This window comes from Streptomyces sp. NPDC002176, assembly GCF_044903645.1.
Lineage (GTDB): Bacteria > Actinomycetota > Actinomycetes > Streptomycetales > Streptomycetaceae > Streptomyces.
The window spans coordinates 1748349-1805314 of sequence record NZ_JBJDQW010000001.1; the positions used below are offsets into that span (position 1 = coordinate 1748349).

Annotated in this window: 50 protein-coding genes (2 of these 50 cut by a window edge); 16 read left to right on the forward strand and 34 right to left on the reverse strand. The window is 71.6% G+C overall.

Annotated features, from left to right (window positions below; translation table 11 throughout):
* Positions 1–832: the 5' end (the start) of a type IIA DNA topoisomerase subunit B gene (locus ACI2LY_RS07855; RefSeq protein WP_404706374.1), read on the reverse strand. 1292 nt of this gene lie to the left of the window's left edge; only the first 832 of its 2124 coding nucleotides appear in the window; it begins with the start codon at positions 830–832; its stop codon lies off the left edge, out of view.
* 440 nt (positions 833–1272) lie between these two features.
* On the opposite strand from ACI2LY_RS07855, the gene ACI2LY_RS07860 reads away from it, so the two are divergent.
* Positions 1273–1503 carry a hypothetical protein gene (locus ACI2LY_RS07860; protein ID WP_389006167.1) on the forward strand — a complete coding sequence of 77 codons (231 nt, stop codon included), beginning with the start codon at positions 1273–1275 and terminating at the stop codon, positions 1501–1503.
* Between the two features lie 112 nt (positions 1504–1615).
* Here ACI2LY_RS07860 and ACI2LY_RS07865 read toward each other — a convergent pair whose 3' ends face one another.
* The 10 genes from ACI2LY_RS07865 to ACI2LY_RS07910 all read right to left on the reverse strand — a co-directional run bounded on the left by ACI2LY_RS07865 (position 1616) and on the right by ACI2LY_RS07910 (position 15644).
* Positions 1616–2521 carry a serine protease gene (locus ACI2LY_RS07865; RefSeq protein ID WP_404706375.1) on the reverse strand — a complete coding sequence of 302 codons (906 nt, stop codon included), beginning with the start codon at positions 2519–2521 and terminating at the stop codon, positions 1616–1618.
* 122 nt (positions 2522–2643) lie between these two features.
* Entirely contained in the window at positions 2644–4167 is a 1524-nt protein-coding gene (locus ACI2LY_RS07870) for an RNA polymerase sigma factor (protein WP_404706376.1), read from the reverse strand.
* Positions 4168–4602: 435 nt separating this feature from the next.
* Positions 4603–5490, reverse strand: coding sequence for a FadR/GntR family transcriptional regulator (locus ACI2LY_RS07875; protein ID WP_404706377.1), 888 nt, complete (start codon positions 5488–5490; stop codon positions 4603–4605).
* A 162-nt stretch (positions 5491–5652) separates the two neighbouring features.
* A complete protein-coding gene (locus tag ACI2LY_RS07880; protein ID WP_404706378.1) occupies positions 5653–7455 on the reverse strand; it encodes an ATP-binding cassette domain-containing protein in 1803 nt (600 codons plus the stop codon).
* 160 nt (positions 7456–7615) lie between these two features.
* Positions 7616–8374, reverse strand: coding sequence for an NUDIX domain-containing protein (locus tag ACI2LY_RS07885; RefSeq protein WP_393911921.1), 759 nt, complete (start codon positions 8372–8374; stop codon positions 7616–7618).
* A 106-nt stretch (positions 8375–8480) separates the two neighbouring features.
* Positions 8481–9935, reverse strand: coding sequence for a DUF4192 domain-containing protein (locus ACI2LY_RS07890; RefSeq protein ID WP_404706379.1), 1455 nt, complete (start codon positions 9933–9935; stop codon positions 8481–8483).
* 135 nt (positions 9936–10070) lie between these two features.
* Positions 10071–12233 (reverse strand): RecQ family ATP-dependent DNA helicase, encoded by a 2163-nt coding sequence (locus tag ACI2LY_RS07895; protein WP_404706380.1) that lies wholly within the window; start codon positions 12231–12233, stop codon positions 10071–10073.
* 41 nt (positions 12234–12274) lie between these two features.
* Positions 12275–13549 (reverse strand): MFS transporter, encoded by a 1275-nt coding sequence (locus ACI2LY_RS07900; protein WP_404706381.1) that lies wholly within the window; start codon positions 13547–13549, stop codon positions 12275–12277.
* Between the two features lie 149 nt (positions 13550–13698).
* Entirely contained in the window at positions 13699–14664 is a 966-nt protein-coding gene (locus ACI2LY_RS07905) for an NAD-dependent epimerase/dehydratase family protein (protein ID WP_404706382.1), read from the reverse strand.
* Positions 14661–15644 carry a ScbA/BarX family gamma-butyrolactone biosynthesis protein gene (locus ACI2LY_RS07910; RefSeq protein ID WP_404706383.1) on the reverse strand — a complete coding sequence of 328 codons (984 nt, stop codon included), beginning with the start codon at positions 15642–15644 and terminating at the stop codon, positions 14661–14663. The genes ACI2LY_RS07905 and ACI2LY_RS07910 overlap by 4 nt, the downstream gene beginning before the upstream one ends.
* A gap of 191 nt (positions 15645–15835) precedes the next feature.
* Between ACI2LY_RS07910 and ACI2LY_RS07915 the strand changes: the two genes are divergently transcribed.
* Positions 15836–16540, forward strand: a complete 705-nt coding sequence (locus tag ACI2LY_RS07915) for a ScbR family autoregulator-binding transcription factor (protein ID WP_404706384.1) — start codon at positions 15836–15838, stop codon at positions 16538–16540.
* A 48-nt stretch (positions 16541–16588) separates the two neighbouring features.
* Here ACI2LY_RS07915 and ACI2LY_RS07920 read toward each other — a convergent pair whose 3' ends face one another.
* The gene (locus ACI2LY_RS07920) at positions 16589–16966 is read right to left on the reverse strand and encodes a winged helix-turn-helix transcriptional regulator (protein WP_404706385.1); all 378 of its coding nucleotides are present in this window, start codon (positions 16964–16966) and stop codon (positions 16589–16591) included.
* A 331-nt stretch (positions 16967–17297) separates the two neighbouring features.
* Here ACI2LY_RS07920 and ACI2LY_RS07925 point away from each other — a divergent pair, with 331 nt between their 5' ends.
* Entirely contained in the window at positions 17298–17918 is a 621-nt protein-coding gene (locus ACI2LY_RS07925; protein WP_393592508.1) for a hypothetical protein, read from the forward strand.
* Between the two features lie 153 nt (positions 17919–18071).
* Here the strand turns inward: ACI2LY_RS07925 and ACI2LY_RS07930 are convergent, their stop codons facing one another.
* From ACI2LY_RS07930 to ACI2LY_RS07950, 5 genes are all read right to left on the reverse strand, one after another.
* Positions 18072–18704: a hypothetical protein gene (locus ACI2LY_RS07930; RefSeq protein WP_393592510.1), complete on the reverse strand. Its 633-nt coding sequence runs from the start codon at positions 18702–18704 to the stop codon at positions 18072–18074.
* Positions 18705–18767: 63 nt separating this feature from the next.
* Positions 18768–19469, reverse strand: coding sequence for a ribonuclease HII (locus ACI2LY_RS07935; protein WP_393911931.1), 702 nt, complete (start codon positions 19467–19469; stop codon positions 18768–18770).
* An 84-nt stretch (positions 19470–19553) separates the two neighbouring features.
* Positions 19554–20462 (reverse strand): ADP-ribosylglycohydrolase family protein, encoded by a 909-nt coding sequence (locus ACI2LY_RS07940; RefSeq protein WP_404706386.1) that lies wholly within the window; start codon positions 20460–20462, stop codon positions 19554–19556.
* A gap of 12 nt (positions 20463–20474) precedes the next feature.
* Positions 20475–21134 carry a histidine phosphatase family protein gene (locus ACI2LY_RS07945; RefSeq protein WP_404706387.1) on the reverse strand — a complete coding sequence of 220 codons (660 nt, stop codon included), beginning with the start codon at positions 21132–21134 and terminating at the stop codon, positions 20475–20477.
* Positions 21135–21214: 80 nt separating this feature from the next.
* Positions 21215–21820: a YdbC family protein gene (locus tag ACI2LY_RS07950; RefSeq protein ID WP_389006131.1), complete on the reverse strand. Its 606-nt coding sequence runs from the start codon at positions 21818–21820 to the stop codon at positions 21215–21217.
* 151 nt (positions 21821–21971) lie between these two features.
* On the opposite strand from ACI2LY_RS07950, the gene ACI2LY_RS07955 reads away from it, so the two are divergent.
* Positions 21972–22505 carry a TerD family protein gene (locus tag ACI2LY_RS07955; RefSeq protein ID WP_404706388.1) on the forward strand — a complete coding sequence of 178 codons (534 nt, stop codon included), beginning with the start codon at positions 21972–21974 and terminating at the stop codon, positions 22503–22505.
* Positions 22506–22577: 72 nt separating this feature from the next.
* On the opposite strand, the gene ACI2LY_RS07960 is transcribed toward ACI2LY_RS07955, so the two are convergent.
* Positions 22578–25478 carry a vitamin B12-dependent ribonucleotide reductase gene (locus ACI2LY_RS07960; RefSeq protein ID WP_404706389.1) on the reverse strand — a complete coding sequence of 967 codons (2901 nt, stop codon included), beginning with the start codon at positions 25476–25478 and terminating at the stop codon, positions 22578–22580.
* A 125-nt stretch (positions 25479–25603) separates the two neighbouring features.
* Positions 25604–26164 (reverse strand): transcriptional regulator NrdR, encoded by a 561-nt coding sequence (gene nrdR / locus ACI2LY_RS07965; protein WP_404706390.1) that lies wholly within the window; start codon positions 26162–26164, stop codon positions 25604–25606.
* A gap of 582 nt (positions 26165–26746) precedes the next feature.
* On the opposite strand from nrdR, the gene lexA reads away from it, so the two are divergent.
* Complete coding sequence (lexA, locus tag ACI2LY_RS07970; RefSeq protein ID WP_361657212.1) at positions 26747–27523, forward strand: transcriptional repressor LexA; 777 nt, start codon at positions 26747–26749, stop codon at positions 27521–27523.
* 133 nt (positions 27524–27656) lie between these two features.
* Here the strand turns inward: lexA and ACI2LY_RS07975 are convergent, their stop codons facing one another.
* From ACI2LY_RS07975 to ACI2LY_RS07990, 4 genes are all read right to left on the reverse strand, one after another.
* Positions 27657–29633: an ATP-dependent DNA helicase gene (locus ACI2LY_RS07975; RefSeq protein ID WP_404706391.1), complete on the reverse strand. Its 1977-nt coding sequence runs from the start codon at positions 29631–29633 to the stop codon at positions 27657–27659.
* Positions 29634–29703: 70 nt separating this feature from the next.
* Complete coding sequence (locus ACI2LY_RS07980) at positions 29704–30462, reverse strand: GNAT family N-acetyltransferase (RefSeq protein ID WP_404706392.1); 759 nt, start codon at positions 30460–30462, stop codon at positions 29704–29706.
* A gap of 35 nt (positions 30463–30497) precedes the next feature.
* Positions 30498–32429, reverse strand: a complete 1932-nt coding sequence (locus tag ACI2LY_RS07985; protein ID WP_404706393.1) for an IucA/IucC family protein — start codon at positions 32427–32429, stop codon at positions 30498–30500.
* Positions 32430–32625: 196 nt separating this feature from the next.
* Positions 32626–34035: a diaminobutyrate--2-oxoglutarate transaminase family protein gene (locus ACI2LY_RS07990; RefSeq protein ID WP_404706394.1), complete on the reverse strand. Its 1410-nt coding sequence runs from the start codon at positions 34033–34035 to the stop codon at positions 32626–32628.
* 286 nt (positions 34036–34321) lie between these two features.
* Between ACI2LY_RS07990 and ACI2LY_RS07995 the strand changes: the two genes are divergently transcribed.
* Positions 34322–35545 (forward strand): trypsin-like serine peptidase, encoded by a 1224-nt coding sequence (locus ACI2LY_RS07995; RefSeq protein ID WP_404706395.1) that lies wholly within the window; start codon positions 34322–34324, stop codon positions 35543–35545.
* Positions 35546–35623: 78 nt separating this feature from the next.
* On the opposite strand, the gene hflX is transcribed toward ACI2LY_RS07995, so the two are convergent.
* The 6 genes from hflX to miaA form a co-directional block, all read right to left on the reverse strand.
* Positions 35624–37117, reverse strand: coding sequence for a GTPase HflX (gene hflX, locus ACI2LY_RS08000; protein ID WP_393911942.1), 1494 nt, complete (start codon positions 37115–37117; stop codon positions 35624–35626).
* 191 nt (positions 37118–37308) lie between these two features.
* On the reverse strand, positions 37309–38817 hold the full coding sequence (locus ACI2LY_RS08005; protein ID WP_404706396.1) for a M1 family metallopeptidase: 1509 nt from the start codon (positions 38815–38817) through the stop codon (positions 37309–37311).
* Positions 38818–38925: 108 nt separating this feature from the next.
* Positions 38926–41058, reverse strand: coding sequence for a RelA/SpoT family protein (locus tag ACI2LY_RS08010; protein ID WP_404706397.1), 2133 nt, complete (start codon positions 41056–41058; stop codon positions 38926–38928).
* A 284-nt stretch (positions 41059–41342) separates the two neighbouring features.
* Positions 41343–42224: a diaminopimelate epimerase gene (dapF, locus tag ACI2LY_RS08015; RefSeq protein WP_404706398.1), complete on the reverse strand. Its 882-nt coding sequence runs from the start codon at positions 42222–42224 to the stop codon at positions 41343–41345.
* Positions 42225–42276: 52 nt separating this feature from the next.
* On the reverse strand, positions 42277–42777 hold the full coding sequence (locus ACI2LY_RS08020) for a hypothetical protein (protein ID WP_404706499.1): 501 nt from the start codon (positions 42775–42777) through the stop codon (positions 42277–42279).
* Between the two features lie 107 nt (positions 42778–42884).
* The gene (gene miaA, locus ACI2LY_RS08025; protein WP_404706399.1) at positions 42885–43823 is read right to left on the reverse strand and encodes a tRNA (adenosine(37)-N6)-dimethylallyltransferase MiaA; all 939 of its coding nucleotides are present in this window, start codon (positions 43821–43823) and stop codon (positions 42885–42887) included.
* A gap of 181 nt (positions 43824–44004) precedes the next feature.
* On the opposite strand from miaA, the gene ACI2LY_RS08030 reads away from it, so the two are divergent.
* Positions 44005–44271: an antitoxin gene (locus tag ACI2LY_RS08030; protein WP_404706400.1), complete on the forward strand. Its 267-nt coding sequence runs from the start codon at positions 44005–44007 to the stop codon at positions 44269–44271.
* On the opposite strand, the gene ACI2LY_RS08035 is transcribed toward ACI2LY_RS08030, so the two are convergent.
* The 3 genes from ACI2LY_RS08035 to ACI2LY_RS08045 all read right to left on the reverse strand — a co-directional run bounded on the left by ACI2LY_RS08035 (position 44268) and on the right by ACI2LY_RS08045 (position 47049).
* Positions 44268–44969 carry a class III extradiol dioxygenase subunit B-like domain-containing protein gene (locus ACI2LY_RS08035; RefSeq protein WP_404706401.1) on the reverse strand — a complete coding sequence of 234 codons (702 nt, stop codon included), beginning with the start codon at positions 44967–44969 and terminating at the stop codon, positions 44268–44270. The genes ACI2LY_RS08030 and ACI2LY_RS08035 overlap by 4 nt on opposite strands.
* A 70-nt stretch (positions 44970–45039) precedes the next feature.
* A complete protein-coding gene (gene miaB, locus ACI2LY_RS08040; protein ID WP_404706402.1) occupies positions 45040–46566 on the reverse strand; it encodes a tRNA (N6-isopentenyl adenosine(37)-C2)-methylthiotransferase MiaB in 1527 nt (508 codons plus the stop codon).
* A gap of 78 nt (positions 46567–46644) precedes the next feature.
* A complete protein-coding gene (locus ACI2LY_RS08045; RefSeq protein ID WP_404706403.1) occupies positions 46645–47049 on the reverse strand; it encodes a MazG nucleotide pyrophosphohydrolase domain-containing protein in 405 nt (134 codons plus the stop codon).
* Between the two features lie 121 nt (positions 47050–47170).
* Between ACI2LY_RS08045 and ACI2LY_RS08050 the strand changes: the two genes are divergently transcribed.
* Complete coding sequence (locus ACI2LY_RS08050) at positions 47171–48187, forward strand: TAXI family TRAP transporter solute-binding subunit (protein ID WP_389006092.1); 1017 nt, start codon at positions 47171–47173, stop codon at positions 48185–48187.
* On the opposite strand, the gene ACI2LY_RS08055 is transcribed toward ACI2LY_RS08050, so the two are convergent.
* On the reverse strand, positions 48166–49599 hold the full coding sequence (locus ACI2LY_RS08055; RefSeq protein ID WP_404706404.1) for an ATP-binding protein: 1434 nt from the start codon (positions 49597–49599) through the stop codon (positions 48166–48168). The two genes, ACI2LY_RS08050 and ACI2LY_RS08055, sit on opposite strands and share 22 nt — an antisense overlap.
* A gap of 9 nt (positions 49600–49608) precedes the next feature.
* Positions 49609–50298 (reverse strand): response regulator transcription factor, encoded by a 690-nt coding sequence (locus ACI2LY_RS08060; RefSeq protein WP_404706405.1) that lies wholly within the window; start codon positions 50296–50298, stop codon positions 49609–49611.
* Positions 50299–50589: 291 nt separating this feature from the next.
* Here ACI2LY_RS08060 and ACI2LY_RS08065 point away from each other — a divergent pair, with 291 nt between their 5' ends.
* The 8 genes from ACI2LY_RS08065 to ACI2LY_RS08100 form a co-directional block, all read left to right on the forward strand.
* Complete coding sequence (locus ACI2LY_RS08065; RefSeq protein WP_161191257.1) at positions 50590–51366, forward strand: amino acid ABC transporter ATP-binding protein; 777 nt, start codon at positions 50590–50592, stop codon at positions 51364–51366.
* Positions 51367–51506: 140 nt separating this feature from the next.
* Positions 51507–52340, forward strand: a complete 834-nt coding sequence (locus tag ACI2LY_RS08070) for a glutamate ABC transporter substrate-binding protein (RefSeq protein ID WP_404706406.1) — start codon at positions 51507–51509, stop codon at positions 52338–52340.
* 130 nt (positions 52341–52470) lie between these two features.
* A complete protein-coding gene (locus tag ACI2LY_RS08075; protein ID WP_404706407.1) occupies positions 52471–53136 on the forward strand; it encodes an amino acid ABC transporter permease in 666 nt (221 codons plus the stop codon).
* Entirely contained in the window at positions 53133–54023 is an 891-nt protein-coding gene (locus tag ACI2LY_RS08080; RefSeq protein ID WP_404706408.1) for an amino acid ABC transporter permease, read from the forward strand. The genes ACI2LY_RS08075 and ACI2LY_RS08080 overlap by 4 nt, the downstream gene beginning before the upstream one ends.
* Before the next feature lie 234 nt (positions 54024–54257).
* Positions 54258–55877 (forward strand): FAD-dependent monooxygenase, encoded by a 1620-nt coding sequence (locus tag ACI2LY_RS08085; RefSeq protein ID WP_404706500.1) that lies wholly within the window; start codon positions 54258–54260, stop codon positions 55875–55877.
* A 138-nt stretch (positions 55878–56015) separates the two neighbouring features.
* The gene (locus ACI2LY_RS08090; protein ID WP_311314449.1) at positions 56016–56063 is read left to right on the forward strand and encodes a hypothetical protein; all 48 of its coding nucleotides are present in this window, start codon (positions 56016–56018) and stop codon (positions 56061–56063) included.
* 65 nt (positions 56064–56128) lie between these two features.
* Positions 56129–56659: a cysteine dioxygenase gene (locus tag ACI2LY_RS08095; RefSeq protein WP_404706409.1), complete on the forward strand. Its 531-nt coding sequence runs from the start codon at positions 56129–56131 to the stop codon at positions 56657–56659.
* Positions 56650–56966, forward strand: partial view of a rhodanese-like domain-containing protein gene (locus ACI2LY_RS08100; RefSeq protein ID WP_404706501.1) — the 5' portion only. Its footprint extends 112 nt past the window's final position; only the first 317 of its 429 coding nucleotides appear in the window; its start codon is at positions 56650–56652; the stop codon falls past the right edge of the window. The genes ACI2LY_RS08095 and ACI2LY_RS08100 overlap by 10 nt, the downstream gene beginning before the upstream one ends.

Below are 56966 nucleotides of genomic sequence, written 5' to 3' on the forward strand. Positions count from 1 at the left end.
GCGTGTCGCAGACCGGCTTGTCGGTGGCCAGGTACTCGCAGAACTCACTGATGCCGCCGTCGAAGCGGAAGGATTCCTCGCCCTTGCTGCCGCCGTCGCCGAGGCCCATCTCGTCGCGCACGACGATGGTGAGGCCGGGTACCAGGAACGCGGTCTGCCTCGCCCGCTGGTGCAGGTGGTCCAGGGAGAGCTTGGCGTCCTTGAGGAAGATCTGCCGGTCGGCCCAGTAGCGCACGCGCGTGCCGGTGCGGTTCTTCGGGATCTTCTTGGTCTTGACCAGGCCGGTCCCGGCCTCGAACTTGGCCTCGGCGCCGCCCTTGGCGAAGGCGCCCGGAACACCGCGGCGGAAGCTGATGGCGTGGGTGTTCCCGCCGCGGTCCACCTCGACGTCGAGCCGGGAGGAGAGCGCGTTCACCACGGAGGCGCCGACGCCGTGCAGGCCGCCGGAGGCCGCGTAGGAGCCGCCGCCGAACTTTCCACCGGCGTGCAGCTTGGTCATGACGACCTCGACGCCGGAGAGGCCGGTCTTGGGCTCGACGTCCACGGGGATGCCGCGGCCGTTGTCCCGGACCTCGACGGAGCCGTCGTCGTGGAGGATCACCTCGATGCGGTCGCAGTAACCGCCGAGGGCCTCGTCCACGGAGTTGTCGATGATCTCCCAGAGGCAGTGCATCAGGCCGCGGCTGTCGGTCGAGCCGATGTACATGCCCGGACGTTTGCGCACGGCTTCGAGGCCCTCAAGGACGAGCAGGTGCCGCGCGGTGTAGTTGGAACCGTCCCGGTCAGCTCCTGCCAGCAGCGCTGTGGACGGCACGGACGTATCGGCGGTCACGCGGTTCGCTCCTCGCTGAATTTCAGATGGGCCCCTGGTGGGTAAGGGGCCGGCTTCGGTCGCCGCGTAGAGGGTACCGATGCCTGGTAGAGCTGGTGTAACGCCACCCTCGGCGGGAAACTCAGACTAGCCGAGGGTCGTACGGACGTTCGATCCCTCGATGGAGTGAAGCACACATCACGTTCCCTTCGAGGCATGAACCATTTAGGCTCCGGGCACGTCCTCATCAACAACCGGCAACCCAGCCGGGAGGACCGACCCCCGAAGACCGCGCGAAACCGTAAGCACCAGACCACGCGCTACGGCACATTCGCCGCCAACCGGCAACAGCCAGCCATCCGGAAAGAAATTTTCGACGGAAAGCCACGAGCGGGAACGATTTCGGCCTGGTTGGATGTTGACCCTGGTACGACAGCTCGTCGAGCTAGAGAAGAGGCGACGTGACTACTGTTCTGACCCCCGCGAGCCCGCTGACGGCCGCCGATCGCTGCGACCGCTGCGGCGCCCAGGCATACCTGCGCGTCGTCCTGCTGAGCGGCGGAGAACTGCTCTTCTGTGCCCACCACGGGCGCAAGTTCGAGCCGGAACTCAAGAAGATCGCCGCTGAGATACAGGACGAGACGGAACGGCTGGTTTCCGTTCCCGGCAACGCTGCCACCGAAGAGCGCTGAATCTCGCACCCAACCGACGAGCCAGCCCCGGCATCAGGCCGGTGAACGGGCGGCTGCTTCCCCGCAGAAGCAGCCGCCCGTACTCATGCCCGAAAGGGCCCCGCAGGCCCTCTCAGGGGCGCCTGGGGGCCTCCTGGGGCCCTTCCGCAGCGGACCCCTCCGTGGCGGACGCTTCCGTGGCGGCCCCTTCCGCGCCGGGCACCAGCGTGCGGACGACCTCTGACACCCGGGTGTAGACGCCGGGACTCGCCGGCTGTCCGCAGCCGCTCCCCCAGGACACCAGCCCGATCAGCCGCCCCCCGGCGACCAGCGGGCCGCCGCTGTCGCCCTGGCAGGCGTCCGGTCCTCCCGCCGCCTCTCCCGCGCAGAGCATGGAGGCGGGGCGGTAGGTGCCGTTCCGGCCGCCCGGATACGCGCGGGCGCAGAGGTCGTCGGCCAGCACATGGACCCGCGCGGCGCGCAGACGGGTCGTATAGGCGCCCTCGCCGCTCGTGTCGCCCCAGCCCGAGACCAGGGCTTCCGCGCCGGGCGCGTACCCCGGGTCACCGGCCGCCGCCATGGGCACGACGGCGCTCGTCGGCACCGGCTCGGCGAGTGTGAGGACGGCATAGTCCCCCGCGTTGGTGGCGGGGTCGTACTCCGGGTTGACCTTCACGTCCCGCACGGCTGTCTCCTGGCCGTCGGTGGCCAGCAGGTCGGTGCGTCCGGCGATGACCTTCAGGTCGTGCAGCCGGTTCGGGGGCGTGCCCAGGACGTCGTCGGCGACGCAGTGGGCGGCGGTGAGGACGGTGGTCGGGGCGATCGCCACCCCGCCGCAGAACTGGCCCGCCCGGCTACCCCCGAACCGGTCACGGCTGGAGAGGGCCACCGTCCACGGGGCCTGGGAGACATCAATCGGAAAGCCGCCGACCACGACACCGTCGGCGGCGGCCGAAGCAGCTCCGATCAGGGGTATCGCGGTCAGCGTGGCCGCCAGGGCGAGCGGCCGGATCAGTGCCCGGACAACGGAACGGCGCATGCGGACTCCTCACTCAGGGTGCTTCCGGAACACCCAGAGTCATCCAGCGCACGGTGGCCCGCAGCACGAAGGCCCGGCTCCCACGAGGGGAGACGGGCCTTCGGCGGGCGAACCGGCGCGGTCTAGTCGAGGTAGTCCCGCAGCACCTGGGAACGCGAGGGGTGGCGCAGCTTGGACATGGTCTTCGACTCGATCTGGCGGATGCGCTCACGCGTCACGCCGTAGACCTTGCCGATCTCGTCGAGGGTCTTCGGCTGACCGTCGGTGAGACCGAAGCGCATCGAGACGACACCGGCCTCGCGCTCGGAGAGGGTGTCGAGGACCGAGTGCAGCTGCTCCTGGAGGAGCGTGAAGCTGACGGCGTCGGCCGGGACGACGGCCTCGGAGTCCTCGATGAGGTCACCGAACTCGCTGTCGCCGTCCTCGCCCAGCGGGGTGTGCAGCGAGATGGGCTCGCGGCCGTACTTCTGGACCTCGACGACCTTCTCCGGGGTCATGTCGAGTTCCTTGGCCAGCTCCTCCGGGGTGGGCTCGCGGCCCAGGTCCTGGAGCATCTGGCGCTGCACGCGCGCGAGCTTGTTGATGACCTCGACCATGTGCACCGGGATACGGATGGTGCGCGCCTGGTCGGCCATCGCGCGGGTGATCGCCTGACGAATCCACCAGGTGGCATACGTGGAGAACTTGTAGCCCTTGGTGTAGTCGAACTTCTCGACCGCGCGGATCAGACCGAGGTTGCCCTCCTGGATGAGGTCCAGGAAGAGCATGCCGCGGCCGGTGTAGCGCTTGGCCAGGGAGACCACCAGACGGAGGTTGGCCTCCAGCAGGTGGTTCTTGGCGCGGCGGCCGTCCTCGGCGATGATCTCCAGCTCGCGCTTGAGCTTCGGGGCGAGCTTGTCGGAGTTGGCGAGCTTGTCCTCGGCGAACAGACCGGCCTCGATGCGCTTGGCCAGCTCGACTTCCTGCTCGGCGTTGAGCAGGGGGACCTTGCCGATCTGCTTCAGGTAGTCCTTGACCGGGTCGGCGGTGGCGCCGGCCGCGGCGACCTGCTGCGCGGGCGCGTCGTCCTCGTCGTCGTCCGACAGCACGAAGCCCGCGGCCTCGGTGCCCTCGGGCTCGTCGGCGGACTTGGTCTCCTCGACGGCCTCGTCCTCGAGAAGCTCGGCGTCGTCCTTCTTGGCGCCGGTCTTCTTGGCCGCCGTCTTCTTGGCCGTGGTCTTCTTCGCGGCCGTCTTCTTGGCCGTGGTCTTCTTGGCAGCGGCCTTCGGGGCGGCGACGTCGTCGGACTCGTCACCCGCGGCGGCGGACGCGGCCGGGGCGGCCGTGGCCTTCCGGGTGGTCACCGTCTTCGCCGCGACCGTCTTGGTGGCGGTGCGCTTGGCCGGACTCTTCGCTGCGACGCTCTTGCGGGTGCGCTTGGGCTCTGCGGCACTGACCATCAGCGTCACACCCTCTTCCTCAAGGATCTGGTTGAGGCTGCGCAGTACGTTCTTCCACTGAGTGGCCGGAATCTGGTCAGCTTCGAAGGCCCGACGCACATCGTCGCCGGCGATCTGCCCCTCAGCCTTTCCCCGCTCAATGAGCGCCATGACAGAGACGGACTCGGCGATCTCCGGCGGGAGCGTACGGGATGTGCTGGCCGACACGAACAACCTCTCGGAACGTTGGAAAGCGGCTTTCGGCCCCGTCCGACATGGACAGGAACCGACCACCGGCCTGGGGATGGGCCGACGGCGCGGGCGGGGCCGGGAAGAGACACAGCGCCTGGCACGGCGTCCGTATTCCCTTCGCGGCTGTTCACCTCTTAGGTCATCGCGCTGTTTCCGGGAGCGTTACGCCCAATCCGCGTGGCCCGAGTCACACCCTGTCAACAGGCAAACGCGATCAGATGTGAACGAAGCGGTCCGCCACCAAGTCCGTCTTGATCACTTTGCCGGTCCGGGCGGCCCGTCGCACCGCCGGACTCGGCCGGAATTCCGACGGTCCGGTCGAGTCCGGCGACGGCGGGACCCCGGTCACGGTGCCGCCATCTCGATCACTGGGGCGCGCCGCGCGGGCGGGCGCGCCGTCCGCGTTCGCCGTCAGTGCTCACGCGGAGCGGGAACCACGCGCTCCACCTCGGGCTGGACCACGAGCAGCTGCCGCATGGCCCCCTCGGCCACGGCGCCGTCGCCGCTGCCGAGCCCGTCCACGATCCGCGCGTGCTGTGCAACGGACGCCTCGGTCGGCCGCTCGCATCCCGTGGCGGGACCGCCGGAGACCTGGAGGGCGGCGGAGACGATCCCGGACAGGTGCTCCAGCATCCGGTTGCCCGCGACCTGGATGAGCAGTGCGTGGAACTCGGAGTCGGCACGCGAGAAGGTCAGCGCGTCACCCTGGGCGAGGGCGTGGCTCATGATCTCGACCAGGTCGACGAGGCGCTGCTGCACGTCCTCCCGGCCGTGACCGGCGGCGAGGCGGGCGGCGAGGGGCTCGATCGTCCAGCGCAGCTCGTTCAGCTCGCGGCGCTGGTCGTCGCGCTGCGGGCCGAAGGCGCGCCATTCGATGATGTCCGGGTCGAGCAGGTTCCAGTCGCTCACCGGGCGCACGCGGGTGCCCACATTCGGGCGGGCGCTGACGAGGCCCTTGGCCTCCAGGACGCGGAGGGACTCACGCACGACGGTGCGGGAGACCTCGAAACGCTGGCCGATCTCCTCCGGCACCAGCGGGCGGTCGGCTCCCAGGTCTCCGGAGACGATCATCTGACCCAGCTGCTGGACGAGCTGGCCGTGCAGTCCGCGCCCGCGGCTGCCCGCGGCGCGTCGGCCCACGCGGCCCAGGTCGGAATCGGCGCCCTCCCAGGCGGGCGCCGCCACGCGGTCGGCCATCGGGGCCTCGGCGTAGGGGTAGCGGTCGAGTTCGCCCGGTCCGGCGAGGCCGGAGTCGGCGGAGCGGGCGGCGGTCATCATGGTGTGCGCAAAGGTACTCACGCATCATTTGTCGGCGCTGCCTCCAACTGCCTTGAGGGCTTTGGTGAAAAGCACACGAAAGGGTGATCGCTCACCCCGTCGCAATTGACGCCTTATCGGAAATAAACGGGCTTTCTGTGGGGAGTTGTGGGCACGGCGGCGCTGAAACCACACGTCAGGGCGTCATCTCGCCCTGGCGCGCAGTGTCGTGATCAGGTACGCGCACAGCAGTGCGGCGAGCGACAACGTCAGCGCGCCACCCACGGGTTGAGCGATGACACGCACCAGACCGAGCAGATAGCGCTCGCCCCCGAAGGGCCACTGGAGCAGGAGGACCTCCCGCATCCGCAGGTGAATTCCGGCCGCGGCTCGCACATATGAGCCTTCGAACATCCGGTGTACGAGTGGCACGACGGCCACCGGCACCGCGAGGACCGCGGCGAGGCCCGCCGCGGTGGACCGGAAGACACCGGCCGCCAGCACACCGGCCCACGCGCAGCCGACCACGAGCGCCAGCCAACTCACGCACAGCGGCAGCCAGTCTCCGGGCACCTGGACCAATTCCCGGCCGTAGACGAGATAGAGAAGTTCGGCGTCACAGCCGAGAGCCAGAAAGGCCAGCATCGCGGCGGTGGTTCCGGAGACGACGAGCTTCGCGGTGAGCAGCCCCAGCCGACGCGGGACCGTGCCACGGTCCGCCGCCAGCGCCGGGTGCCGGAACTCGTCCCCGAAGGCGAGCGCCCCGAGCAGCCCCGCCGCGAGCGCGACGGGCGGCAGCGGCAGTTCACGCGGCCAGGCGGCGAACAGGCGCGCCTGCGGGGTGTGCCCGATATGGGCCAGCACCACGGCGGTGACGGCGGACACCACGAGGGCGACACCGCAGACGACGTACCCGGTACTGATCCCGGTGGCGCGCCGGAGTTCGTAACGGAGCGGGCGGAGCGGGCTGTGTACGGAGCGGACGGCGATGGGGAGCGGCAGGGCGTCGGGGGCGTCATCGGTCTCGACCTCCTCCGGAGCGGCGGACTCCGGCGGCGACGCGTCCTCCTCCCCGGCCGGTTCGGTCTCCCCGGCCGGTTCGGTCTCGCTCACCGGCTCTTCCTCGGCCTTCGGCCGCATGTCGCCTACTTCGTCGGCGAGTTGGTGGATGAGGACGCCATTGCGGAAGGCCGTCTCCCCGACGTCCGCGGTGGTGCTGCCGTACACGGAGAGGCGATTGCCCTCCTCGCGGACGACTTCCACGGAACGCCGTCCGGTGCGTGCCTCCTTGGCGAGCAGGTCCGCCAGGCGTGCGGCGTGAGGGCTGCGGACGGCGACGCGTGGGCGGAGCCGGGTGCGGGCGAACTCCTCCGCGTCCAGGTCGGCGGTGATCCGGCCCGCTTCGAGGGTGAGGACGTGATCGGCGTTGCGGGCGGCCTCCTTGGGGTCGGCGGTCGTGAGGAGCACGGCACCGCCTTGATCGGCGTACTCCCGCAACGTGGTGTGCAGCCAACGCTCCTCGAGGGTGGAGAGTCCGGCGGCGGGTTCGTCCAGCAGGAGGGTGTGCGGGTCGGGGAGCAGGGCGCAGGCCAGGCCGAGCCTGCGGTCCATGCCGAGGGACAGCGTGCCGAGCCGTTCCTCGCGGAGGCTGACGAGGCCGACCTCTTCGAGGACTTCGTCGGCCCGCCGGGCCGGAACACCGGCCGCCGCGCAGAGCATGCGCAGGTGACCCCGGACGGTACGGGAGGGGTGTCCGGGCACATCGCCGAGGAGTACGCCGACTTCGCGCGAGGGGTGGGCGATGCAGTGCAGGGGGCGCCCTCTGAAGTAGGTGATGCCGCGCCCTCGCTGGAGTTCGAGCATCAGCCTGAGCACCGTCGTCCTACCCGCTCCCGCCGCTCCGAGGAGGGCGGTCACATGGCCGGAGCGCGCTTCGAAGGAGACGTCTTCGACGGCGGGCGGCTGGGCTTTGGGGGAATCACTGGTCAGTCCGACAGCCTGGATCACCTGACGGAAGATAGCGCGCTATGTCCCGTTTTCCGGGTATCACCTCTTCTGTCCGGCAGTTGTTCCGCGGAGGGTCAACCTGCATGGCGCACTTGCCCGATGAGCGCCCGGCGCGCGCCCGCTCCTCAACTGCCGTTCCGGCGGTGGCTCGACGCTCGCCTCAGACCTCGGGGCGGAGCATCGGGGGGTTAAGCAGGGTGGCGCCGCCCGCCCTGAAGAGCTGGGCGGGCCTGCCGCCCTGGCGGGTGGTGGTGCCGCCCGTGGGGACGAGGAATCCGGGGGTGCCGGTGACCTTGCGATGGAAGTTGCGCGGGTCGAGCGCCACCCCCCAGACCGCCTCATAGACGCGGCGCAGCTCGCCGACCGTGAACTCCGGCGGGCAGAAGGCGGTGGCCAGGGACGAGTACTCGATCTTCGAGCGGGCGCGCTCCACCCCGTCGGAGAGGATCTGGGCGTGGTCGAAGGCCAGGGGAGCCATCGGTTCGCCGTCGCGGGCGTAGCCGCCCTGCTGGAGCAGTTCCTCCACCGGTGCCCAGCGCGCGTTGCTCGCGTCGCCGCCCGCGCGCGGGGCGGGGAGGTCGGGCGCGAGGGCGAGGTGGGCGACGCTGACCACGCGCATCCGGGGGTCACGCTTCGGGTCGCCGTACGTGGCGAGCTGCTCGAGGTGGGCGCCGTTGTCCTGCGCCGGGGTCGCCGGATCGTGGGCGCAGAGCCCGGTCTCCTCGGTCAGCTCGCGCGCCGCCGCCTGGGACAGGTCCTCGTCGTCCCGTACGAAGCCGCCGGGCAGGGCCCACCGCCCCTGGAAAGGGGGCTCGCCCCTGCGTACCGCCAGCGCACACAGGGCGTGGCGGCGCACGGTCAGCACGACCAAGTCCACGGTGACGGCGAAGGGCGGGAACGCTGACGGGTCGTAGGGCATGCCGCGATCATAGTCGTCTTCCTGACGATAAACACTCCGTTCGCTGGGAGGATCGGTGAATCCGCCGGGCTCGGCCGCAGGGATCAGGTGGGTCGGGGGCGAGCGCTCAGCCGTGCTCCTCGCTGCGGCACGCCCGGTCGACCGGGGAGGGGCGGGACCGGGTGGGGCGGCGGCTTCGCGCTTGCGGGCGGTCGGCGCAGGGGCCCGTGCCGCTGGGGCCGGTGCCACTGGGGCCGGTGGAGCGGGGGCGGCGCTTTCGGCGGGTGGGGGCGGCCGGGTCCGCCTCCGGAGCCTCCAGCGCGCCGAGGAGGGGGCCCGGAAGGAGCGGGGAGCCGGATTTCTGCTCGGGAATCTTCGGCCTATTCGACGGCAGCCCTTCCTCCAGAGGCCGTCCTCGCCGTTCCCGCCTGAGACAGCGGCGGATGGATTCCGGGTCCAGGCCCTCGTCGCACGCCCGGTGCAGGAGTTGGGCGAAGAGGTACTCCGGGTCGGCGCCGAGGGCCATGGCCAGCGCTTCGCGGGCCTCCAGTTCGTCGCCGGTCGACCAGGCGACCCACCCGGCCAGGGTCAGCGGAGCCGCCGCGTGCTCGCGGTACGGGCCGACGCAGCGGCGAGCGAGCGCCCGCCAGAGCCGCAGGGCGGGTGCCGCTTCGTCGCCCTCCATCCAGGCGGCCGCCCGGTCGCGGGTCGTGCGGTCCTGGAGGCCGAGGATGAGGGCCGCCGCCTCGTCGTGCCCGAGGAGCGCGTCGTCGCGGACGTCGGCCGGGTGGATGCCCGAGACCGGCGCGGCCTCGGCGAACCGGCGGATGATTCGTCCGGCCAGGTCCAGCGTCTCCTCGGCCACCTCGGTGCGGCTCGCGTCGTCCAGGATGCGGGGCACGAGGGCCATGCCCGCGGCGTCCAGCGCGACCTCCTGCTCCAGCGCGGCCGAGGTCTCCCAGGGCTGCATCCTCGCGCGCAGCTCCCGGAGCGAGCCCCGTACCTGGATGCCCGCGTAGGTGGCCGCGGCAGCCATCGCCGAGGTGCCCGGCATGCCCATCGGCGTGCCCTCGGGCGGGCAGCAGCTCTCGACCGGGCAGACGTAGGACCAGAAGCGGTTGTCCGAGACGCACAGCGCCTCGATCACCGGTACGTCGAGACCGCCGCACTCCGTGCGCAGCAGCTGGGCGAGCGGGGCGAGCCGGAGCATCACGTCCCGGCCCGACTCGCCTGGTCGTGGCTCCTGGCAGACATAGGCCACGATCCGCTCGGGCCGGGTGCCGCGCCGTCGGGCGCCGATCACCAGCCCTCGGGCGATCTGCCGCGCCGCGGCCGGCCAGTCCTCGTCGCCCGCCGGGATGCCCAGGCGGGCACGGCCACCGAAGTTGCCACGGTCGAGCAGGCTGACCAGCACCATGCTGTCCTCCGGGCGGTATCCCAGAAGGTAGGGCAGCGCGTCGGCCAGCTCGGCGGAGGTACGCAGGGCGATCGGGGTGTCGGGCGTGATCGGCCCACTGAAGGGCACTCCCGCCGTGATGTCACCGTTTTCGAAGGGTCCGGTCGTTTCGCTGTGATTCGTCATGCGCTGACGATCCCGCGGATCTAGAAATCCCGCTCGAGCCTGTGGATAAGTCGAATCAGGAACACGACAACCAGCCCGGCCCGCACAGCCCCACACAGCCCCTCGACCAGCGTCACCCCGTCCCGCCCCGCGCCCTCACCCCGCCGCGGCCAGCACCAGCGGTAGAACCTCCGCCGCCCCCGCCCGTCGCAGCAGCCGCGCCGCGACCGCCAGGGTCCACCCGGACTCGGTCCGGTCGTCCACGAGCAGCACCGGGCCGGGAGCGGCGGCGAGAGCGGCCGCCAGGTCCTGCGGCACGGTGAACGCGGAGGCCAGCGCCTGGAGCCGCTGCGCGGAGTTGCTGCGATGCGCCTGATGCGCGCCACCCTCCCCCGTATACGCGAGCGCGCCCAGGTACGGCAGGCGTCCGATCTCGGCCACCCGTTCCGCGAGGGAGGCGACGAGCTGGGGCCGGTTCAGCGAGGGCATCGCGACCACGCCGACCGGACGGGCCACGGCGTCCGGGGTGTTCGACGCCCACCCACCGGGCGAGCGTGCCCAGTCGGCGAGGACCTCCACCACGGCCTTCAGCACGTCGTCCGGGACCGGACCGTCAGGCGTCCGCTCGGCCAGCAGCGGCCGGAGCCGGTTGCCCCAGCCGATGTCCGAGAGCCGCCCGAGAGCGCGTCCGGTGGCGCACTGCTCCTTCGCCGGGATGCGGCCCTTGAGGTCGATGCCCAGCGCGGACATCCCCGTGGGCCACATCCGGCGCGGCTCGATCTCCACACCGGGCCGGTCCAGTTCACCGGCGGCGGCCGACAACGCCTCGCCGGAGACGGCCGTGTCGACCCAGGCGCCCGCGCAGTTGTCGCAGCGCCCGCACGGGGTCACCTCCACGTCGTCCAGCTGGCGGCGCAGGAACGCCATCCGGCACTCGTCCGTGCCGACGTAGTCCCGCATGGCCTGCTGCTCGGCGGCGCGCTGGCGGGCGACCCAGGCGTAGCGGTCCGCGTCGTAGACCCAGTCGGCGCCGGTGGCCGTCCAGCCGCCCTTCACCCGGTGCACGGCGCCGTCCACGTCGAGCACCTTCAGCATCAGCTCCAGCCGGGTGCGCCGCAGGTCCACCAGCGATTCCAGCGCGGGCACGGACAGCGGGCGGCCCGCGTCGGCGAGGGCGGCCAGGGTCTGGCGGACCTGCGACTCGGGCGGGAAGGCGACCTCGGCGAAGTACCGCCAGATCGCCTCGTCCTCCTTGCCCGGCAGCAGCAGCACATCGGCGTGCTCCACGCCTCGGCCCGCGCGGCCCACCTGCTGGTAGTAGGAGATCGGGGAGGACGGCGAGCCGAGGTGGACCACGAAGCCCAGGTCCGGCTTGTCGAAGCCCATGCCCAGCGCGGACGTCGCCACCAGGGCCTTGACCCGGTTGTCCTGGAGGTCGGCCTCGGCCTGCTGGCGGTCGGCGTTCTCCGTGCGGCCGGTGTACGAGGCGACGGCGAAGCCGCGTGCGCGGAGGTAGGCGGTGACCTCCTCGGCGGCCGAGACGGTGAGCGTGTAGATGATCCCGGAGCCCGGCAGCTCGTTCAGGTGCTCCGCCAGCCACGCCAGCCGGTGCGCGGCGTCGGGCAGCCGCACCACGCCGAGCCGCAGGCTCTCCCGGTCCAGCCGCCCCCGCAGCACCAGCGCCTCGCCCGCGCCGGTGCCCAGCTGCTCGGCCACGTCCGCCGTCACGCGCGCGTTGGCGGTGGCGGTGGTGGCGAGCACGGGCACGCCGGGCGCCAGCTCCTGGAGCATGGTGCGCAGCCTGCGGTAGTCGGGGCGGAAGTCATGGCCCCAGTCGGAGATGCAGTGCGCCTCGTCCACGACCAGCAGGCCGGTGGTGGCCGCCAGCTTGGGCAGCATGCGGTCGCGGAAGTCGACGGAGTTCAGCCGTTCCGGGCTCACCAGCAGCACGTCGACCTCGCCGCGCTCCACCTCCTCGTGGATGGCGTCCCACTCCTCGGGGTTGGCCGAGTTGATGGTGCGGGCCTGGATACCGGCCCGCGCGGCCGACTCGACCTGGTTGCGCATGAGCGCCAGCAGCGGCGAGACGATCACCGTGGGACCCGAGCCCCGACGGCGGAGCAGGGCGGTGGCCACGAAGTACACGGCCGACTTGCCCCAGCCGGTGCGCTGCACGACCAGGGCACGGCGCCGGTCCACGACCAGGGCCTTGACCGCCTCCCACTGGTCCTCCCGCAGCCGCGCCGAACCCTCCGGGGCACCGACCAGCTCGGCGAGGACGGTGTCGGCTTCGGTACGCAACTGCTCCAGGTCGTTCATGCCCCCATGCAACCGCACCCGACTGACATCCGGCCACTCGTTCAGGGACGGCTGCCGGTCGGTCGGGGCTCCGCACGCTCAGGTACCGGGGCGCGCCCATCGTCGCGCGCCCCTGCGAGCGCCACGAGAGCGGCGGTCAGCGCGATCAGGCCGCCCGCCCACAGCCCGGAGCGGGCCCCGAGGGTGTGGGTGGCGGCGCCGACGAAGAGGGCGCCGAGCGGGGTGCTGCCTTGCAGGATCACGGTGTAGAGGGCCATCACGCGGCCCCGGTGGGCCGGGTCGCCGCCCAGTTGGATGCGGTGGTTCGCCGCCTGGACGAAGTAGAGCGAGGCGAATCCGGTCGGCACCAGCAGCACCAGCGCGACCGGCAGGCTCGGCGCCCACCCCACGGTCAGCTCCAGTGCGCCGAACGCGCATCCCCAGACCGCCACCAGCCGCGCCGAAGGGCGGTTCCGGCGCAGGGTGCCGACCAATGCGGCCAGCAAGGAGCCCCCGGCGAGCGCGGCGGTGAGAAGGCCGAAGGAGGCGGCTTCGGTGTGGAACACGACGCGGGCCATGAGCGGCAGTGTCAACGGCAGGTTGAGGCCGAAGAGGGCGACCGCGGCGACCAGTGCGAGCGTCGTGAGCAGGTCGGGCCGGGTCCGCAGATGGGCCAGGCCCTCGGTGACACGGGCGGGCGTGTCCGGGCGGGGCACACGGTGCAGCTCCGCCGGGCGCATGGCGCGCAGTCCGGCGACCGTGGCCGTGTAGCTGGCGGCGTTGAGGAGCATCGCGGTGCCGGTGCCGGACCACTGGATGAGCAGCCCGGCCAGCGAAGGGCCCAGTACGCGCGCGATGTTGAAGTAGGCGCCGCTGAGCGCGGAGGCGTTGGGGAGCAGTTCGGGGCCCACCAGTTCGGTGATGAAGGACAGCCGGGCCGGTACCTCCACGGCGTTGGCCACGCCGAGCGCGGCGGCCGCGACGTAGACGTGCCACAGCCGGGCGGCGTCGGCGGTCACCAGCAGGCCGAGGGCCAGCGCGAAGACACCGGAGGCGATGTTGGCGCCGGTCAGGAGGGCGCGTTTGTCGTACCGGTCGGCGAGTCGGCCGCCGTACAGGGTCAGCAGGAGGACCGGGGTGAACTGGAGGGCGGTGACGGTGGCGAGAGCGGCGCCGGAGTCGCCGGTCAGCTCCAGTACGAGCCAGTCCTGGGCGACCGCCATCATCCAGGTGCCGGTGGCGGAGGCGATCTGACCGGCCGCGAAGAGCCGGAAGTTGCGCACCTTGAGGGAGCGCAGGCTGGTGGCGAGCAGGTGGCGGCCGGTTCCTCGCGTCATGATCCGGTCCTACCAGGGGTGTCCGGGTGTGGGCCGAGCCGCGCCGCACGCGACGCAGATCCCGGCCACGCGCGCGTGGCCGGGATCTGAGAAACGCCGCCTTAAGTCACCGCACGCCTTAAGTCACCGCCTTACGTCACCGCGTCCGCTCAAACCCCGGTCGACGCCCGGTTTCCCGTGGCGGCGCCCCCGGCCTGGCCGCGATACCAGTCGGCGTACGCCGGGAAGCGCGCGGCGAATCCGGCGCCCGGCTCGACGCCGTACCCGCTCCAGAGCGACTCGTCGGTGAACCAGTGGTCGACGGCGAGCATGCCGAGGTGGTGGCCGGCGGCGGGGTGGTCGAGCACCCGCTGCCGGGCGGTCTCGGCCGAGACGCGCGGGGTGTCCGCGCCGAAGAGCCCGAAGGTCTCGGCCACGGTGGACAGCAGGGACTCCCCCGGCACGGGGTCCGGATGGCTGACGTAGTGGACGCGTCCCACACCGTCCGCGGGGCCCGCCGTGGCTGCCGCGAACGCGATCCGCCCCAGGGTGTCCGCGTCGATCATCGACTGGAGCCCGGCCCAGCCGTCCGGCAGGCCGCCCAAGGTGCGCAGCAGGGCCAGGATGCCGGGGATCACCCAGCGGTCGCCCCTGCCGTGGACGAGGTGGGGGCGCAGAACCGTTCCACCCGCCGCGAGAACGTGCTCCTCGGCGGCCGCGCGGGTGCGGCTGGTGTCGGAGGCGGGGGCGACGGGCACCTCGCCGGGCCGGGCGTCGCGGAAGGGCCCGCGTCCGTGCACGGCGGCCGTGCCGAGGTACACGAACCGCGCGACCCCGGCCCGGCGTACCTCGTCCGCCAGGGCGCGGGTGCCGAGGTCGTTGGCCCGGCGCAGCGACTCCGCGTCGCCGCCGATCCGCCCGGCGCAGTGCACGACGGCGTCCACGTCCACGCAGACGCCGTGCAGCGAGGCGGGGTCGGTGAGGTCGCCGTGCGCGTACTCGACGCCGGGGTCGGGCGTGGCCGGTGGCGTACGGACGAGAAGCCGGAGCCGTACGTCCTCGGCAGCGCGGGCGGCGCTCAGGACGTGCCCGCCGATGAAACCACTCGATCCGGTGATGAGGACGCGCCGGGTCATCGGGCCGTTCCCGGGGTGTCGCCGAGGGTGGCCGTGAAGACGGCCTCACCGCTCTGGACCCCCTCCACGTGGACCAGGACATCACCCTCGGGGGAGGTTTCACGCCGGGCGTGGACAAGACACGGCTCGGCCAGTTCGGCGTACCGGTGGAAGGCGATCTTCATCGAGGCGGGCAGGAAGCGGCCCTCGGGCGCCAGCGCGATGGCGGCCTGCCGGGCGGCCTCCAGCAGCACCATGCCGGGTACGTGGTCGTTGGGCCGCGCGAAGAGCGTGGGATGGGAGGTGTCGAGCCGCAGCCGCCACCCGGACCCTTGCTCCAGCGGCGCGAGCACGACGTCCCTGGGATCGCGTCGGCCGACCCGCTCGGCCGGTACGGCTTCCAGCAGAGGTACGGGGTCACCGGCGGCGGCCAGTTGGTCTCCGCGCAGCCTGCGGTAGGCCCGGTCCGAGGTGCAGCTGAGGCTCCCCTCGCTGGTGGCGAGCAGACGGCCGTCGCGCTCGAAGCGGAGCAGAACCGTCATCCCGGCCAGGCTCCTGGCCCGCATCTGGACGTCGGCGCACTCGATGACGACGTCGATCGGGCCCGAGGCGTCGGTGAGGCCGAAGTCGGCGGTGGCGAGGGCGTAGTCCATGTGCCACATGACGAAGTGATGGTCGGCCGGGACGCCGTACTCGGCGTGGGCCATCATCATCGCGGTCTGCCGCATGGTCTCCGCGACCAGCAAGGGGTCCTGGACGCCACCGGGGAGCGGGGCGAAGAAGCGATGGTCGGCGGGCCAGTCGACCGCGACCCGGTAGCGGTGTTCGGCCAGCCGCGTCCACTCCACGGGGAAGGCGTCGGCTTCCGGCCGGTGGACGAGGTCCCTGGTGGCCCGGCCGCCGTGCGCGAGAGGTTGACCGGTGTCCTCCGAGTCCGGTACAAGAACCAGCGAGTCGGTCTGGTCCTCGGGCGGTACGGCGGGGTCCGTGGCGTGTGTCATGACCGTCCGTCCGGCCGATGAGGTGCCGACGACGGCGCGATCGGCTATGAAGCTGGTGCCTTCAGACATGGATTGCCCTTTGAGTTCGGTGCGATCAAAAACTCATTCCCCCTCGACAAAATACTGACAGTCCGGTTCTCTTCGTGTGCGAACCTGATCAAGCTCTGACATAGAAACAGGGGCGACAGCCCATGGCACGCCAAGCACGCGCGATCCAGACCCGCAAGACGATCCTGCTGGCGGCGGCAGCCGTCTTCGACGAACGCGGCTACAGCGCCGCCACGATCACCGAGATCCTCGCGCGCGCCGGGGTCACGAAGGGTGGCCTGTACTTCCACTTCGCCTCGAAGGAGGAGCTGGCCCTCGGGGTGATCGCGGCCCAGCTGGAAGTGGGACCGCTGCCCCCGCAGCGCACCAAGGTGCAGGAACTCATCGACCAGGGGCTGCTGTTCGCGCACCAGCTGCGGCACGACCCGTTGACGCGGGCCAGCGTCGGGCTGGCGATGGACCAGTGGGGAGAGGGGCCGGAGCGGAGCAACCCGTTCCATGGCACCCCGTTCCAGTCCTGGGCGGGTCGGCTCACCCAGCTGCTCGTGGAGGCGCGGGAGCGCGGGGAGTTGCTGCCGCACGTCGATCCTGCGGAGACCGCGGACATGCTGGCCGGTTCCTTCACCGGCATCCAGTGGATGTCGCAGATCCTGTGCGAGCGCGCGGACCTCAGCGAGCGGGTGACGGTCCTGCTGCGGCACCTCCTGCCCAGCATCACCCTCCCGCAGCTGATGCCCACCCTGGACCTCGCCCCCGACCGAGCCGAACGCCTCCTCGCCCAGCGGCCCGTGGAGGTGGCGGAGAGCGCGGACGACGAGGGCGACGACTCCGCCCGCATCAGCGCCTGAGACCTCACCCGTAGACGGCCCCCCCAATGGACAGCGGGAACCGCCCGCTCAGCCCGCGTCGAACTCCCGACGCGCCCGGTCGACCTTCGGCAGGTTCTCCGCCGACCACTCGGCGAGCTGGGCGAAGATCGGCGCGAGGCTGCGCCCCAGCTCGCTGATCTCGTACTCCACGCGCGGCGGCACCTCGGGGTGGTACGTGCGCACCACCAGCCCGTCCCGCTCCAGCTGGCGCAGCCGCTGGGTGAGCACCTTGGGCGTGATGGAGGCGATGTTCCGCTGGAGCACGACGAACCGCTGCCGCCCGAACTCGTTCAGGCACCACAGGATCGGGGTCGTCCAGCGGCTGAAGACGATGTCGAGCACCGGCGAGACCGGACAGGCCAGCTCCGGCTCGACAGGGTTGCTCCGTACGGACGTTGCGGTCATGCGGCCCCTCCCGAGTAAGTCACTTTCCTGAAGATACCTACTCGGGGTGCCAGCAAGACGTCGGCTTCTGCGCCCGCTTCCGCCTAAACCTGTTGACGGCCCCCCGCCCCAGGCGTCGTCAACGGCCTCTGTGGGTAGGGATATAAGCCCCGGACCGCCAGATAAGCGTCGGCAGCCTCAATTGCTCGTTGCCGCATCGAAGTTCGACAGGAAGAATTGGAGTCCGCTCCCCGCACGGCTCGCCCGTGTTCCGGCTGGGCTTCACTGCGGTGCGCGCTCCCCCGAATTCCGACCTCGCCCGCAGTGTGGGCGCGTAGCCGAAGGGAGGAACGTGACCTTCGGATTCGCCTCGTCCTCGGCGGCCTCGTTGTCGACGTCCGCGTCCGCCGCTTCCGTCAGCCGTCTGCTCGAACCCGCCGAGTGGGCCGCCGCCGGAATCCCCCTGCTGCGCAACCCGCGCGAGGTCGTCAGCGGCCTGCACGTCCGCCACCGTCCCAAGCCGTCCACCGCGATCGTGGCCGTCCTGGACGCGGACGAACGGCTGCACGCCAGCGCCTCGTTCACCCGGCGTTCCGCCCCGGCGGACGGCTGGATGTTCCGCAACGCGCTGCTCGACCAGTTGCGCCGGGTCATCCCGCACGACCTGCGGCGCCGCACCCCGGTGCGTACCGCCGTGCTGCTGTACTGCCGCGAGGGCGACGCGCGCTGGACGGAGGAGGACGGGGCCTGGATGTGGGGGCTGCGTGACGCCTGCACGCTGCACGGGCTGCGCTGCGGCGCCTACATCACGCTGACGCACGACGGCTGGCAGGTGCTCGGCGAGGGACGCGGCGGACGCCATCCGAACGCGCACTCCACGCCGGAGCCCTTCGCCCTGTCGGAGGCGCCGCCCTTGATGCCGCGCACCGGCGGCCCGGTCTCCGAGGTCATGCGCCGGGCCGCGGCCCGCTGAGACCGAACTCGGCCGCGTCTCCGGCCACTTCGGGCACGCGTCGGACCCCGGACGGCACTGCGGCGCCGTGCGGGCCGAGCAGCCGCCTGCTGCCTCGTCTCAGGCAGAGCGGCTGTCCGGCGCGCGCGGCGCCGTCAGTCACGCGGTGAGGGGTCAGACCCCGGCGCCCAGTACCGAGTTGATCTGCTGCGGGTCGCCGCAGACGATCAGCAGGGTTCCGGCCCGCGTGTGGGCCAGCGGCAGGACGGCGGCCACGGCGTCGGCGGAGCCTCCGTTGACGGCCACGACGACCACCGGCCGGGCGGCGGCACGGGCGGCACTGGCGCCGTCGGCGTAGAAGACGTCGTCACCGGCGTCGTACTGCGCCCAGTAGGACGCCTCGCCGAAGGACAGCTCGTGCTCGGCCCACGGGTGCCGGGCACCGGTGGTGAGCACCAGCACCTCACCGGGGGCGCGGCCGGTGTCCAGCAGCAGGTCCAGCGCCTCCTCGGCGGCGTCGAGCGCACCCTCGGCCGAGGCCGGGATCAGCTGGATCTGGGGACTGGCCGCGGGCGCGGCGGGAGCGGCCGGGCCCGACGGGCTCGGCTTGGCCGGAGCCACGTCACGCGGCGCGCGCTGCGCCGGCGGCGTGGGCCGCGGGGGGCCGGGACGACCGGGGCGGACCGGAGCCGCCGGGCGGGGGCCGGGTACGGGACGAGGGGTCGGTGCGACGCGGCTGCTGGCCGGAGTCGCGACGGGACCCTGGGCACTCTCGTGAATCTGAGGCTCCTCGGGAAGGAGAGGCATGATTTTTATCAAACGTTAGTACGACGCCGATGGCCGGGTGACACATCGGCGTGGGCGGAGGCGTCAGAAATCGAAGCCGAGCTGGCCCTCGATCACCGGGACGCCGCCGTCCGCGAGGCCGCGGACCTTCTTGAGGTGCCGCCACCGGGGCAGCGCATCAAGATACGCCCACGACAGACGGTGGTACGGGGTGGGGCCCCGTTCCGCCAGCGCGGCCTGGTGCACGGGTGACGGATACCCGGCGTTGTCCGCGAAGGCGAAGTCTGCATGGCCGACACCGAGTTCGGCCATCATTTTGTCGCGGTGGACCTTGGCGATCACCGAGGCCGCCGCGACGGCCACACAGGACTGGTCGCCCTTGATCACCGTGCGCACCCGCCAGGGCGCGCCGAGGTAGTCGTGCTTGCCGTCGAGGATGACGGCTTCGGGCCGGACCGGCAGGGCTTCCAGGGCGCGGACGGCGGCCAGCCGCAGCGCGGCGGTCATGCCCAGGTCGTCGATCTCCTCCGGGGAGGCGTGACCGAGGGCGAAGGCCGTCACCCACGACCGCAGTATCCCGTCCAGCTCCGCCCGCCGCTTGACCGTCAGCAGTTTGGAGTCGGTCAAGCCCTCGGGCGGGCGGCGCAGTCCGGTGATCGCCGCGCAGACGGTGACGGGTCCGGCCCAGGCACCCCGCCCCACTTCGTCGACGCCTGCGATGACCTTCGCCCCGGTCGTGGCGCGGAGGGAGCGCTCGACGGTATGAGTGGGTGGTTCGTACGGCATGGCGCACTCAGACTACGCCGCCCTGCCCCCGCCTCGACACCCCGGCCCCTCCTGACCGGAAACATCACAGTGGCGACCCGCTTGTCAGACGCGGACCGGCACCCACGCGGGCAGCGACTCGGTCCGTTCCGCCCAGGCCGCGGGCGGTGTTCCCGCGTCGCCGGACGCCAGGACGCCGCCGACGATCGCGCAGGTGGTGTCCACGTCGCCGCCCACCTGGGCGGTCGTCCAGAAGGCGCGCTCGAAGTCGCCCAGGGACCGCGCGGCCGACCACAGGGCGAACGGCACGGTGTCGTGCGCGCTGGTCCGGCGCCCGCAGCCGAGGACCGCCGCGACGGTCGCCGCGTCCCCGTAGTCGAGCATGTCCCGCGCGCGGCGCAGCCCGGCGCCCACGGCGCTCCGGGGGACCAGGGCGATCACGCCGTCCAGGAGGTCCTCGGGGCGCGGCGGGCCGCCCGGAGCGGCGGCCAGGGCGGCGGCAGCGGCCACGGCCATGGCCCCGGCCACCGCCTCACGGTGCTGGTGGGTGGTGTAGGCGGAGATCTCGGCCTGGTGCGTCGCCTGCTCGGGGTCGTCCGCGTACCAGGCGCCCAGGGGGGCGATGCGCATCGCGGCGCCGTTGCCCCAGGAGCCCCGGCCCTCGAAGAGCTGGGCGGCCAGTTCGCGCCAGTCGGCGCCCTCGCGGACGAGCCGGAGCAGCCGGTTCACGGCGGGGCCGTAGCCCCGGTCGAAGTCGTGGTGCTCGGCGAAGGAGCGGGCCAGTTCGTCCTGGTGGACCATCTGGTGAGCGGCGAGAACCGACACGACGGAGCAGGCCATCTCCGTGTCGTCGGTCCACTGCCAGCGCCCGGCGGGCAGCTCGCGGCGCTTGAGCAGCGGGTGGTTCACCGGGACGAAGAACTGGGAGCCGAGCGCGTCGCCCACCGCGAGACCGCGCAGACTGGACAGGGCGCGCTCCAGGCGCCCGGAGGAAGAGGAGGATTCAGGGGTCATCTTCCCGTCAGCCTATCGGTCGATCCAGTGCGGGACCGGCTCCCGCCAGCGCTCGAAGGGCTTGTCCAGGGCGTACTTGCCGTCCTCTCCGAGAACGAGCATGCGCACCTCGGCGTTCCCCGGATTCGACAGGGACTCGAACTCCGCCACCGTCCAGTGGAACCACCGCATGCAGAACAGCCGCATGGCCAGCCCGTGCGTCACCAGCAGGACGTTCGGCGGGTGGTCGGGCTCCTCGAAGCTGCGGAACAGGCTCTCCAGGAAGCCGCCGACGCGGTCGTACACATCGGCGCCGGACTCGCCCTGCGGGAACCGGAAGAAGAAGTGGCCGTACGCGTCCCGGTACGCCTTCTGCAGCCGTACGTCGTCGCGTTCCTGCCAGTTGCCCCAGTCCTGCTCACGCAGCCGGGGCTCCTCGCGCACCCGTATGAAGTCGGGGTCGAGGCGGAAGGTGTCCAGGGTCTCGTGGGTGCGGCGGTACGGGGAGACGTAGACGCTCACCCGTTCCTGGCCGAAGAGTTCCCTGAGGTGTTCGCCGGTCTCCTCCGCCTGCCGACGGCCGCGGTCGGTCAACGCGAGGGCGTGGTCGGGCTCGCGCTCGTACACGGAGTCATCGACGTTGCCCACTGACTCTCCGTGCCGGACAAGGACGATGCGCCGTGGTCGTGCCATGTCGGAAACCCTACGGGCAGCGGGGCGGCACCGGGCACTGGTACGGCCTTCATACGGCGTAGGTCACACCGCCCACGGCCTCAGACCGTCCAGGAGGGCTCCAGTTCCACGATGTCGCCGGTGAGAGAGGCTATGTCGGCCTCGGTCTGGGCGCGCAGGGCCAGCCGCTCCACGCGTTCGGTGCGGTACTTTCCGTGCTCGGCCGCCGAGCGCCACATCGACAGGACCAGGAAGTCGTGTTCGGCCGCCTCGCCGAACATGCCCCGGATCATGCCGGGCGAGCCCGCCATCGCCGGGTTCCAGACCTTCTCCTGCATCAGCGTGAAGTGCTCGACGCGCTCCTCGCGGACCCGGCACAGGGCCACCCGGACGAGGTCCGCGTCGGTGAAGCGGGGCTCGAAGCCGGTCTTCACGTCGAAGCGGTACTCGAACAGCTTGACCTGGGCGTCCTTGAACGTGCCGGACTGGGACGCGGCCAGCCGGTCGTGCGAGCGGGCCATGAAGGAGTCGTAGAACGCCCGGCTCTCCCAGAAGGTGAAGACGTGCGCCACTCCCGGCCGGTGCCTGCTCCAGCCTCCGCCCTGTCCCCGAAACCCCGGCTCCCCCAGAAGCCCCGCCCATTTCCGCTGCCCGCGCTCGAACCCGCGGCGGTCCACCACGGTGCAGCGAATCCACTTGACCAGCACCGCGCCATCGTACGGCCAGTCGGCGTGGCGTCGGTCACGCTCTGGCGGAGATCACCCGCGCACCCGTGCCGTATGCGTGACACGATGGGCAAGAAGTCCTGACGGCAAGGGAGTTGGGAATGACGGCGCTGCAGGGGGAAGGGGAAGCCTGGTGACCGGGTTCAGCAAGGGAATCCGCGAGGTCGAGGTCGCGCTCAAGTGGGACCCCAGTCCGGCGGGACGGCCGCCCTCCGACCTGGACATCGTCGCCGCGACGTTCACGGCGGACGACGCTTACGGGGAACCGGCCTATCTGGTGCACTTCGACAGCCGTTCCCCGGACGGCACGATCTTCCTCGACCGGGACAGCCCCGACGGCAAGGGGTTCGGCTGGGACGAGGTCATGAACCTCGAACTCCAGCGCCTGGACGGCCGCTACGCGCGCGTCGTCGTCGGCGTGGTCATCCAGCAGGGCCGGGCCCGCACCACGTTCTCCTCGGTCCTGAACCCGGCCGTCCGCGTCAGCGAGGGCTACACGGTCCTCTCCGAGGCCGACTTCAGCACCGCCCCGGACGCCACGGCGGCCGTGGTCGCCGAGTTCGCCCGCGACGCCTCCGGCGAATGGACCCTCCACCCGGGCATCCACGGCTTCGACGAGGACCCGGCGACGTTCACCCGGGTCATGGGGACCAGACGTCGTACCTGAACACCGCGAAGGGGCGCCGACCCGATGGCCGACGCCCCTTCACCGAGCCCGTGTCACGGGCTCAGCCGCTGATCAGCTGCACCCGCTGGTCGAGCCGCAGCCCTCGCAGATGTAGCAGGAACCGGCTCGCTGCATCTTGGTGCCGCAGGAGAAGCAGAGCGGGGCGTCCGCCTGGATGCCCAGCTGCATCTCCACCAGCTCGGCGCTGGTGTGCGCCTGCTTCGGGGCCGGCCTGGCGGCCTCCGACTCGGCCTTCGGCGTGGCGACGGACGTCAGCTCGGTGTGCCGCGGGGCGGACTGGGCCAGCGCCTCGACGTCGACCTCGTCCTCGTCGAGGGACTGCTCGTACGAGCCGGTCTCCAGGTGACGCTGGCGCTCCTCGGCGGAGTGGATGCCGAGCGCGGACCGGGTCTCGAAGGGCAGGAAGTCCAGCGCCAGGCGGCGGAAGATGTAGTCGACGATCGACTGCGCCATCCGCACGTCCGGGTCGTCGGTCATCCCGGCCGGCTCGAAGCGCATGTTGGTGAACTTCGAGACGTAGGTCTCCAGCGGCACGCCGTACTGGAGGCCCACCGACACGGCGATGGAGAAGGCGTCCATCATGCCCGCGAGAGTCGAGCCCTGCTTGGACATCTTCAGGAAGACCTCGCCGAGACCGTCGTCCGGGTAGGAGTTGGCGGTCATGTAGCCCTCGGCGCCGCCGACCGTGAAGGACGTGGTGATGCCGGGACGGCCCTTGGGCAGACGCCTGCGGACCGGGCGGTACTCGACGACCTTCTCGACGGCCTCGCGGATCGTGGCCTCGGTCTTCTCGGTGACCTCGGTCTTCTCCGCCTCCTTCTTCTTGGCGGAGAGCGGCTGGCCGACCTTGCAGTTGTCGCGGTAGATGGCGAGCGCCTTGACGCCCAGCTTCCACGCCTCGTAGTAGATCTCCTCGACCTCCTCGACGGTCGCCGTCTCCGGCATGTTGACCGTCTTGGAGATGGCACCGGAGATCCACGGCTGGATCGCGGCCATCATGCGGACGTGGCCCATTGGGGAGATGGCACGCTCGCCCATGGCGCAGTCGAACACCTCGTAGTGCGCGGGCTTGAGACCGGGGGCGTCGATCACATTGCCGTTCTCGGCGATGTGGGCGACGACCGCCTCGATCTGCTCCTCCTGGTAGCCCAGGCGGCGCAGGGCCTGCGGCACGGTGCCGTTGACGATCTGCATCGAGCCGCCGCCGACGAGCTTCTTGAACTTCACCAGCGCGAGGTCCGGCTCGACACCGGTGGTGTCGCAGGACATCGCCAGACCGATGGTGCCGGTCGGGGCGAGCACGGACGCCTGCGAGTTACGGAAACCGTTCTTCTCGCCCAGGCGCACCACGTCCTGCCACGCCTCGGTGGCGGCGGCCCACACCGGGTTGTCCAGGTCGTCCATGTGGACGGCCACGGCGTTGGCGTCGGCGTGCTGCTTCATGACGCGCTTGTGGGCGTCTGCGTTGCGGGCGTAACCGTCGTACGGGCCGACGACCGCGGCCAGTTCGGCGGAGCGACGGTAGGCCGTGCCGGTCATCAGGGAGGTGATGGCACCGGCGAGGGCGCGGCCGCCGTCGGAGTCGTACGCGTGGCCGGTGGCCATCAGCAGGGCACCGAGGTTGGCGTAGCCGATGCCGAGCTGGCGGAAGGCGCGGGTGTTCTCGCCGATCTTCTGGGTCGGGAAGTCCGCGAAGCAGATCGAGATGTCCATCGCGGTGATGACCAGCTCGACGACCTTCTGGAAGCGCTCGGTCTCGAAGGACTGGTTGCCCTTGCCGTCGTCCTTCAGGAACTTCATCAGGTTCAGCGAGGCGAGGTTGCAGGACGTGTTGTCCAGGTGCATGTACTCGCTGCACGGGTTCGACGCGGTGATCCGGCCGGACTCGGGGCAGGTGTGCCAGTTGTTGATCATGTCGTCGTACTGGATGCCCGGGTCGGCACAGGCCCAGGCCGCCTCGGCGATCTTGCGGAAGAGCGCCTTGGCGTCGACCTCCTCGATGACCTCACCGGTCATCCGGGCCCGCAGGCCGAAGTCGGTGCCCTTCTCGACCGCGCGCATGAACTCGTCGTTCACGCGGACCGAGTTGTTGGCGTTCTGGTACTGGACGGAGGCGATGTCGTCGCCGCCCAGGTCCATGTCGAAGCCCGCGTCGCGCAGGACGCGGATCTTCTCCTCCTCGCTGACCTTCGTCTGGATGAAGTCCTCGATGTCGGGGTGGTCGACGTCGAGGACGACCATCTTGGCCGCGCGGCGGGTGGCGCCACCGGACTTGATGGTTCCGGCGGAGGCGTCGGCGCCCCGCATGAAGGAGACGGGACCGGAGGCGTTGCCGCCGGAGGAGAGCAGCTCCTTGGAGGAGCGGATGCGGGACAGGTTCAGACCGGCGCCCGAACCGCCCTTGAAGATCATGCCCTCTTCCTTGTACCAGTCGAGGATCGACTCCATGGAGTCGTCGACGGACAGGATGAAGCAGGCGGAGACCTGCTGGGGCTGCGGCGTGCCGACGTTGAACCAGACCGGGCTGTTGAAGCTGAAGATCTGGTGCAGTAGGGCGTAGGCCAGCTCGTGCTCGAAGATCTCGGCGTCGGCGGGCGAGGCGAAGTAGGAGTGGTCCTCGCCGGCCTTGCGGTACGTCTTCACGATGCGGTCGATGAGCTGCTTGAGCCCGGTCTCGCGCTGCGGAGTGCCCACGGCACCCCGGAAGTACTTGCTGGTGACGATGTTGACCGCGTTCACCGACCAGAAGTCGGGGAACTCGACGCCACGCTGCTCGAAGTTGATCGAGCCGTCGCGCCAGTTGGTCATGACGACGTCACGGGGCTCCCACGCCACCTCGTCGTACGGGTGCACACCGGGGGTGGTGTGGACGCGCTCGACGCTCAGCCCCTTGCCGGCCTTGGTGCCCTTGGCGCGGGAACCTCGTGCCGGACCGCTCGCCGTCTCTGTCATGCCGCCTCCCATGTACGGGCGAAAACGCCCCGAAATGCCCCGATGTTCCCAGGGCACGGTGTTCTGTCTGGTGTCGCGGGCACGTTCAGCTACGACCCGCGACAGGTCTTCGGTGCGCCGGCCGGTCAGTCGGCGGCGCGCGCGGGCACGGGGACCTGGGTGGTCCGTCCCGTTCCGCTCTGGTCTTCCTGGCTCCCCGCGGCCGCGTCCTCGACGTGCCCGTCGTCCGCGGCGGGGTCCGGCGTCGCTTCGCGCAGTTCGGCGATGGCGGCCTCGAAGTCCTCCAGCGAGTTGAACGCCCGGTAGACCGAGGCGAACCGCAGATAGGCGACGAGGTCGAGCTCCTGCAACGGGCCGAGTATGGCCAGCCCCACGTCGTGGGTGGTCAGCTCGGCGCTCCCGGTGGCCCGCACCGCCTCCTCGACCCGCTGGCCGAGCTGGGCGAGCGCGTCCTCGGTCACGGGACGCCCCTGGCACGCCTTGCGCACCCCGTTGATGACCTTGGTGCGGCTGAACGGCTCGGTGACCCCGGACCGCTTCACCACCATGAGCGAACACGTCTCCACGGTCGTGAAACGACGGGAGCAGTCCGGGCACTGGCGGCGCCGACGGATCGACGTGCCGTCGTCGGTCGTACGACTGTCGACCACACGGCTGTCGGGGTGCCTGCAGAAGGGGCAGTGCATGCTCTCCAACCCTCCTCACAGCAGACTCGATGGCCTCGCCGGGCCCCAGGGGCCTCACGAAGCAGCCCCAAGCATAGGCGATCGGAGAGGCCCTGAAGACCCGGGGCCCCACATCAACCACAACTTGTGGGGCCCTGTAGCCGCCTCACCACTACATGTAGGGATGACCCAGATTTCGCAGGAAACGCGCGTGTCGCTGTGGACAGCGGCACGGAGAGCGGCCCGAGAGCCCGTCGGGGCGACACGCATGAGCATCCCGCGCGGCCGGACGAACCCACGGGGATACGGTGAACACCGCGCCGAGCTCTCGGGGAATCACGGCGGGGATCACACCGCGGGCGGACCCGGCCACCGGTGGTTAAGCGTTCGAATGGCACACTGACGGCGGCCGCGAGGCCGTCCGCCCCGGCGGTGAAGAGTACAACAATGGGCACTTTTGCCCGCCGGGCGCCGCGCAAGCCATACACCCGGACACTTGATCGCGTCAGGCGAATCGCACTTTTTCACTCGAACGTGTGTTTGGCGCAACCTTTCGAAAGCTACTACCGTTGTGCAGCAGGGAGACCATCGAGAGGGGCCGACGTGACCACGACCGCAGACAGTGCCGCCATCACCGCCCAGGACCGCTCCCAGGGCCGGGTGGAGCCGGTGCACGCGATGAACGAAGCCGCGCCCGAAGGACACAAGCGCTCCCTGCCGGGCCGACCTCCAGGCATCCGCGCGGACAGTTCGGGGCTCACCGACCGCCAGCGCCGGGTGATCGAGGTGATCCGGGACTCCGTGCAGCGTCGTGGCTACCCGCCGTCCATGCGGGAGATCGGCCAGGCCGTCGGCCTCTCCAGCACCTCGTCCGTCGCGCACCAGCTGATGGCGCTCGAGCGCAAGGGCTTCCTGCGCCGCGACCCGCACCGCCCCCGCGCGTACGAGGTACGCGGCTCCGACCAGGCGGTCAGCGTCCAGCCCACGGACACCACCGGCAAGCCCGCCGCGTCGTACGTTCCGCTGGTCGGCCGCATCGCGGCCGGTGGCCCGATCCTCGCCGAGGAGTCCGTCGAGGACGTCTTCCCCCTCCCCCGGCAGCTCGTCGGCGACGGTGAGCTGTTCGTCCTCAAGGTGGTCGGCGACTCCATGATCGAGGCCGCGATCTGTGACGGCGACTGGGTCACGGTCCGCCGCCAGCCCGTCGCGGAGAACGGCGACATCGTGGCCGCCATGCTCGACGGCGAGGCCACGGTCAAGCGCTTCAAGCGCGAGGACGGCCATGTCTGGCTCCTCCCGCACAACGCGGCCTACGAGCCGATCCCCGGCGACGACGCCACGATCCTCGGCAAGGTCGTCGCGGTACTGCGCCGCGTGTGACGCCCGCACCGGACGAGCCGCCCGGCTCGTCCCCCCACACCGGGCCCCGGAACCCCTGCGCCGGTTCCGGGGCCCTGCCATTGCCGTCAGCGGCGGGCGCGGGCCGACCCATCGAGCCGCCCGCGCCTCCGGCTCACTCCCCCCCGGCCTCCTTGGCCATAGCGTCGATCGCCGCGAGCGACTTGCGCACCTGATTGCGATCCGTCGTGGACCAGAAGTCGGGCAGGGACGCCTTCAGATAGGACCCGTAGCGGGCGGTCGCCAGCCGCTGGTCCAGTACGGCGACCACACCGCGGTCCCCGGTGGCCCGGACGAGCCGACCGGCGCCCTGGGCCATGAGCAGCGCCGCGTGGGTGGCCGCGACCGCCATGAAGCCATTGCCGCCCGCGTCCTCCACCGCCTTCTGGCGAGCGCTCATCAGCGGGTCGTCGGGGCGCGGGAACGGGATCTTGTCCATGACCACCAGCTGACAGCTGGCACCCGGCACATCCACGCCCTGCCACAGCGACAGCGTGCCGAAGAGGCAGGTACGGGGGTCGGCCGCGAAGTTCTTGATCAGCTCACCCAGCGTCTCCTCGCCCTGGAGCAGGATGGGGAACTCGGGGATGCGTACCCGCAGCTCCTCCGCCGCGAGCTGCGCGGCCCGCATCGAGGAGAACAGGCCGAGCGTGCGGCCACCGGCGGCCTGGATCAGTTCGGTCAGCTCATCCAGCATGTCGCCGCGGTCGCCGTCCCGCGCGGGGCGGGCGAGGTGCTTGGCGATGTAGAGGATGCCCTGCTTGCGGTAGTCGAAGGGCGAGCCGACGTCCACGCCCTTCCACTGCGGCAGGTCGTCGCCCTCGGTGCCCTCCGGAGCGAGTCCCAGGGAGGCGCCGACGCCGTTGAAGTCGCCGCCGAGCTTCAGGGTGGCCGAGGTGAGGACGACACTGCGGTCGGTGAAGAGCTTCTCCCGGAGCAGCCCGGACACCGACATCGGGGCGACCCGCAGCGAGGCGCCGAAGCGGTCGTGGCGCTCGTACCAGACGACGTCCCACTCCGAGCCGTTCAGCACCCGCTCCGCCACGGCGTACACCGTCTCCACCGAGGCCAGCGCCTGCTTGCGGACCGCGTCCTCGTCCTGCACGGACTTGTCGCGGGTGGAGCCGAGCGCGGTGATCACCGTGCGGGACGCGTCGCGCAGGGCGGCCAGGGCGTAGCCGAGGTCCTCCGGGATCTCCTCCAGGCGGCCCGGCAGGGCCAGCTCCATCAGCCGCTCGAAGCCCTCGGCGGCGGTCAGGAGCTGGTCGGCGGCCTTCTCGTTGACGAGCTTCGCGGAGCGGCGGACCGCCCGGTTGACCTGGCCGGGGGTGAGTTCGCCGGTGGCGGCGCCGGTGACCCGCGAGACGAGTTCATGCGCCTCGTCCACGATCAGCACCTCGTGCTGGGGCAGCACCGGGGCGCCCTCGATGGCGTCGATCGCCAGCAGCGCGTGGTTGGTCACCACGACATCCGCGAGCTTGGCGCGTTCGCGGGCCATCTCGGCGAAGCACTCGGCCCCGTAGGCACACTTCGAGGCGCCGAGGCACTCCCGCGAGGAGACCGACACCTGGGCCCAGGCGCGGTCGGAGACGCCAGGTGTGAGGTCGTCCCGGTCGCCGTTCTCCGTCTCGTCGGACCAGTCGCGCAGCCGGACCAGGTCCTGGCCCAGCTTGCTGGTGGGCGCGGCCGCCTCGAACTGGTCGAAGAGTCCGTCCTCCTCGTCCTGCGGCATGCCCTCGTGCAGCCGGTGCAGGCACAGATAGTTCGACCGGCCCTTGAGCATGGCGAACTCCGGGCGCCGCCGCAGCAGCGGATGCAGGGCGTCGACCGTGCGCGGCAGATCGCGCTCCACGAGCTGGCGCTGCAGCGCGAGCGTGGCGGTGGCGACGACGACCCGCTCCCCGTGTGCGAGCGCGGGCACGAGATAACCGAGCGACTTTCCGGTGCCGGTACCGGCCTGGACCAGCAGGTGGGAGGTGTCGTCGATCGCCTCGGCGACCGCTTCGGCCATGGTCACCTGGCCGGGGCGCTCCATGCCGCCGACGGCGGAGACAGCGGCGTGGAGGAGTTCGGGGAGTGAGGGCTTCGTCATAGCCCGACCACCCTACGGCCCCGCACTGACAATCGCGCCCGGCCGCCGGGGCGGGCGGAGCGGGACACGATCACCGGACCAGGTCCCGATCCCCGTCCCCGTCCCGGTCCCGGATCATGAGGGCGGCCCGCTTGCCGGGCAGGTCGACCTCCGCCGAGCACCGGAACCCGGCCCTGAGGAAAGCGGTCACCGAGGCGGTGTTCCGCATGTCGGGTTCCGCGACGACGCGGGTGCAGGCGCGGCAGCGTTCCATGATCAGCTCGGCCACGGCCGTGAGCAGGGCCGAGCCGAGTCCTCGTCCCCGGTGCGCCGCGCCCCCGATGAGCAGGTGGACACCCGTGTCGTGCGGGCGCGCCGGGTAGTGGCGGGCCAGCGGGTCGAGGTCCGCCCGGTAGATCTCCCAGTAGCTCAGCGCGGTGCCGTCGAGCAGGCCCAGGCAGGGCACGCTGCGTCCGTCGCCGTCGAGTTGGGCGCGGAGGTGCTGCTCCGTCCGGTCCCGGGGTCCGGCCAGCTCCCAGAACGCGGCGATCGCGGGGTCGTTCATCCAGCCGTGGACGAGGGGGAGATCGCGGCCGAGGCGCACCGGGACCAGTTCGAAGGTGCCCACAGGAGTGGGGGTCGGGCCCCAGGTGTGGACTCCGTCCAGCAGGTCGGCCCCTCGCGATGAGCCCTGGGCGGGCAACTCAGCCCGGAGTGAACCGGGTTCGACGGGCCACCGCAGGTTCAGTGTCTCCTCACTGTCCCAGAGCGGCGTGCTCGCGCCGGGGTCCAGGCAGCCGGGCGCGACCGGGACAGGAAGGGCTTCGGCGTCGGTGTCGGTGAGGGACACGCGCGCTCCTCTCATCGGAGGGGGCAGGAACAGGGTCAGGAATGAAGGGGGTTGGCGATGGTCACGTAGACCGACTGGGTGTCGACGGGGCCGACGAGTTCGTCCAGGCCGTGCAGCCGGGTCAGCAGGTTGGCCTTGCAGCGCAGTACGGGTGAGTCGAGCAGGTTGCCCGGCAGGGAGCTGCGCAGTGCGGCGGGACCGGAGGCCGCGGCGGTGAGGAAGCGGCGGAACGCGGCGAGGAGGAGGTGTTCGTCGGCCAGGCGCTGGGAGCCGAAGGCGCCGATGAGGCCGAACACGTTGTTGATGGCGAGGTAGTAGGCGAAGCGTTCGTCGGTGACCTCGTCGGAGACGAAGGTGTCGCTGCGCTCGCCGATGCCGGGCAGCAGGGCGTCGAGTTCGGCGCGGCGGGACTCGCGGAAGTAGTAGCCCTGGTTGTCGCGGTAGCGGCCGCCGACCGGCCAGCCGTCCTGGTCGAAGCGGAGCAGCGTGTTCTGCTGGTGCGCCTCCAGGGCGATGCCCGCCTCGCCGTCGAGCCAGAGCACGGGCCGGACGACCTGTTCGAGGTAGCGCAGGAACCACTCGGCGGCGACGGCGCCCACGGGTCGGCCGGTGCGGGCGGCGAGCCGCGCGACGAGCTGGGCCAGCCGGGACCGGAGGACTCCGGGGTCAGCCGTCGGGCCCTGGTGCGGGACCGGCCGCGGTGAAACCAGTCCGGCGACGCAGCCGATGTCGTCGGTGGGAGCGAACGGGGCGTGCCTGATCATCACGTCGAGGCCGGGCACGGGCCGTCCGTCCGGGTCGTCGACGGCGAGCCAGGCCGGGTCGCGGACGATGTCGAAGCCGGGGTGGGCGGCCTGCCACCGCTTCGCCAGCCCGGTGCGCAGCAGACGGTGCACTTCGACGCCCCGGTGGAGTTCCTTGCGCAGGTTCTCCCGGCGGGAGTTGGTGATGCGCAGGCCGAGCGAGAGTTTGAGCATCGCCGGGGAGCCCGAGCGGTGGACGGTTCGCACGGAGGAGGTGGGGTGCCACGGTGAGCCGAGGGGGCCGAGGTCGCGCAGGAGACCGGCGTCCAGCAGGGCGGCGACGGGCGCGCGGTGCCGTGCGTCGCGCGCCTGCCAGGGGTGCAGGGGAAGGGCGCCGTAGCCGTCGGGCAGCGGGATGGCGGTTCCGGCGAGTTGCCGGATGAGCTGGTCGGCGGGGACGGGACGGCCGCGTTCGGTCCAGGCCGAGTCGGAGGCGAGCAGGGAGGGGGCGACGGCCATCCAGTGCAGGGGGAAGGAGCCGCGCGTCTCCGGCGCGTACTGCCGGGCCTCGGTCTCGGTGAGTCCCTCGCGGCTCTTCGGGGTGGGGTGCAGGGGGTGGCCGAGGAGCAGGGACTGTTCGGCGTCGAGGAAGAGGTCCGGGCCGTCCTCGGGGTGGGCGCGGCGGTCGCGCAGGAAGCTGGCGGTGTGACGTTGTGAGTCGGCGACGCGGGCGACGAGATCGGCGCCGTCCGCCGGAGCGCCGCCCTGGGGCGCGGTGGTGCCCGCCCGGCCGGTGCCGGAGGTCTCGCGGGTGAGCAGGGCGGCGAGGGTGACGGCGTCCACCGAGGGGGCGTGTTCCGGGGTGCCGGAGAGCCGGGGTGCGCCGAAGCGGTGCCAGCCGGTCGGGGACCAGTGCCGTACGGGGGTGATGAGGGCGGTGCCGCTGGCGGGCAGCGGGATGTGCAGGACGCCGCTGTCGGGGGCACCGAGACCGGTCTCGCGTACCCAGCAGCGCAGCAGGTTCTCCACCGCCGCCGCCTGGGCCGCGAGGTGCGGATCGGGGGCCTCCAGTGGATCGGCGTCGGGCTCGGCCGCCCGTACGGCACCCGGCGTGCGCCGCTTCTGGTGCGGCACCGCGTCGGCGAGCGGTACGGGCGCGCTGCCGGGGTCCGCCGGTTCGTCGGGGGTCTCGGAACGGCCGTCGGGTGCGGGGGTGGCGTTCATGACAGTTCCTCGGGGGTGATGCGGGTGCGGGTTTGGTCGCGGAGTGGTTCCGCACGGCGGATGAGAGGTAGGGCGGTGACGAGAGCCGAAGCGCGCCGGAGTCGGCCGTGGTGCGGCGCTGCCTGAAGGCGGGCTCACCGCTCTCCGCCGACACGCGGGGGTGGTGCGCGGCGGCGGTGGGGTGGCTTGGCGGGGGCTAGCCCGTGCGTTGGCGGTCGCGGTTCGCGGCGGTCACCGCGTCGGCGAGGCGGTCCAGTACGGCCGACGCCTGCTCGTCGCTGATGGTCAGCGGCGGCAGGAGCCGTACGACACTGTTGTGGCGGCCGCCGAGTTCCACGATCAGACCCCTGTCGAGGCACTCGCGCTGGACGGCGATGGCGAGTTCGGGGTCGGCGGGGTGCGGCGCCGCGGCGGAGTCCCAGCCGTCCGACTCGGGGCCGCGCGCTTCCGGCACGGACCCGCCCGCCGGGTTCACCAGCTCGACCCCGATCATCAGCCCGCGCCCGCGCACATCGCCCACGCAGGCGAACGCGTCCTGGAGCTGCCGGAGTTGGTCCAGCATGCGGGCGCCGAGGGTGGCGGCTCGTTCGGCGAGGCCGTTCTCGCGGACATGGATGAGGGTGGCGGTGCCCGCGGCCATGGCGAGCTGGTTGCCCCGGAAGGTGCCCGCGTGGGCACCGGGCGGCCAGACGTCGAGTTCCTCGCGGTAGACGACGACGGCCAGCGGGAGGCTGCCGCCGATGGCCTTGGACAGGACCATCACGTCGGGGGTGATCCCGCTGTGGTCGACGGCCCAGAAGGCACCGGTGCGGCCGACGCCGGTCTGGACCTCGTCCGCGATCAGCGGGATGGACCGGTCGGCGGTCAGCCGCCGCATCCGGCGCAGCCAGGCGTCCGGTGCCGGGATCACACCGCCCTCGCCCTGGACGGGTTCGAGGATCATCCCGGCCGGGCGGGCCACGCCCGACTTGGGGTCGTCGAGGACGGACTCGGTCCAGCGGGCGCCGAGTTCGGCGCCGCGCGGGCCGCCGACGCCGAAGGGGCAGCGGTAGTCCTGCGGGTAGGGCAGGCGGCCGACCTGGAGGTCGGGGGCGCCGCCGGAGGCGGCCAGGGCACCCGCGGTCATGCCGTGGTAGGCGCCGGTGAAGGCGAGGATGCCGTCGCGGCCCGTCGCGGCCCGGACCAGCTTGAGGGCGGCCTCCACCGCGTCGGTCCCGGCCGGGCCGCAGAACTGCACCCGGGCCCGGTCGGCGAACCCGGCCGGAAGGGTGCGGAACAGCTCGGTGGTGAAGGCGTCCTTGACCGGGGTCGCCAAGTCCAGCACGGAGAGGGGCGCGCCGGAGTCGAGGACCTTGCGGATGGCCTCCAGCACGACGGGGTGGTTGTGGCCGAGGGCCAGGGTCCCGGCGCCGGAGAGGCAGTCGAGGTAACGGCGGCCGTCCGCGCCCTCGATGGTGAGGCCACGCGCCCGCACGGGCACGATGGGCAGGGCTCGGGCGTAGGTACGCGCGGCGGACTCGCGCGCCGACTGACGCCTGAGAATCCCCTCGTGCACGGCCGGAGTTCCCCGGTGGGTGCTGTCGGCCTCCGACTCGGTCACGGCCACGGCTCGCTGTCCTCCCGCTGTCCAGAGGCGAGTTGCTCGACAGGGACGGGCGCAGGCAGCGGTCCCCCACGGCTACCAACCGCCGACGGGGCGCCTGGTTACGGGTTGCCTCAAGATCCTTGCCGTGACGTAACCGTTGCGGTTCCGTCAGATGGCCCGTACGGCGAGCGCATAGTGTGTGGTCCCGTTCCCGGATGGCCGGGGAACCGGTCCCGATTCGACGCGAGTTGGGCACCGGTGCCGGGCCGAAGCGCCAAGTTCCGTCACAGCAGGGAGAGTCACCACCATGCGATCCATACGGCCGTCGTCCACCGCTCGCCGAGGAAGGGGTGCGCCCCGCGGAACCTCCCGCGTGCTGGCGGCCGTCGCCCTCGCCTCCGCGCTGGCGCTGACCGCCACCGCGTGCGACGGGGACGGTGCCGACAACGCGGGCGGCGGCTCGTCCGCCGGCGCGCGGGGCTCGGACGGGAAGGTCCGGGTCCCGCAGGACCTCCAGGACAAGCTCCGTCAGCACGGCATCGACATGGACAAGTGGAAGAACGGCGCCTGGAAGAACTGGGACCGGGACGACTGGCTGCGCGAGGCCAACGACTTCATCAACCCGATCATCAGCGGTCTGTGGGACAAGGACCGGATGCAAGGCGCCGACGACCCGGCCAAGCGGGTCGGCGCCGACGACCTCTCCGGCGACCAGGGCGTGACGGACCCCGAGCCGCAGCCGGTGCAGGCCAAGGCGGTCCGCCCGCCGTACCACACCAACGCGGCCACCTCGGGCAAGGTCTTCTTCGACTCTCCCAAGGGCACCATGGTCTGCTCGGCCACGGTCGTCGAGGACCCGGCGCACCCGGGCAAGTCCAACCTGATCTGGACGGCCGGTCACTGCGTGCACGCGGGCAAGAACGGCGGCTGGTACCGCAACATCGCCTTCGCCCCGTCGTACAACAACGAGAGCCTGTCCTCCTCGGAGATGGAGGGCGCCTCCCGCGAGAAGGTCGCTCCGTACGGTGTCTGGTGGGCGGACGCCGCCAAGACCTCGCAGCAGTGGATCGACGGGGGCGGCGAGACGGGCGGCAACGGTGCCTCGTACGACTTCGCGGTGATCCATGTGACGCCGGAGCAGGGCAACGGGGGCAAGTCGCTGGAGGAGACGGTCGGCGGCGCGCTGCCGGTGGACTTCGCCGCGCCCGCCGCGACCGAGGTGAGCACGGTCACCGCGAGCGGCTACCCGGCGGCGAAGCCGTACAACGGCCAGCTGCTGTACCAGTGCCAGGACAAGCCGGGACGGCTGTCGATCGCCAAGGCGGACCCGACGATGTACCGCATCGGCTGCACCATGACCGGCGGCTCCTCCGGCGGTGGCTGGGTGGAGCAGGGCGCGAACGGCGAGCCCACGCTGGTCTCCAACACCTCGATCGGCCCCGCCTCCTCGGGCTGGCTGGCCGGTCCCCGGCTCGGTGCGGTGGCCAAGGGCGTGTACGACTCGGTGAGCGCGAAGTTCGCGGACAAGTAGACCCCGCACACCTACGACGAAGGCCCGCCGCCCCTCGAAGGGACGGCGGGCCTTCTCGTGCTCCGGTGGAACCGCCGGTCAGGCGGTCGCGGCCGGGGTGTACGGGGCCAGGTCGGCCGCCAGCTCCGCGTGCACCCGGACCTTGATCAGGGTGCCCTCGGCGGTGTGCTCCTCGGAGAGCACCTCGCCCTCGGTGTGGGCGCGGGCGACCAGCTTGCCCTGCGTGTACGGCACGAGCGCCTCGATCTCGACCGAGGGGCGGGGCAGCTCCTCGTCGATCAGGGCGAGCAGCTCCTCCAGGCCCAGGCCGGTGCGTGCCGAGACGGCGATGGACCGCTTCTCGACCCGCAGCAGCCGCTGGAGGACCAGGGGGTCGGCCGCGTCCGCCTTGTTGATCACGACGATCTCGGGCACGTCGGTCGCGCCGACCTCCCGGATCACCTCGCGCACGGCGGCGAGCTGCTCCTCCGGGACGGGGTGCGATCCGTCCACCACGTGCAGGATGAGGTCGGAGTCGCCGACCTCCTCCATGGTGGAGCGGAACGCCTCGACCAGGTGGTGCGGCAGGTGCCGGACGAACCCGACGGTGTCGGCCAGCGTGTACAGCCGGCCGCTCGGGGTCTCCGCGCGGCGGACGGTGGGGTCGAGGGTGGCGAACAGGGCGTTCTCCACCAGGACCCCCGCGCCCGTGAGGCGGTTGAGCAGGGAGGACTTGCCCGCGTTGGTGTAACCGGCGATGGCGACGGAGGGCACCTTGTTGCGGCGGCGCTCCTGGCGCTTGATCTCGCGGCCGGTCTTCATCTCCGCGATCTCCCGGCGCATCTTCGCCATCTTCTCGCGGATACGGCGCCGGTCCGTCTCGATCTTGGTCTCACCGGGACCACGTGTGGCCAGGCCACCGCGGCCGCCACCCATCTGCCGGGACAGCGACTGACCCCAGCCGCGCAGCCTCGGCAGCATGTACTGCATCTGCGCGAGCGCGACCTGCGCCTTGCCCTCACGGGACTTGGCGTGCTGGGCGAAGATGTCGAGGATCAGGGCCGTACGGTCGATGACCTTGACCTTGACGACGTCCTCGAGCTGGATCAGCTGGCCGGGGCTCAGCTCACCGTCGCAGATCACCGTGTCCGCGCCGGTCTCCAGCACCACGTCGCGCAGCTCCAGGGCCTTGCCGGAGCCGATGTAGGTGGCCGCGTCGGGCTTGTCGCGGCGCTGGATCACGCCGTCGAGCACCATGGCGCCCGCCGTCTCCGCGAGGGCGGCCAGCTCCGCGAGGGAGTTGTCCGCGTCCCGCGCGGTGCCGGTGGTCCACACTCCGACGAGTACGACCCGCTCCAGGCGGAGCTGGCGGTACTCGACCTCGGTGACGTCCTCCAGCTCGGTGGACAGCCCCGCCACACGGCGCAGGGCCGCGCGCTCGGAGCGGTCGAACTGGTCGCCGTCACGCTCGCCGTCGAGGTCGTGCTTCCAGGCGACGTCCTCTTCCATCAGGGCATCGGCCCGAAGACCTTCGGGGTGGGCGTGCGCGAGGCGCTTGGCGTCCTGTGAAGGGGAAGAAGAGGAGGAGGTCATTGGTTCCTTACGTCGAGGGGAGGACCGGTCCGGCGGTCGTGCGACCCGGAGGTCGGCAAGGGACCGGTGTGTTCGTCAGGGACAACGCGCGCGTGCCCCGGGAGATTCCCGTGCGCCGCGCCGCGCCGACCGGAAGATGGTCGCACGGCGCCGAGCACCGCGTCATCGGGTTATCGCCCGGGCACCGGGGGTCAGCTCTTCTTGGCCGAGCCCGCGGGCGCGGGCGGCGGGACCTGCTTCCAGTCCGGGTGGCCGGGCATGGGCGGGGTCTTCTCGCCGTACAGCCAGTCCTGGAAGAAGCCGGTCAGGTCGCGGCCGCCGATCGCGGAGGCGAGGCGGACGAAGTCGGCGGTGCCGACGCTGGTGTCCCGGTTCTCCTGGACCCACACCTTCTCCAGCCGTTCGAAGGCGTCCTTGCCGATCTCCTGGCGCAGGGCGAAGAGCACCAGGGCGGCGCCGTCGTAGATGTTGGGGCGGAAGATGCCGATCTTCTGGCCGGGGGCGGGCGGCTTGGGCTTCGCGGGCGGTCCACCGGCGGTACGCCAGCGGTCGGAGGCTCCGTAGGCGGCCTTCATGCGGTCCTGGAGGGGGTGGTCGCCCTTCTCCTCCGCGTAGAGGGCCTCGTACCAGGTGGCGTGTCCCTCGTTCAGCCAGACGTCGGACCAGGTGCGGGGGCTGACGCTGTCGCCGAACCACTGGTGGGACAGCTCGTGGACCATGACCGACTCGATGTACCACTTGGGGTAGGCGGGCTCGGTGAAGATGTCCTTCTCGAACAGCGACAGGGTCTGCGTCTCCAGCTCGAACCCGGTGCTGGCCTGCGCCATCAACACACCGTAGGTCTCGAACGGGTACGGGCCGATCTTGCTCTCCATCCAGGAGATCTGGTCCGGCGTCTTGGCGAGCCAGGGCTCCAGCTCCTTCTTGTCGGCGGCGGGCACCACGTCCCGCAGCGGCAGCCCGTGCGGGCCCGCGCGGTGCACGACGGCGGAGTGGCCGATGGACACCTGGGCGAGTTCGGTGGCCATGGGGTGCTGGGAGCGATAGCTCCAGGTGGTGGAGCCGCCCGCCTTGACGGTGCCAGTCGGCAGCCCGTTGGCGACGGCGGTGTAGCCGTTCGGGGCGGTGACGTGGAAGGTGAACATCGCCTTGTCGGACGGATGGTCGTTGCACGGGAAGACCAGGTGGGCGGCGTCGGCCTGGTTGGCCATGGCGAGCCCGTCGCTGGTCTGCACCCAGCCGCCGTCCTGGTCGTCGGCGGGGCGGGGGTCGCTGGTGTGCCGCACGGTGATCCGGGTCAGGCTGCCGAGCGGCAGCGCGTGGTCCGGGGTGACGACGAGGTCCTCGCCCGCGCTGGTGAAGGCGGCCTTGCGACCGTCGACCTCGACGGACTCGACGGTGTTGTGCGCGAAGTCGAGGTTGATCCGCCGCAGGGAGCTGGTGAGCCGGGCGTCGATGGTGGTGACGGCCTCGAGCGGCTTGTCGTTGCTGCCGGGGTAGCGGAAGGCGAGGTCGTACGCGGCCACGTCGTAGCCGGGGTTGCCCAGCTCCGGGAAGATCCGGTCGCCGACGCCCAGCGGTTCGGCGGGGGCTCCGGCGGCGACGAGACAGACCGTGACGGCCGAGGCGAGCAGGGCCGCCTTGGGACGCCGGAGGAACCGGGGTGCGGGGTGCGGGCGCGTGGGGCGAATGAGCAGCATGCCCCACCGCTACCAGCGCGTCACCGTCCGGTGGTGACGGCGCGCGACGGGCCCACCCGATCGAGTCGGTCCCGGGCGGCGGTCCGGCGTCGCGTCGCGGGCCGACGGTCAGGCGGCGGGCGCCTGGACCCGGCTCACGTCGTACACGCCCGGCACGTCGCGCATCGCGCGCATCAGGGCGGGCAGTTCGGCGGCGTCGGGGAGCTGGAGGGTGTAGGTGTGGCGGACCCGCTGCTGGTTGGGGGACTCCACGGTGGCGGAGACGATCTCGGCGCCCTCCAGCGCGATCGCCTCGGTGAGGTCGGCGAGCAGATGGGGACGACTGAACGATTCGGCGACCAGGGTGACCCGGCACGCGGCGGTGTCCCCCCAGCGCACGGCGATCTCCGCGCGCCCCCCGTTCTTCATCTCGTCAACCATGGAGCACTCCACCCGGTGCACGGTCACCGCTCCCCCGCGCACGGCGAAGCCCACGATGTCGTCGGGGGGCACCGGGGTACAGCAGCCGCCGAGGCGTACCGGGCCGCCGGGCTCGTCCAGCAGGACGTCGGCGCCCCGGGGACGCGCGGCGGGGGCGCTGCTGGTCGGGCGGGTCCCACCGGGGCCCTCGGTGGTGGTGGTGTCGGAGGGGCGGGCGTCGGCGCCGGGGTGGGCCGCCAGCCAGCGCTGGATGGCGATGCGCGCGGCCGGGGTGTGGGCGTGCTCCAGCCATTCGCGGGAGGGTTCGGAGGCCGGGTCCTGGCCCATGAGCAGCTGGACGGTGTCGCCGTCGCGCAGGACGGTGCCGAGAGCGGCCAGGCGGCCGTTGACGCGGGCGCCGATGCAGGCGTGGGCGTCCTCCCCGTACTGGGCGTAGGCGGCGTCCACGCAGGTGGCGCCCTCGGGCAGGCCCAGGGTGCCGCCGTCGGGCCGGACCACGGTGATCTCCCGGTCCTGGGCGAGGTCGTCGCGCAGGGTGGACCAGAAGGTGTCGGGGTCGGGGGCGCCGCGCTGCCAGTCGAGCAGGCGGGAGAGCCAGCCGGGGCGGGTGGGGTCCGCGCGTTCACCGTCGAGACCGGCGGTCTGCTCCTCGGCGGGCGGGGTGTACGGGTTGCCGAGGGCGATCACGCCCGCCTCGGCGGCCTGGTGCATGCGGTGGGTGCGGATGAGTACTTCGACGACCTGGCCGTCCGGGCGGGCCACGGCGGTGTGCAGCGACTGGTAGAGGTTGAACTTCGGTACGGCGATGAAGTCCTTGAACTCCGAGACGACCGGCGTGAGGCAGGTGTGCAGCTCGCCGAGGACGGCGTAGCAGTCCGCGTCGTCGTTCACGAGCACCAGCAGGCGGCCGAAGTCGGTGCCGCGCAGCGGGCCGCGTTTGCGGGAGACGCGGTGGACGGAGACGGAGTGGCGGGGCCGGATGAGTACTTCGGCCGGGATGTCGGCCTCGCGCAGCACGGCGCGCACCTCGTCGGCGACCTCGGCGAGCGGGTCCTCACCGGCGGCGTTCTGGGCGATGAGTTCGCTGGTGCGGGCGTACTCCTCGGGGAGGAGGATGGCGAAGACGAGGTCCTCCAGCTCGGTCTTCAGGGCCTGCACACCGAGGCGTTCGGCGAGCGGGATGAGGACGTCGTGGGTGACCTTGGCGATCCGCGCCTGTTTCTCGGGGCGCATCACGCCGAGGGTGCGCATGTTGTGCAGCCGGTCGGCGAGCTTGATCGACATCACGCGTACGTCGTTGCCGGTGGCGACGAGCATCTTGCGGAAGGTCTCCGGCTCGGCGGCGGCGCCGTAGTCGACCTTCTCCAGCTTGGTGACGCCGTCGACGAGATAGCGGACCTCCTCCCCGAACTCCTTGCCGACCTGGTCGAGGGTGACCTCGGTGTCCTCGACGGTGTCGTGCAGGAGGGAGGCGGTCAGGGTGGTGGTCTCGGCGCCCAGTTCGGCGAGGATCAGGGTCACGGCGAGGGGGTGGGTGATGTACGGCTCGCCGCTCTTGCGCATCTGGCCGCGGTGGGAGGATTCGGCCAGGAGATAGGCGCGGCGCAGGGGGTCGAGGTCGGCGTCGGGGTGGTGGGCGCGGTGGGCCTCGGCTACGTGCCCGATGGCGTCGGGCAGCTTGCTCCGGACGGCAGGGCCGAGCAGCGCGGCCCGGCCGAGCCTGCGCAGGTCGATCCGCGGCCGGGACTTCCTGCGGGCCACCGTGGGGGCCGCGGGCGCGACCGGGCCTGGGGTCGCAGGGTTCGTGGCCTCCGCACTCATGGGCACCTCCGGCTCGTGGACCGGCGGACGGGGCCCGAGGGGCATACGCGGCTCAGGGTTGGCGACGTTCCCCCGTCCGTGCCGGTGCTTGATGCTATCGAGCCCATCACGTGCGACCGACCGCCTCTCGGCGAGCGTGAAACGGATCACCCATTCGAGCGACGGCTTGGAGGTTTAGAGTTTGCGCCACGTGCCCTCCCGTCGGCCGCGGTTTCGAACGGCCTCGCTGTCACAGAACGGCTGGTCCCCGGCGTCCGGGGCCACCGGGGTGCGGTCCGTCCAGGTCAGCGGGCCGCCTTTTCCAGCCACTCGCCGTCGATCTCGCCCTTGGCGACGATCACGGCGGGGCCCGTCATCTCGATCTCACCGTCCGGACGCTCGGTGATGACCAGCCGCCCGCCGGGCACGTCCACGACGTACGTCGCCGGGGTGCCGGTGACGGCCGGGTCGGCGCCGTCGCGCCGGGCGGCGGCCACCGCGACGGCGCACGCGCCGGTGCCGCACGAGCGGGTCTCGCCGGAACCGCGCTCGTGCACGCGCAGGGCGACGTGGCCGGGGGCCCGGTCGACGACGAACTCCACGTTGACGCCGTCCGGGTACGCGCCCTCCGGGCCGACCGGCGGCGCGGTGTAGAGGTCACCGGCGTGGGCGAGGTCGTCCACGAAGGCGACGGCGTGCGGGTTGCCCATGTTCACGTTCCGCGCGGGCCAGCTCCGCTCCCCGACGCGGACCGTGACCTCGCCCTCGGGCAGGCGGGCCCGGCCCATGCCGACGGTGACGTCTCCGAGACCGGAATCGTCCTTGGCGATGTGGACCCGCTTCACGCCTCCGCGGGTGGCGATGGTGAGGTCACCTTCGCCCACATGTCCGGCGTGCTGGAGGTAGCGCGCGAACACACGCACTCCGTTGCCGCACATCTCGGCGACCGAGCCGTCCCCGTTGCGGTAGTCCATGAACCACTCGGCTTCACCGGCCATGTCCCGGGCCTCGGGATGCGCGGCGGAGCGCACCACGTGCAGCACCCCGTCGCCGCCGATACCGGCCCGGCGGTCGCAGAGCGCGGCGACGGCGGCGGGCGTCAGGTCCAGGGCGTTCTCGGGGTCGGGCACGATCACGAAGTCGTTCTCGGTGCCGTGCCCCTTGAGGAATGCGATCCGCGTGCTCATCCCTCGATCGTACGGGGTGAGCCGGACACCCTCAGAAGGCAGCCGGGCGGCGCTAGCGCAGGCGGGCGACCCGCCATACGGCGAGCACGACGACGACAGCCACGAGCAGGGCGTAGGTGAGCGCGACACGCCAGTCGGTCCGGCGGCCGGAGCCGCGCGGGGGCAGGCCCGGCCAGGTGTAGCCGACGCGACGGGCGGCCATCATGCCCCAGCCCGCGGCGCAGGAGCAGATCAGCAGGCCCAGCATGGCGATGACCGCGCCGCTGTCGCCGAAGTCGAAGGCGAGCGGGAAGGCGAACATCAGCGAGCCGAGCGCGGCCAGGCCCACGATGGGCGCCAGCTGCCAGATGCGCAGCCGCCGCTGGGGGCGCAGTTCGACCTCGACCTCGGGGCCGCCCGCGAACATCTCCTCGGGCGTCGGTCCGTCGGCGGTGACCACGACGGGGATGTCGTCCGGTCCGTCGTCGGTCAGGCGGTCCTCGACGCCGGGATCGTCACTGTCGGTGGTGACGTGCTCGGTGCCTGCTGCGGTGTCACGAGGGCTGGCCTCCATCGCCACGCGCCCTCCCAACTAGGACTTCACTGGTCGATCGAAGCTCGATGATGGCACGGCGCCGGAGGCCGGGTTGACCCGTGGCGCATCCCGATGCCAGGACGTGATCAGGCTGTGACCGGTCGTTCGACCAATGTCAACGCACGCCCCGGGAGTTCCGCGCGGTCGGCCACAGCCCCGCTGAGCCAGTGCACCCTGGGGTCGCGCCGGAACCAGGTGTCCTGGCGGCGCGCGAAGCGCTTGGTGGAGCGCACGGTCTCCGCGCGCGCCTCGTCCTCGGAGCACTCCCCGGCGAGCGCGGTGAGCACCTGCTGGTAGCCGAGCGCCCGCGACGCGGTACGGCCCTCGCGCAGCCCCTGGGCCTCCAGCGCGCGCACCTCGTCCACCAGCCCGGCCTCCCACATGCGGTCGACGCGGCGCGCGATGCGCTCGTCCAGCTCGGGGCGGGCCACGTCGACACCGATCTGGAGGGTGTCGTAGACCGAGTCGTGGCCGGGGAGGTTGGCGGTGAAGGGGCGCCCGGTGATCTCGATGACCTCCAGGGCGCGGACGATGCGGCGCCCGTTGCTGGGCAGGATGGCGCGGGCGGCGTCGGGGTCGGCGGCGGCCAGGCGGGCGTGCAGGGCGCCGGGGCCGCGCAGGGCCAGCTCGTCCTCCAGGCGGGCCCGGACCTCGGGGTCGGTGCCGGGGAACTCCAGGTTGTCTACGGCGCCGCGTACGTACAGTCCGGAGCCGCCGACCAGGATCGGCCAGCGGCCCTCGGCGAGCAGGGCGTCGATGCGGGCGCGGGCCAGCTTCTGGTACTCGGCGACGGAGGCGGCGACGGTCACGTCCCAGATGTCCAGCAGATGGTGCGGGACACCGCCGCGTTCCTCGGGGGTGAGCTTGGCGGTGCCGATGTCCATGCCCCGGTAGAGCTGCATCGAGTCGGCGTTAATGACCTCGCCGCCGAGCTGCTGGGCCAGGAAGACGCCGAGGTCGGACTTTCCGGCGGCGGTGGGGCCGACGACGGCGATGACACGGGGGGCGGGGGATGCACTGCTCACCGCACCAGTCTCGCAAACGTTCCGGCCCCGTCGGTGGCCGACGGGTGATGCCGGGCTCGCGGATGGCAGGTGTGACGGGTGCGGTCCGGGTAAGCGCGTGGTGTGACGGCTACCGGGGAGGGGTAGCGTCCCCCACAAGTGGCGCATTCACGCGCATTCGGGTTGTTCCGGAAGGTGGATCATGGGTCTGTTCGACAATCTGAAGGCCGCGATCGGCCCGGCCAAGGACAAGGTGACGGACCTGGCCCGGCAGCACGGCGACAAGGTGCAGGACGGCATCGACAAGGCCGCGCACGTGGTCGACGAGCGGACCAAGGGCAAGTACACCGACAAGATCCACGCCGGTACGGACAAGGCGAAGGAGGCGGTGGACCGCCTCGGCCAGGAGGGCCGCAAGCCCGGCGAGGGCGGCCCGCAGACCCCGCCGAAGACTCCGCCGACGAGCTAGCTCCAGGTGGCTACGAAGTAGCCCACGCCGTACGGCGCCTCGTCGTACAGCAGCGTGCCGTCGAGGCCCGCGCCCTCGGCCGCCGCGGCGAGGACCTGCCAGGGGGCGCGGCCGGACGCCTGGAGTTCGCGGGCGAGCCCGGCGTCGAGTGCTGCGAGGGCCGCCAGGTCGGCGGTGCCCAGGGCGCGGGCGGCCTCGGCGTCGAAGGGGGCCGCGCGGTCGTCGAGGTAGCCGGGTGCCTTGAGTGTGCGGCAGGCGCTGCCGTCGCCCATGACCAGCAGGGCGACCCGTTCGTTGCCGCCGCCCAGTTCCGCGCCGAGTCGGGCGCACTGGTCGGCGGGGAGCGCCGTGTCCACGGCCACACCCTCGACCGGTACGTCCGCCCAGTCGCTCCGCTCCAGCAGCCAGGCGGCGACGGCCAGGGAAGCGGGCAGCTCCGGGCCGGGCGCGGTCCCCCGGCCGAGCGTCACGTCGAGTTCGACGCCGAAGCCCCGGAAGGACCCCGGCGAGCCCTGCGGGTGGCGCCCGCCGTGCTCGGCCGGGCCGATGACCATCAGACGGTCGGGGCGGGCGGCGGCGAGGACGCCGAGCGCGTCCGCGCAGGCGGTTCGGGCGGCGTCCAGTTCGGGCGCGGCGCCCGAGGCGACCTCGGGGACGAGCAAGGGGGGACAGGGGCAGACGGCGACCGCGACAAGCATGATCGGCAGCGTAACCCGCCTCACCGGCGGCCCGGGCACGCCGTGGGCCACCGGTGAGGCTCGGGGCGTTCTAGTCGCAGCCGCAGCCGGTCGTGGCGGCGGGCAGGGGCGCGGGGACGCCGATCTTCGGCAGGCCGAGCATGACACCGGCCTTCTCGACGGCCTCGGCGGCGTTGCGCTTCTCCCAGGCGTCGCCCGCGCGCGTGCGGCGCACGGCGAGGACGGGGCCCTCGGCGAGCAGGTGGTGCGGGGCGGCGTAGGTGACCTCGACGGTGACCACGTCGCCGGGCCGCACCTCCTCGTCCGGCTTGGTGAAGTGGACCAGGCGGTTGTCGGGGGCGCGGCCGGAGAGGCGGTGGGTGGCACCGTCCTTGCGGCCCTCGCCCTCGGCGACCATCAGGTCCAGGGTGCGGCCGACCTGCTTCTTGTTCTCCTCCCAGGAGATCTCGTCCTGGAGGGCGACGAGGCGCTCGTAGCGGGCCTGCACGACCTCCTTGGGGATCTGGTCGTCCATGGTCGCGGCCGGGGTGCCGGGGCGCTTGGAGTACTGGAAGGTGAACGCCTGGGCGAACCGGGCCTCACGGACCACGTGCATGGTCTGCTCGAAGTCCTCCTCGGTCTCGCCGGGGAAGCCCACGATGATGTCGGTGGTGATCGCCGCGTGCGGGATGGCGGCGCGGACCTTCTCGATGATGCCGAGGTAGCGCTCCTGCCGGTAGGAGCGGCGCATCGCCTTCAGGACGGTGTCCGAGCCGGACTGGAGCGGCATGTGCAGCTGCGGCATCGCGTTCGGCGTCTCGGCCATGGCGGCGATCACGTCGTCGGTGAAGTCGCGCGGGTGCGGCGAGGTGAAGCGGACGCGCTCCAGGCCCTCGATCTTCCCGCAGGCCCGCAGCAGCTTGCTGAACGCCTCGCGGTCGCCGATGTCGGAGCCGTAGGCGTTGACGTTCTGCCCGAGCAGGGTGATCTCGCTGACGCCCTCCGCGACCAGCGCCTCGATCTCGGCGAGGATGTCGCCGGTCCTGCGGTCCTTCTCCTTGCCGCGCAGCGCCGGGACGATGCAGAAGGTGCAGGTGTTGTTGCAGCCGACGGAGATCGAGACCCAGGCCGCGTACGCGCTCTCGCGCCGGGTCGGCAGGGTGGAGGGGAACGCCTCCAGCGACTCGGCGATCTCGACCTGCGCCTCTTCCTGGACGCGGGCGCGCTCCAGCAGCACGGGCAGCTTGCCGATGTTGTGCGTGCCGAAGACGACGTCCACCCAGGGCGCCCGCTTCACGATGGTGTCGCGGTCCTTCTGCGCGAGGCAGCCGCCGACCGCGATCTGCATACCGGGGCGGGACGCCTTCCGGGGCGCGAGACGGCCGAGGTTGCCGTAGAGACGGTTGTCGGCGTTCTCCCGGACCGCGCAGGTGTTGAACACGACCACATCGGCATCGCCGTCCGACCCCTCGGGCGCCCGTACATACCCGGCGTCCTCGAGCAGCCCGGACAATCGCTCGGAGTCGTGGACGTTCATCTGGCACCCGTAGGTGCGCACCTCGTACGTCTTGGCTGCTCGAACGTCCACTGCCGGGCTCCGGTCGCTGCTGATGGTCATGGGTCAAGGGTAGGCGGTCCCCGGAGGCCGTCCGTCCCCGCTCCGGGCGGCCCGTGACCGAGGACACGGCAAGGCCGGTCAGTGCTCGGCGGGGGTCCAGCCCTGGCGGCGCAGGACGGCCGAGACGTCGGGGGCGCGGTAGTGGTCGCCCTTGAGCACCTTGCCGTCCTCGCGGCGGGCTATCTCGCCGTCCGGGCCGACCTTGCTCATGTTGGCGCGGTGGATCTCGGCGATCACCTCGTCGAGGTCGATGCCGTGGACCAGCGCGGTGCCGTAGGCCACGTAGACCACGTCCGCCAGTTCCTGCGCGAGGTGGTCGAGCGGGCCGGTGACCGACACCTCGGCCACTTCGGCGGCTTCCTCCGCGAGCAGTTCCCCCCGGTGTGCGGCCAGTTCGGCACCGATCTCGGTGGGTATCGTGCGGGCGTCGAGACCGAAGGCGCGGTGGAACTCGCTGACGAGGCGGGCGGGAGAATTGCTCATGCGGCGACTCTAACGGCCGCCTCTGACACCCCCGCCGGTTGTCCACAGGCGACCGGAGCCCCGGCCGTCCGGTTGTCCACAGCCCTGGTCGCACCGCTTCCGGCCTGGCAGGATCGCCCGCATGTCCAAGGTGTTCCCGTTCGCCGAGATCTCCGCCCGGTTGCCCAACCGGCGCCGCGTGCTGTGGGCGTCGGGCGCGGGAGTCGTGGTGCTCGGCCTGCTGCTGTGGTGGCTGGCGCCGCTCGGTGAGAAGCCGCCGAGCGGGACGATCGTGTTCAGCACGGGCGGCACCCGCGGGGTGTACGAGGAGTACGGCCGCCGTCTGCGCAACGAGTTGGCGAAGGACATGCCCGGTCTGACGGTGAAGCTGACCAGCAGCGCCGGTTCGCAGGAGAACGTGCAGCGGGTGGCGGCCGGGAAGGCGGACTTCACCATCGCGGCGGCCGACGCGGTGCAGACGTACGAGCAGGCGCACCCGGCCGAGCACCGGCTGCGCGGGGTGGCCCGGCTCTACGACGACTATGTGCAGCTCATCGTGGCGCCCGGCTCCACGATCGACAGCGTCGCCGACCTCCGTGACAAGCGGGTGGCCACGGGCCTGCCGAACTCCGGTGTGCGGCTGATAGCCAACGGCGTGCTGAAGGCCGCCGGGATCGATCCGGAGAAGGACGTCGTCCCGGTGTCCGCGGGGATCGACACCGGTCCGGACATGCTGGCGAACCACGACATCGACGCGTTCTTCTGGTCCGGCGGCCTGCCCACCGGCGGGCTCACGGAGCTGGCGGACAAGTCGGGGTTCCGGTTCATACCGATAGAGGGGAAGCTCGTCTCCGAGTTGCACGCCGAGGGAGAGGCGGCGCGCTACTACCGGCCCACCAACATGCCCGAATCCGCGTATCCGCGGGTGCAGCACGGCTCCACGGTGGCCACCATCGCGGTGTCCAACCTGCTGATGACCCGCGCCGACCTGGACCCGAGGCTCACGGAGTGGATAACCCGCATCGTGATCAAGAGCCGGGACGAGATAGGCAAGCATGTGCACTCCGCGCAGCGCGTGGATCTGCGCACCGCCATCTACACCGACCCGCTCCCCCTGCACACCGGGGCCCGGCGCTACTACCGGTCGGTCAAGCCCTGACGCGGGTCGGGCGCGGGAGCCTGCCGGGGCAGGGTGACCGTGACGCGCAGTCCCTCGGGCTCGTGGTGGCCGTAGGCGATCGAGCAGTCCGTCGCGGCGAGCAGGGCGCGGGTGATGGACAGGCCCAGCCCTGAGCCCTTGATGTTCTGGTGGCGTCCGCTGCGCCAGAACCGGTCGCCCACGCGCTCGAGTTCGTCGTCGGTCAGACCCGGCCCGGTGTCGGTGACCTGGACGGTGGTGGTGTCACCGCGGGAGAAGACGCCGACCTCGACCGTGCCGTGCTCGGGGGTGAATTTGACGGCGTTGTCGATGACCGCGTCCAGCGCGCTGGACAGGTAGATGGCGTCGGCCCAGGCGGTCGTGGGCGGGCAGTCGCCCACCAGGCGCACGCCCTTGGCGTCGGCGGTCGGCGTCCAGGCGGCGACCCGCTCCGCCGCGAGCGCGCCGATGTCGGTCAGCCGGGCCTCGGTCTCGGCGTGCTCGGCCAGCGCCAGGTCGAGCAGGTCGTCCAGCACCTGGGCCAGCCGCTTGCCCTCGGTGCGCACCGAGGCGATCTCCGCGTTGCCCTCGGGCAGTTCGAGGGAGAGCAGTTCGATCCGGAGCAACAGTGCCGAGAGGGGGTTGCGCAATTGATGGGAAGCGTCCGCGACAAAGGCCCGCTGCTGCTCCAGCACGTCCTCGACGTTGTCCGCCATCTCGTTGAACGACCGTGCCAGCCGCCGGAGTTCGGGTGGCCCGACGCCCACCGCGACGCGGGACTTCAGGCGTCCGGTGGCGATGTCGTGGGTGGTGGCGTCCAGGATGCGGACCGGCCGCAGCACCCAGCCGGTCAGCCGGAGGGCCGCGCCCACCGCGAGCAGCATCGCGGTGATCTCACCGGCCGCGATCAGCGCCCAGCCGCGCAGGACGCGCCACCGCATCTGCTCGGTGGGCGAGTCGGTGACGACGACCGCGACCACGTCCCCGTCCCGGATCACGGGCGAGGCGACCACGAGCCGGGACCGCTGCCAGGGCCACACCTGGCCGGGGTCGTGGCTGCGACGGCTGAGCAGCGCCTCCTCGAAGGCCGCCCGGACCACCCCCTCCTGCGGTACGAGCCAGTCGCCGGGGGCGTTGACCATGGCGGAGCGGTCGCTGTAGAAGACACCGGCACGAATGCCGTAGACGTCGTGGTAGCTCTCCAGCTCGCGGTAGAGAGTCTCCAGGCGCTCGTCCGGGGCGGTGGAACGGCCGCCGCTCGGGGTGTCGGTGACGAACTGGGCGAGCGCGGCGAAGCGCGCGGTGTCGTCTATCCGGTCCACGATGACGCGCTGCTGCTCGGCGGCGGCCACGCTGACGGCGAGCGGCACACCGAGCGCGAGGAGCACGGCCGCCATCAGGACGATGAGCAGCGGCAGCAGCCGAGTGCGCACCCGGCCCCGCTATCCGGCCGGGGCGACGAGCCGGTAGCCGACCCCGCGCACGGTCTCGATCAGCGCGGGCATGCGCAGCTTGGCGCGCAGCGACGCCACATGCACCTCCAGCGTGCGCCCGGTCCCTTCCCAACTGGTGCGCCACACCTCGCTGATGATCTGTTCCCGCCGGAAGACGACACCGGGCCGCTGGGCGAGCAGCGCGAGCAGGTCGAACTCCTTGCGGGTCAGCGGGACGGTGGCCCCGGCCACGCTGACCTGCCGGGTGGGCAGTTCGATGCGCACGGTGCCGACCAGCAGGGCGGTGCTGTCGTCGCCGGTCACGGCGTCCTCGGGGACGGTGCGGCGGCTGACGGCGTGTATTCGGGCGAGGAGTTCGCCGGTGTCGTACGGCTTCACCACGTAGTCGTCGGCGCCCAGGTTGAGCCCGTGGATGCGGGAGCGGATGTCGGAGCGGGCGGTGACCATGATGACCGGGGTGCCGGTGCGCTTGCGGATCTTGCCGCAGACCTCGTAGCCGTCCTGGTCGGGCAGGCCGAGGTCGAGCAGGATCACGCCGAAGCCGGGGCCCTCGGGGACGAGCGCCTGGAGGGCCTCCTCGCCGCTGCGGGCGTGGGTGACGTCGAAGCCGTGCCGGGCGAGGATCGCGGAGAGGGCCGCGGCGACGTGGTTGTCGTCCTCGACGAGCAGCAGTCTCATCCCGGCCCCCTTCGGTTCAGCGGTCGTACGGTCTGGGTTCTTCTCCGGCGCGTACCGATGTGCGCGCGTGTGCACCATGCAGTGACGCCGATGAAGGACGACGCCGTCAAGAGCGTTCCGGTTGCCCGTGCCTTCCGTTATCCGGCCGATACGCGCACAGAAGGCAAGTGCTACGACACGTGTCCGATTGCTATCGGATCGTGATGCTCAGATTCACCTCAGATGTGGTGACGTCGGCCGGGGGTCGTCACTACTGTCCACCGAAACCGAGGAGGACGGAGCCCGAGAGCGATGACCGAAGTAGCGGTGGCCAAGGAAGACGTGGCCGCGTCCGACGACCTGGTCGTCCTGAAGAGCGTCAACAAGCACTTCGGCGCGTTGCATGTGCTCCAGGAGATCGACCTGACGATCGGCCGCGGTGAGGTCGTCGTGGTCATCGGGCCGTCCGGGTCCGGCAAGTCGACCCTGTGCCGCACCATCAACCGTCTGGAGACGATCGACTCCGGCAGCATCACCATCGACGGCAAGCCGCTGCCCCAGGAGGGCAAGGCGCTGGCCCGGCTGCGGGCGGACGTCGGGATGGTGTTCCAGTCCTTCAACCTCTTCGCGCACAAGACTGTGCTCGAGAACGTGATGCTGGGCCAGCTCAAGGTCCGCAGGACGGACAAGAAGAAGGCCGAGGAGCAGGCGCGCGCCCTGCTCGACCGGGTCGGCGTCGGCAGCCAGGCCGACAAGTACCCGGCGCAGTTGTCCGGCGGCCAGCAGCAGCGCGTCGCCATCGCGCGGGCGCTGGCGATGGGTCCGAAGGTGATGCTCTTCGACGAGCCCACCTCGGCCCTCGACCCCGAGATGATCAACGAGGTCCTGGAGGTCATGCAGCAGCTGGCCCGCGAGGGCATGACGATGGTCGTCGTCACCCACGAGATGGGTTTCGCCCGCTCGGCCGCGAACCGCGTGGTCTTCATGGCGGACGGCCGGATCATCGAACAGGCCGCCCCCGAGCAGTTCTTCAGCAATCCGCGCAGCGACCGGGCCAAGGACTTCCTGTCCAAGATCCTGCACCACTGAGCCGCGGACCGGGCTCCCGCACTGTCCGGGCCGGAGCCGTCCGGGTCGCCGGGCGGCCCGGCGCTGTCCGTGCGGCAGCCCGCGTCCTCGCGCTCTGTCTCGTCTTCGCTCCGTCACGCATCACGCAAAGGATGTCCACCATGAAGCTCCGCAAGGTCACCGCCGCCTCCGCCGTCGTGCTCGCCCTCGCCGTGTCCGTCACCGCCTGCGGCGGCGACAAGAAGGACGACGACGCCTCGGGCGGCAAGAAGATCAAGATCGGCATCAAGTTCGACCAGCCGGGCCTCGGTCTCCAGAAGCCGGACGGCTCCTACTCCGGCTTCGACGTGGACGTGGCCACCTACGTCGCCAAGCAGCTCGGCTACCAGCCGAACCAGATCGAGTGGGTCCAGACCAAGAGCGCCGACCGCGAGAACGCGCTCCAGCGCGGCGACGTCAAGTTCATCGCGGCCACCTACTCGATCACCGACGAGCGCAAGCAGAAGGTGGACTTCGCCGGGCCGTACCTGCTGGCCCACCAGGACCTGCTGGTGAAGAAGGACTCCGACATCACCAAGGGCACGGACCTCAACAAGAAGAAGCTGTGTTCGGTGGTCGGTTCCACCTCGGCGCAGAACGTCAAGAAGACGATCGCCCCGGACGCCAACCTTCGCCCGCTGTCCGGCTACTCGGAGTGCGTCGCCGGTCTCCAGAGCGGTGCCGTGGACGCGCTGACCACGGACGACTCGATCCTCGCGGGCTTCGCCTCGCAGGACAAGTACAAGGGCCAGTTCAAGCTCGCGGGCCTGAAGCTCAGCAACGAGAACTACGGCATCGGCGTCAAGAAGGGCGACTCCGCGACCGTGGACAAGATCAACAAGGCGCTGGAGCAGATGGTCGCCGACAAGTCGTGGGACAAGGCCGTGAAGGACAACTTCGGCCCGGCCCAGTACAAGAACGAGCCCGCCCCGAAGATCGGCGACATCGTCAAGTAGTCCCGGCACCACGACGCGAGGACCTGGCGGGCACCGCACGGTCCACGGCCCGCGCCGCCGTCCACCGCTTCCCGGACGGCGGCGCGCCCCGACCACCCCGTAGGCCACACACCCGGAAGCGCGGGAGAACGTGTTCGACTTTCTTGAAGGCTACGACGTCCTGGGGGCGTTCTGGACGACGGTGCAGCTCACCGTCTTCTCCGGCGTCGGCTCCCTCGTCTGGGGCATCCTGCTGGCCGGCATGCGGGTCAGTCCTGTCCCGCTGATGCGCGGGTTCGGCACCGCCTACGTCAACATCGTCCGGAACATCCCGCTGACGATCATCATCCTGTTCACCTCGCTCGGCCTCGCCGACATCTTCGGCGTCACCATGGGCACCGAGGACTTCAAGATCCAGGGCTTCCGGCTGGCCGTGCTCGGACTGGTCGCCTACACGGCGGCGTTCGTGTGCGAGGCCATCCGCTCCGGCATCAACACGGTGCCGCTGGGGCAGGCGGAGGCGGCCCGGGCCATCGGGCTGAGCTTCTCCCAGACGCTGCGGCTGATCGTGCTGCCGCAGGCGCTCCGCGCGGTCATCGGCCCGCTGGCCAACGTCCTGATCGCCCTGACCAAGAACACCACGGTGGCGGCCGCCATCGGCGTGGCCGAAGCCGCCACCCTGATGAAGACGATGATCGAGAACGAGGCCCAGACCGTGGCCATCGGCGCTGTCTTCGCCCTCGGCTTCGTGGTACTGACCCTGCCGACCGGCCTCTTCCTGGGCTGGCTCGGCAAGCGACTGGCGGTGAAGCGATGAGTTCCGTCCTCTACGACACGCCCGGCCCCCGCGCCCGGACGCGCAACGTCGTCCTCTCCGTCGTCTTCTTCGCCCTCCTCGGCCTGCTCCTGTGGTGGGCCGTGGCGAAGCTGGACGACAAGGGCCAGCTGGCGTGGGCGCTGTGGAAGCCCTTCACCACGGGCGAGGCATGGACCACCTACCTGCTGCCCGGCCTCGGCAACACCCTGAAGGCGGCCGCGCTGGCCATGGTCATCGCGCTGCCCCTGGGCGCGATATTCGGCATAGCCCGGCTGTCCGACCACCGCTGGGTACGCGTACCGGCGGGCGTGGTGGTGGAGTTCTTCCGCGCCATCCCGGTGCTGCTGCTGATGCTGTTCGCCGGTGAGTTCTACGTCCGCTCCACCGACATCCCCAGCGACGCGCGGCCGCTGTACGCCGTCGTCACCGGCCTGGTCCTGTACAACGCCTCGGTACTCGCCGAGATCGTCCGGGCGGGCATCCTCTCGCTGCCGAAGGGACAGACCGAGGCCGCGTACGCCATCGGTCTGCGCAAGGGCCAGACGATGGCGGGCATCCTGCTGCCGCAGGCCGTCACCGCGATGCTCCCGGCCATCGTCAGCCAGCTCGTGGTGATCGTGAAGGACACGGCGCTGGGCGGCGTCATGCTCCAGTTCACCGACCTGCTCAACGCCCGCAGCACCCTGGCGGCCAACTACGCCAACGTCATCCAGAGCTTCTTCGTGGTGGCGGTCATCTACATCGTGCTGAACTTCCTGCTCACCTCCTTCGCCTCCTGGCTGGAGGGCCGACTGCGCCGCAGCACGCGCGGCACCGGAGCGGTGCTCGGGGCCGGTGCGGTCGAGGATCTCAACTCGGGCGAGGTCGGCGGTTCGGTTCCCGTCTGACACCTGCTCAAGCGAGCCTCTGGGGGGCCGGATCGGCGTGCGCGCGCCGACCCGGCCCCCCATTGCGGTCCTGGGCTCCGTGCCCGATCCTGGTGGGGTGATCGCCACGGGCCTCGGTCACTTGACGCATACTCTGCCAATGGGTTGCATACGTTCTGTGATCGTGCACCCCGCTTCACCTTCCTGTTCCCGCGTGTTCGTCGAGGCATCGTCATGGGCAGGGGGCGCCACACCGTGGACCCGGTGATCATCGTCGGAGCGGGGCCCGTCGGGCTCACGCTCGCCCTGGCGCTGGCCCGCCAGGAGGTGCCGTCCGTCGTCCTCGACGAGACCGGCGGCAAGGACGAGCCCCGGCCGGCGCGCACCGTCGTCCTGCGCGAGGACACCGCAGCATTGCTGGAGCGGCTGACCGCGGTCCACGCCGGTGACCTGGGGCTGCGCTGGACCGGCTGGCGGTCGCTGCGGCGCAGGCAGGTGGTGAGCGAGATCGCCTTCACGGCGGACGACCCCGCGCCGCTCCACATCGAACAGCACGTGCTCAGCGCCGCCCTGCGCGCGGCCGCCGACGCCGAACCGCTCGTCGAGATCGCCCTGGACAGCCGTCTCGACGCCGTCGAGCAGGAGCGCGCCGGTGTCACCGCGCACACCCGCGGCCCGCGGGGCACCTGGTGGCGGGGCAGTCATCTGGTCGGCTGCGACGGCCCCCGCTCCACGGTCCGCAAGCTCCTGGACATCCGCTTCCCCGGCCGGACCTCGGTGGAACGGCACGCGGTCGCCACCCTGCGCGTCGAACTTCCCTGGGAAGGGCGGGCGTTGCTGCACCGGATGCCTCCGTGGCGGTCGTCCGGGCATCCCGCCCACGAGGTCGGTGCCCGTCCGCTCCCGGGCAGCGCCTGGCGCCTGGACTGGCTGATGCCGCCCGGCAAGGACCTGATCACACCCGAGTTCCTGGTCAGCAACGTCCGCAAGACCCTCATGGGCTGGACCGGCGGAACGGTCCCGGCCTACGACCTCCTCGACACCGGCGTGCACTCCGTCCACCACCGGCTGGCCCGCCGCTGGCGCTCCGGCCGGGTGTTCCTCGCCGGGGACGCCGCCCATCTGCTGGGCGCGCTCGGCACCCAGGGGCTGGACGAGGGGCTGCGGGACGCCGACAACCTCGCCTGGAAGCTGGCCGTGGTCTGGCATCACGGCCCGCACGAGGCGCTGCTCGACAGCTACCAGGCCGAACGGCGCGCGGTGGTCGCCGCCCGGCTGCGCGCCGCCGACCAGCTGCTGCCGGTGCTGCGCGGCACGGGCGGGCTGCGCGGCTACGTACCCGGCGCGGCCCGGAACCAGGACGCGCTGATGACGGACGGTCACCTGGGGCGCGGGGCGCTCGGCGAGCCGGGGGCGTACGCGGGCTCGCCGCTCGCGCCCCGGTACCTGGAGGGCGAGATCCCGGTCGACACCGAGCCGGGCGCCCCGGTCGCCGACGTACGGGTCACCGCCGAGGACGGCTCCTTCGTCCGGCTGCGCGACCGGCTGGGCCGGGGCGCGCTGCTCGTCGTCCTGATCGCGCCGGGTACGGGGGTGTGGGACCGCAAGCACTGGATGTCCGCCGGGGTCATGCCCCGGCTGGCGGCCGCGGTGACCGCGCTGCCGCACCGGGCGGAGCTGCTGGTCGCGGAGAGCTATCCGGGCGCCCCGGCGCACAGTGTGCTGCTCGTGCGTCCGGACGGTCATCTGGTCACCGCGCTCAGCGGGGTCCGGCCCGCCGATCTGTACGCGGCGGCGGAGGCCGCGCTCGGCGGCGCGGTGCCGCTGGAGGACGCCCCGAGGGAGGAGGCGGAGGCCGGTTCGGGGGTCCGCTGACCTCGGGTCCGGCCCGTCGCGGTCCCGTCGCTGTCCCGTCGTTGTCCACATGATGACGACCGATTGACCGGAGTGCGGCGGCATGCTGTACTCCGGATCGTGACCGACACCCCTGTGCGCCTGTGGCGGAGGGTCCATATGGACCTGCTCCGCTACGCGGGCTGCGTGTGTCGCCCGTCCTGCTGAATTCGCATCCCCTTTCCGGGCGCCGTCGCGCGCCCGTTCGGCGAACCCTCTTCAGGACGGTGCACGTGTCTGTCTCCCCCCTCACCTCCCCCACCGCCGCTTCGGCCCCCAGCCAGGCCGAACTGCTCGACTTCGTCCGGCGTGCCGCCGCCGACGCGGAACTGATCGCCTCCCTCCCGCTCGACCCCGAGGGCCGCACCTGGCTCCGGCTGGCGGGGCCGGGCGGCAGCGAGGCGTGGCTGATCGGCTGGCCACCCGGCACCGGCACGGGCTGGCACGACCACGCCGACTCGGTCGGCGCCTTCCTCACCGCGTCGGGCGAACTGCGCGAGAACTCGCTGGCCGCCCGGCTGCCCACGGACGGCTGGCGGACCCTCGAACTCACCGAGGACGTCGACCGCGAACGCCGTCTCGGCGCCGGTGAGGGTCGTGCTTTCGGCCGACACCATGTGCACGAGGTGTACAACGACTCCCCCGACAGCCACGCCGTCTCCGTCCACGCCTACTACCCGCCGCTGCCACGCATCCGCCGCTACAGCCGCAGCGGCCAGGTGCTCCGGCTGGAGCAGGTCGAGCGGCCGGAGGACTGGCAGTGAGCGGCGACGGCGACGCGCTCCGCCCGGCCGGGATCGACGAACTGCTGGACCGGGTCCGCTCCGGCTACCGGCGCGTCGAGGCGCGAGCGGCGCACGACGCGGCGGCCGACGGTGACGCCCTGCTGGTCGACATCCGGTACGCGGCCCTGCGGGAGCGGGACGGGCTGATCCCCGGCGCCCTGGTGATCGAGCGCAACGAACTGGAGTGGCGGCTCGATCCACAGGGCAGCCACCGGGTGCCGGAGGCCACCGGGCACGATCTGCGGGTCGTGATCATCTGCAACGAGGGCTACGCGTCCAGCCTGGC

What these genes read in the sequence shown, in the direction of transcription:
- ACI2LY_RS07890 (WP_404706379.1), bottom strand. Translation starts at nt 9,935, where the DNA reads ATGACGAATCACAGCGAAACGACCGGACCCTTCGAAAACGGTGACATC.
- ACI2LY_RS07930 (WP_393592510.1), bottom strand. Translation starts at nt 18,704, where the DNA reads ATGCCTCTCCTTCCCGAGGAGCCTCAGATTCACGAGAGTGCCCAGGGT.
- ACI2LY_RS07960 (WP_404706389.1), bottom strand. Translation starts at nt 25,478, where the DNA reads ATGACAGAGACGGCGAGCGGTCCGGCACGAGGTTCCCGCGCCAAGGGC.
- ACI2LY_RS07885 (WP_393911921.1), bottom strand. Translation starts at nt 8,374, where the DNA reads ATGCCCTACGACCCGTCAGCGTTCCCGCCCTTCGCCGTCACCGTGGAC.
- ACI2LY_RS07995 (WP_404706395.1), top strand. Translation starts at nt 34,322, where the DNA reads ATGCGATCCATACGGCCGTCGTCCACCGCTCGCCGAGGAAGGGGTGCG.
- ACI2LY_RS08065 (WP_161191257.1), top strand. Translation starts at nt 50,590, where the DNA reads ATGACCGAAGTAGCGGTGGCCAAGGAAGACGTGGCCGCGTCCGACGAC.
- ACI2LY_RS07940 (WP_404706386.1), bottom strand. Translation starts at nt 20,462, where the DNA reads ATGACCCCTGAATCCTCCTCTTCCTCCGGGCGCCTGGAGCGCGCCCTG.
- ACI2LY_RS08050 (WP_389006092.1), top strand. Translation starts at nt 47,171, where the DNA reads ATGTCCAAGGTGTTCCCGTTCGCCGAGATCTCCGCCCGGTTGCCCAAC.
- ACI2LY_RS08030 (WP_404706400.1), top strand. Translation starts at nt 44,005, where the DNA reads ATGGGTCTGTTCGACAATCTGAAGGCCGCGATCGGCCCGGCCAAGGAC.
- ACI2LY_RS07935 (WP_393911931.1), bottom strand. Translation starts at nt 19,469, where the DNA reads ATGCCGTACGAACCACCCACTCATACCGTCGAGCGCTCCCTCCGCGCC.
- ACI2LY_RS07910 (WP_404706383.1), bottom strand. Translation starts at nt 15,644, where the DNA reads ATGACACACGCCACGGACCCCGCCGTACCGCCCGAGGACCAGACCGAC.
- ACI2LY_RS07915 (WP_404706384.1), top strand. Translation starts at nt 15,836, where the DNA reads ATGGCACGCCAAGCACGCGCGATCCAGACCCGCAAGACGATCCTGCTG.
- ACI2LY_RS08020 (WP_404706499.1), bottom strand. Translation starts at nt 42,777, where the DNA reads ATGGAGGCCAGCCCTCGTGACACCGCAGCAGGCACCGAGCACGTCACC.
- ACI2LY_RS08080 (WP_404706408.1), top strand. Translation starts at nt 53,133, where the DNA reads ATGAGTTCCGTCCTCTACGACACGCCCGGCCCCCGCGCCCGGACGCGC.
- ACI2LY_RS07945 (WP_404706387.1), bottom strand. Translation starts at nt 21,134, where the DNA reads ATGGCACGACCACGGCGCATCGTCCTTGTCCGGCACGGAGAGTCAGTG.
- miaB (WP_404706402.1), bottom strand. Translation starts at nt 46,566, where the DNA reads ATGACCATCAGCAGCGACCGGAGCCCGGCAGTGGACGTTCGAGCAGCC.
- ACI2LY_RS08060 (WP_404706405.1), bottom strand. Translation starts at nt 50,298, where the DNA reads ATGAGACTGCTGCTCGTCGAGGACGACAACCACGTCGCCGCGGCCCTC.
- dapF (WP_404706398.1), bottom strand. Translation starts at nt 42,224, where the DNA reads ATGAGCACGCGGATCGCATTCCTCAAGGGGCACGGCACCGAGAACGAC.
- ACI2LY_RS07985 (WP_404706393.1), bottom strand. Translation starts at nt 32,429, where the DNA reads ATGAACGCCACCCCCGCACCCGACGGCCGTTCCGAGACCCCCGACGAA.
- ACI2LY_RS08070 (WP_404706406.1), top strand. Translation starts at nt 51,507, where the DNA reads ATGAAGCTCCGCAAGGTCACCGCCGCCTCCGCCGTCGTGCTCGCCCTC.
- ACI2LY_RS08010 (WP_404706397.1), bottom strand. Translation starts at nt 41,058, where the DNA reads ATGAGTGCGGAGGCCACGAACCCTGCGACCCCAGGCCCGGTCGCGCCC.
- ACI2LY_RS07975 (WP_404706391.1), bottom strand. Translation starts at nt 29,633, where the DNA reads ATGACGAAGCCCTCACTCCCCGAACTCCTCCACGCCGCTGTCTCCGCC.
- hflX (WP_393911942.1), bottom strand. Translation starts at nt 37,117, where the DNA reads ATGACCTCCTCCTCTTCTTCCCCTTCACAGGACGCCAAGCGCCTCGCG.
- nrdR (WP_404706390.1), bottom strand. Translation starts at nt 26,164, where the DNA reads ATGCACTGCCCCTTCTGCAGGCACCCCGACAGCCGTGTGGTCGACAGT.
- ACI2LY_RS08045 (WP_404706403.1), bottom strand. Translation starts at nt 47,049, where the DNA reads ATGAGCAATTCTCCCGCCCGCCTCGTCAGCGAGTTCCACCGCGCCTTC.
- ACI2LY_RS07895 (WP_404706380.1), bottom strand. Translation starts at nt 12,233, where the DNA reads ATGAACGACCTGGAGCAGTTGCGTACCGAAGCCGACACCGTCCTCGCC.
- ACI2LY_RS07865 (WP_404706375.1), bottom strand. Translation starts at nt 2,521, where the DNA reads ATGCGCCGTTCCGTTGTCCGGGCACTGATCCGGCCGCTCGCCCTGGCG.
- ACI2LY_RS07900 (WP_404706381.1), bottom strand. Translation starts at nt 13,549, where the DNA reads ATGACGCGAGGAACCGGCCGCCACCTGCTCGCCACCAGCCTGCGCTCC.
- ACI2LY_RS08035 (WP_404706401.1), bottom strand. Translation starts at nt 44,969, where the DNA reads ATGCTTGTCGCGGTCGCCGTCTGCCCCTGTCCCCCCTTGCTCGTCCCC.
- ACI2LY_RS07905 (WP_404706382.1), bottom strand. Translation starts at nt 14,664, where the DNA reads ATGACCCGGCGCGTCCTCATCACCGGATCGAGTGGTTTCATCGGCGGG.
- ACI2LY_RS07920 (WP_404706385.1), bottom strand. Translation starts at nt 16,966, where the DNA reads ATGACCGCAACGTCCGTACGGAGCAACCCTGTCGAGCCGGAGCTGGCC.
- ACI2LY_RS08005 (WP_404706396.1), bottom strand. Translation starts at nt 38,817, where the DNA reads ATGCTGCTCATTCGCCCCACGCGCCCGCACCCCGCACCCCGGTTCCTC.